A 56,295-nucleotide genomic window follows, 5' to 3' on the forward strand; every position below is an offset into this window, starting at 1 on the left:
GCGACACTCGGGCCTTCGGCCTGCACAGCCTCAGCCCACGGCACGAAAACGGCCCACCAACTCCATCGGCGGACCGTCACGAAACTTCGAGGCTAAAGTCTGTGGACATGTGCTGGTCACAGCCCGCTCGTTGAGGACTGCGACCAGTACGGTCGTTTCCTAGCGGACGTCAAGCTGCCTGCGGGGGCCGCCCACGGCTCAGCCGGAGCACCCCGAATCGCCTCCAGAGACCGACTCCAACTGACTAGAACCGACTCGAACCGCGGAGCGTCGCCCCACTGCCCGGCTGTGTTCACGAAAGGCAGTGGCTTCTTCCCCTGCACGGCAGCGAGGTGAGTCCTGGTGGTCAGTCCGCCTCGGGACGATCGGTTCCCGTGGCTGCCGGCTCGACGGTGATGCCACCGAGGGGCGTTGACGGCCCGCTGGGTCGGACGTGGCCTGCAATCCTGCCGTGGCGAGCCCAGTTGGTTCGATCACTTCGGCCCTCATCGAAGAGATCGCGTTATTCGACAGCCCAGCCGAGACTGGTGACAGATCCGCCAATCCGTTGGAGCGAACATGGCCAGAGAACGTCTTTCCGCACACATCAGTCTCGGCTCAAAGTCTCGACGCATCATGCGCAGACTGGCCACCGTGGGCGCAGGAGCCGCGATCACGATGGTTCTGCCGCTGAGCACGCCGGCCAGCGCTTCGGCACAGGCTTCTCAGTGGTTCCAGAACCAGGCGACCGGGAAGTGCATCGACGACCGTGGCGTCAATGGGCACTATGCCGCGGATTGTGAGCCGGCCACGCTTCACATCATGTGGGATGTGCACGTCTACAACGATGGCACGCGACAACTGAAGAGTGCGATGAGTGGACAGTGCATAGATGACAGTGAACACGGGCTGCGCATGTACGCCTGTAACAACGGGATATTTCAGAGCTGGTATGTCCGCAAATGGAATGATGGGACACTTGAGTTCAAGAATCAGGCAACGGGCAAGTGTCTGGATGACAGCGAGTTCGGCCTGCGTACGTACCCGTGCAATTCGTCGAAGTTCCAGAGCTGGTTCTGACGGGGTTGCTCAGCTTGCACTCGGGGACCGGCGCGGTCACCACATTCGTTTACCGGGCCTGTGACATGCCGGATTGGCTGTCGGCGTGACTCAGATATGGGTTCGCGCTTGACGGCATGACACGGGCTGCCATGACGGGATGACCCCAGGCGCCGAAATCTTGGGCCGCACGGACGGGGGAGGCGGTGGCCTGCTCGCGTACCGCCTTGCCCAGGCCCGGATCCCGCGATCGCGCCGCCCCTTCCGCCGTACCGGCATCACCGGGCAGGACGAACCTGCCACAGCAGATCGCTTCGGGGATCCCACTGCGGTCGGCGTCCAGGTTTGCCAGGCCGTGCAGCGCGGCCTCGGTGATCACGCGAGGGAGAGTGCCTCGTCGAATGCCCCGACGAGCAACAGCAATCCAACTCCCAGACCCATCCCAATCCGCGAAGCATCCACCGATGAGTTCTCGACGCGGAAGAGGTCTACACGGTTATGACTACGCAGCTACTGCTCGAGACCCCCGAAGCCGATCTTGTCTACGACATCCACGGCCCGCTGCCGACCGCGGATGGGCACCCACCACTGGTCATGATCGGCCAGCCAATGGACGCCAGCGGCTTCCGCGTGTTGACGTCGCACTTCCCTGACCGCACCGTGGTCACCTACGACCCGCGCGGCCTCGGCCGCAGCACCCGCAAGGACGGCCGGGTCGACCATGCGCCCGGAACCCAGGCCGGCGACGTGCACGCCATCATCGAGGCGCTCGGCGCTGGTCCTGTCGAGATGTTCGCAAGCAGCGGCGGCGCGGTCACCGCGCTCGCCCTGGTGACGGCGTTCCCCGATGACGTGACGACCCTGGTGGCGCACGAGCCGCCGATCATTCCGTTGCTTCCCGACGCCCAGGCCGCTGAGCGCGCCCGGGCCGACGTCCGGGACGCGTACGAGGCCAAGGGCTCGGGCGCGGGCTTCGCGGCCTTCATCATGATGGCGTCGTGGCAGGGCGAATTCACGGATGACTACTTCGCCCAGCCCGCTCCGGATCCCGCCGAGTTCGGGATGCCGACCGAGGACGACGGCTCCCGCGACGACCCGCTGCTCTCCGACCGGTCCTGGGCAGTCAGCAGCTACCGGCCCGACGCCGCCGCGCTGATCGCCGCGCGCACGCGGGTGGTGATCGCAGTGGGCGAAGAGTCCCTGGACAACATCACTGGACGCACCTCAGTGGCGGCGGCCAAGCTGCTCGATCGTCAACCGACGATTTTCCCGAGCCACCACAGCGGTTTCATGGGCGGCGAGCACGGCTACGCCGGGCAGCCTGAAGCCTTCGCGCGCAGGCTGCGCGAGGTCCTCGACGCTGCCGGCTGACGGTCGCCCCTGTCCTCGCTACTCGCTCGGTGTTCGTCCGATTCCCGGTGCTCGGATGCGGCTCACTGACGACCTTGGGGTGGGGTTTGCCCCGTGTGGTTGGGCCAGTCAGCCGGATACCGGGTCAGCCGGAGCCCGCGCGACCCTGCACTACGACGGCTCGGTCGGTGACCGCAGGCTGCGGCGCCTTCCGGCACTGCCCGCCAAATGCACCGAGGGCGCTCCGACGGGAGCGCGTGCGACCTTCGACGTCTTCTGGCAGACGTGCGAGGAGAACTATCCCTTCTTCGAAGCCAAGAAGATCGACTGGCGGGCAGTCAGGGATCGTTACCGTCCGAGGGTCTACGAAGGGATGCCGGACAACGAATTCTTCGCCGTTCTACGGGAGATGGTGCTGCCGCTGTACGACGCGCATGCGGGTATCGACGCCGGTGACACAGGGGGCTTCGGGCAGAGCCGCCCCGGCACCGTGGTCCCCGGCCCCGGACTTGACCAGCAGTCGCAGGGCTTCGTTGAGCGGCACGACCTCGCAGGGATGCGACTGCAGACCTTCGCGAGAGGTCGCATCGGCTACGCCCAGTTGCCGGACGGCACCGGCTACCTGCGGATCTCCGGCATCGGCGGATACGACGCCAACGGCCCCACCGGCTGCGGGCGGTGTGGCGAGTTGAGTCGGTCGGGTCGTTGCGTGCCCGCTTGGCGTAGGCCACGTACGGGCGGCCGGTCAGGCGTTCGGCGACCTGCAGCCGAGTACCTCACGCCATCGGGCAAGACCTTCGACGGCGAGGGCATCCCTCCTGACATCCGCACAGGCAACTTCCCTGAGGTGATCGCCAAGGGCACCCACGACTCCGCGTTCTCACAGGCTCTGGAGGTGCTGCGGCGCCACGCCGAGTAGTGCCCTTCTCCCCACCATGCATCTGTGGTTTCCGTTGCCTCACAAGGATGCTGAGCGATCCGATGGGCTCAGGCGACAACGCGCGCCGTCATGTCCCCGGCCGTCACCTCCGCCCGCCGAACTGCCAGATGTGAACCTCGATGTCGGCGTACCGGTCCGCGGTCAAGATCGCGCGGGCCGTGTCCGGGTCGGGCGCCCGGACCAACGCAGCTGTGCCCAGCCAGGTTTCGCCGTTGTCGGACAGCAGTGGTCCGTAGGCGATCAGCTCGTCCCGGTCGGCCGGCACTGTGAGGTCGGCGGCCCGTCCCGCGCCGAGGCCGAGCACCAGGTACCGGTTGCCGTCGCTCGGGCCACCGGGGAATTCCCACATGGTGCGCCCGAGCATGTTGCGCCACCGGCGCAGCAACACGTCCCGGTAGGCGCCGGCCTGGTAGTTGGGCTCGTCGAAGGCGAACGCGCGGGCGGCGCCGGGATCCGGCAGGTCGACGATGTGCACGCTTCCGCTGAGGGTGTCGCCGTCGTCGGCGAAGGTCGGGCCCCGGGCGATCATCTCCTTCGCGTACCGGTCCATGTAGGACCAGTGTTCTTCGAGCAGGTCGTGGCGCAGCCGTCCGGAGTCGGGCCGGTCGCGGTGATAGCAGAGGAACTCCATGTTCAAAGGATCTCTTCAAGGAGGCGACTCGTCGAGCGGGTTCCACTGCGATCACTGCTCGGCAGCCTTGTGCACAAGGAAGCGTCGCTTGGACTCCCCTTCCCGCTGAGGGACCTGTGTCACGGCCCGCTTCGCGGATGTGGCTCCGGCTCGCTCGTTTCAAGCGGATCGGCTCGGTCAGCCGCATGCGGCGTGCTCACGTGTACGAGGATCCGGCGACGGACGTCCTCGAGCAGGTTGCGCATTGCTGTGCGGAAGACCTCGGCCTGATGGTCACCGAGGAACGAGGTGTGTCCGAACACCTCCAGGACGACGAGGCCATGCAGGTGTCCCCACGCGCTCAGCAGGAGAGCCGTCGCGGGGGCTGGCAGATTCCCAAGGCCGTAGTGGGGCAGCTGTTCCAGGTATGCGCGGAGTGAGGGCGACAGCGCGGGGGCGTCGGCCGCGGCAAGTTGTGCCGCGGTGAACCCGCCGAACATCTCGCGCTCGAAGATCGAGCTCATCCGGCGGGTCGCCCGGGTAGTCGGGCCTTCGGCGGGTGCCGCGTAGTCCCTCAGCGGCGTTCCGTAGAGCAGCTGGAAGAGCTCGGGATGGGCGATGGCCCATCGGCGGTAGCCCTCGGCCGCGACGACCAGACGCGGCAGGGCCGAGTCGTCCGCCGCGGTGTCGACGGCGGCTTGCACAGCGTCGGCCAAGTCGTCGTATGCCTTGGTGACGAGCGCCGTGACGAGGGCGTTGCGGCTCGGAAAGTAGTGGTAGAGCGCCTGCACGGTCATTCCGAGGCTGCGGGCGACCGCTCGCAGGGACAGGGCGGCGGGCCCGTGCTCTGTGATGTGGCGCTCGGCGGCGTCGAGGATCTCTTGCGTGGCGGCGGCCCGGCGTCGCTCGCGCAGGGAGGTCGGGGCCATGGCGTGTTCCTCTACGGGAATGCAGCGGCCGTACGACGGTCGCCGCTGTGAACCACCCGGAGACTGCGCGGGTGTCTGAAAAATCTAACACTGCCAAATCTTCTGCCGTCTCACTAACGTCGTTCACGGCGACGAAGAGTGCGACACGCACCTGCTTCTGACGGGGTGAAGGGACTCCGCGGAGCACCGCGCCGGCCCGCTTGCGGGTCAACTGCGGCCGTTTCGCGTCGCTTTCACCGTAAGGAAACCAAAGGAGATCGTGCGTGTTTGAACGCATAGCCGACCTGGCGATTCGCCGGTCCAAGTTGGTACTCATCGTCGCCGTTGTGGCTGTGACCCTCATGGGTGTCCTGGGAGCCGGCGCGTTCGGCAAGTTGCTGGGAGGCGGCTACGACGACCCCGCCTCCCAGTCCACCCGGGCCGCGGAGGCCATCGATGAGAAGTTCGGCGGCGAGACGAACCTGGTCCTGCTGGTCCGTGTCTCCGAAGGCCGCATCGACGCCCCGGTCGCCCAGCAGAGCGGTCGCGCCCTGGTGGCCGACCTCAAGGAGGAAAAGAACCTCGAGAACGTGATCTCGTACTGGGACACGGCCGGCCCCGACCTCCGCTCCAAGGACGGCCGCGAAGCCATGGTGCTCGCTCATGTGAAGGGCGACGACCTGGAGCGGGACGAGAACGCCAAGAGCGTCATCGACGCCTATACCGGACCGTACGAGGGCGCACTCACCGTCCAGGCCGGCGGCGCCGCCGCCGTGACCAGCGAGATGGGCACACAGTCGGGCGAAGATCTCGTCCTGGCCGAGTCCATCGCCGTGCCACTCACGCTCGTACTGCTCCTGCTCATCTTCGGCAGCCTGGTCGCAGCCCTGCTGCCGCTGGCGATCGGCACCATCGCCATCGCGGGCACGTTCGCGGAGCTCTTCGTCCTCGGCAGCGTCACCGATGTCTCGGTCTTCGCGATCAACCTGACCACAGCCCTGGGCCTCGGCCTCGGCATCGACTACGCCCTGCTCATGGTCAGCCGCTTCCGGGAGCAGCTCGCGGCAGGGGCGAGCGTGGACGACGCCGTCCGGCGGACGGTGAGCACCGCGGGCCGTACGGTTGCGTTCTCCGCCGCGACCGTGGCGGCCGCGCTCGCGGCACTCCTGGTGTTCCCGCAGTACTTCCTGCGCTCGTTCGGCTATGCCGGGGTCGGTGTCGTCGTCATCGCGGCCGTCAGCACCCTGTTCGTCATGCCGGCCCTGTTCGTCGTCCTGGGGCACCGGGTCAACAGCGGGCGGCTGCCGTGGGCGAAGCCTGGGCGCTCCGGAACCCGGGCACCCTTCTGGGGACGGCTGGCCGGTACCGTCATGCGGCGGCCCGCGCTCACCGCGCTGCCGGTGCTCGCGGTCCTGCTGCTGGCGGCGAGCCCGCTCCTCGGCATCACCTTCGGCACACCGGACGAACGCGTGCTGCCCGAGGACGCCGAGAGCCGACAGGTGTCGTCGGTACTGGGGGAGAAGTTCAACGGCAACGACGACGCGGCCCTCCACGTCGTCATCGACAACCCCGTGGGCAAGGCCCCACTGGAGTCGTACGCGGTCGAGCTGTCCGGGCTCAAGGGCGTCGTCCGCGTCGAGACCAGCACGGGAACCTACGCCGGCGGTCGGCCCACGGCGACCGACCCGGGCAACAGCGCCCTCGGCCGCCCCGACGCGCAGCAGATCAGCGTGGTGAGCACCCTGTCGCCGAAGTCGGACGCGGCCCAGAGCCTGGTCGACGAGGTGCGAGCGATCGCACCGCCCGCCAAGTCACACCCCCTGGTGGGCGGAGTCGCCGCCGAACTGGTCGACTCCAAGGACTCCATCGCCGGCCGCCTGCCGATCGCCGTCGGCCTGGTCGCCGTCACCACCTTCCTCCTCCTCTTCCTGTTCACCGGCAGCGTCGTGCAGCCGCTGCGTGCGCTGCTCCTCAACACGATCAGCCTGGGAGCCACTCTCGGCGTCATGACCTGGATCTTCCAGAACGGCAACCTCTCCTCCCTGCTCGGCTTCACAGCGCAGCCCATGGAGGTGTCCATGACCGTGCTGATGTTCTGCATCGCCTTCGGCCTCTCGATGGACTACGAGGTGTTCGTCACCAGCCGCATCAAAGAACTCCATGACCAGGGTGAGGACAACGAGTCCGCCGTCACCAACGGACTTGGGCACACGGGACGTATCGTCACCGCTGCCGCCTGCCTGCTCGCGGTGAGCTTCTTCGCCTTCGGGACGGCCGAGCTCAGCTTCATGCAGATGTTCGGCCTGGGCAGCGGACTGGCCATCCTCATCGACGCCGTCGCCGTACGCGGCATCCTCGTACCCGCCGCGATGCGCCTCCTCGGCCGCTCGGCCTGGTATGCCCCCGGCTTCCTGCGCAAGTTCCACGAGCGGTTCGGTCTCAGCGAAGGAGGCCCCGCGGCCGAGTCCGCAGCCGCGCCGGAGCTCGTTGCGGAGTCGCGTACGTGAAGAACTCGACGCAAGCCTGAGCGTGTCTCTTGACCTCCGTCCGCGTCGTACGGCGCAGACGGAGGTTCGGTGGCGTCCAACCGGCTGACGACCTGTCAGGAACTGCAGACCCTTCTCCGATAAGGCACCGCCTCCCGGTCACGCGGGAGGGGAGAGCTGTTCGCGCACCCATACAGGATCGGGGTTGACGTGGGGCTGGCCAGCCACGAATACGGTCGGCACAGTCTCATTGCCGTCGTTGGCCGCCCTCACCGTTGCTGCTCCAGCCTGATCGCGCCAGATGTCGACCCAATGCAACTGGCGGGCGGTACGGCCCAATCGGATGCGCAGGCGCAGGCAGTACATGCAGCCAGACCGCCAGAAGACGACCGGCCGACCGTCGACAGAGCTGCGGCGTTGCGCCTCCAGCGCACCGATTGACCTCGGGAAGATCAGAGGCGAGTTCACGCCTGCGAGCAGCACGAACAGCATCAGGAGTGCTGCGGCTGCACCGGTGCTCCCACTCAAGATCAGACCAGTCGCGACGACTGAGCCGCAGAGCACAAGCAGCATCGGCAAGATCCAAGCGCGCATCATGATGACGCAGGCTATCGGTGTGCAGAAATGCTCCTCGAACCAGGCCGGGCGTAACTCGATTTGGTGTTCCGGCGTCAGAAGCAGGCACTGACCGTGTGCTTCCACCTTCAGCGCCGCGGCCTGTGCACCGCGCGCAGGCCGGCCGCGGCCAGTACGGCCATCGCTGTGGTTGCCGTGGCGGCGATCGCGAAGCCGCCGTGTGCGCCGAAGGCATCCACTGCCCGGCCGGAGACCGCCGCCGCGCCGGCTGAGCCGGCCGCACTGGCGGAGTTCAGCCAGGTGAACGCCTGCGTCAGAACGGCCCGGTGGACGGCAGATTCGGCCAGCACCGAGAGAAGCACCAAGACGGGTGGAACCGCGGCACCGGTGAACACGATCACGGACCCCAGCGCCAGCGGTGAGCCGGCCGTGAGCAGCAGCAGACTGCCAAGGGCCAGTCCGGCTGTGGCCACTGCCAGCTGCGTCCGCGGCGCCGTACGCCATCGACGCAGTCCGTACAGCCATCCGGCCAGCAGGCCGCCGCAGTTCGATACCGCGAAGATCGGTGCGGCTGCGGCTGCCGCGTTGTGCTCGACCGCGAAGGCCGACACCGAGACCTGCACGGCGCCGAAGTACACGCCGATGGCAAGGTTGAGACCGACCAGTACCGCGAAGCCGGGCCGCAGCAGCGAGCGATCTGCCAGGGAGCGCTCGGCGGCGCCAGACGTCGACGGCGGCGGCGCGGTACGGCGTTGCGCGGCGAGGGACCCTCCACCGGCCACCACCAAGGCGGCCGCCAGTACGGTACCCAGCGCCGGATGCCCGCTCGCTGCGAGGACGCTGACCAGGGGCGGACCGGCCAGGTAGCCCAGCGCGTTGCCGAGCGACTCCAGCACGAAGGCACTGGGCAGTTTTGCCGGTCGCTCCTCGCGCAGCAGCGCCACCCAGCGGGCCGCGGACAACGCGCCCAGTTGTGGGATGGTGGCGCCGACCAGTACCCCGCCCACCGTCATGAGCACGCTCGGGCTGTCACCGGCCACCAGGACCAGCAGCGCGGTGACCGCTGCGGCGTGGGCGAGCAGCGTGGGCGGCAGCACCCGGGTCTGGCCGAAGCGGTCGATCAACCGGGCCAGTTGAGGCCCGACGAGGGCCTCGGCCACGGCGAAGCCGCCGCTCACCAAACCGGCCGAGGCATAGGAGCCAGTGCGGCCGTGCACCAGCCAGACAATGCCGAGGCTGGTCATCGCAATGCCGACGCGGCCACCGGTGGCGGTGAGGAAGAAAGCTGCGGCGCCGGGAGTGCGCAGCAGACTGCGGTAAGGCGCCGACGACACGGCGCGTCCCCTTCGCTGCCCGGCGGGGCGGACCATCCTGGGTCGTCGGCGCCCAAATCTACCGACCCGTGGTCATCGCCTGGAACCGTCCAGTGTTGGCGTGGAGCGGGGACACACACCCCACGCCGACTCCATCACCGGGCAGAAGTCTCTCGTACGGTTTCGTAGTTCCGGCTGGTCTCAGCCGTTCGCACCCGGCGAGCGTAGGCATCCGCAGCGGGTCATGTCCAGGCCCGATCGGCGTATCAGTCGCGCCGACGTCTGCGTTGCGGCCGTGTCATGTGGGGATGCCGACGCTTTGACTGCTCACCGGTCAAGCAGCGGCCTTCCCAGGCGTCACCTTCCACAACGACAGTCCGAAACGGACGAACGCACGCTCACGCGACAGGTCGGCCGCAGCCGCAGCCGCAGTCGCAGTCGTCGACGTGAAACGAGAACTGTTGTCGGACATCAGCCGCAACGTAGCGACCGGGCCATGACTCCCGGGGTAATCGACCATGCCCTCCGTTCCCGGCAGGATCAAGCACATCGACGGGAACCCCCGCCGGGAGCCGGCTGTAGCCGCGAGGAGAGTGCCATGTCCGTCAAAACCCCTGCCGCCACGGTGAGTTCAGCGACCAGCGCGATGTCCGTCGCCGAGGCCACCCGGGCCGTCGTCCAGGAGTTCCTTGCCGCCCGGGTGGCCGGGGACACGGGGAGCCTCGTCGCGCTCTTCGCCGACGAGGTCGACTGGCTGCTCGCTGAGAACCCCGCCGTCCCGTGGATCCGCCCGAGGTCCACCGCCGCCGAATGTGCGGCCCAGTTCACGGAGTTGATGGAGTACACCGTGCCCGAGGACGCGCGCGCCTCCGTCGACACCTTCCTGGTCGATGGCACCGACGCCGTCCTGATGGGGCACGTGTCGGGGACCGTACGCGCGACGGGAAAGCCCTTCGAGGGCCCGTTCGCTCTTCACCTCAGCGTCGGGGACGGTCGGATCACGCGGCACCACCTCTACGAGAACAGCCTGTCGATAGCCGAGGCCTGCGCCCCGTGAGCGGGCGGGCGGCCCGGAAGGGAGCCACAAGACCCAGGATCGAGGACACCGGTTCCCGTGCCCAGATCCAACGCCGTACTGGCGGCTGGGCTGTGGCCGGATCGCGGTCGATGCGGCGCTACACGTCCGCAGCAGTTGTCGGGCGTTGTGGAAGTCGTCGGCTGAGTGGCGCCGCTGCCGAAGGCTCTCCGGTCTACCGAAACTCGCAAGGCACTGCCCCCTGCCAGTGGGCGTGGGGGCGAGGTCGGTGACGCGGTGTTACCCACTTTCGAGTGAAGGGTCCGTGAGTGGCGAGGTGGCGCGGACTGGCGGATGAGGAGACCGGTCCAGGGCTGACGCGGTTGTGTGAGCGAGGGGACGTCAACCTGGTGCATTTACCCAGTAAATGGACTATGCAGGTAACTGTCACGGAAATGCGGGTGATCGGTAACGTCATTCACATTTCATGCACACAGGTCGGTCCGGTGCGGCAGATTGCGGGCTCTCGGCCAACGGGCCGGGACCCGCACAAAGCAGCACCCGCAGTGCTTGCACTGGCAGGGTCTGCGAGCTCTCGAAATGAGGGGCATTGATGTCTGCTTCCATGCCGGATACCGCCCGCCGTCTCCTCGCGACTGTCCTTGCGGCCGGCGCTCTCGTCGGCTCGGCGGCCGCGTCGGCCTCCGCAGACCAGGACCGGCGCCAGCACCGGCAGCAGGTGGAGATCAGCGGAGTGCAGTACGACTCGCCCGGGCATGACGACCGGAGCGGCCGCTCCCTGAACAACGAGTGGGTCGACATCCACAACACCTCGCGCAGGGCCGTCAATCTGAGCGGCTGGACCCTGTCGGAGGACAAGGACGGCAACACCTACACCTTCCGTCACTACCGCCTGGAGGGTCACGCGACCGTCCGTGTCCACACCGGTTTCGGCCGGAACTCCCACAGCGACCTCTTCCAGGGCCTCCGCAACTACGTATGGGACAACCGCTCCGACACCGCCACCCTGGCCAACGACCGCGGCCGGCTCGTCGACTCCCAGTCCTGGGGCCGCCACCACGGCGGCCACGACGACGGCCACGACGGCGGCCACCACGGTCACCACAACCGCTGAGCGGACACCTGCGCGCGCGTGTCAACATCAGCTCGTGGGCCGGGCGATGGCGGTCCGCTACGCCAGGCAACTGCCCGCCCCGTGACGAGCGGAATGGGCGCCCGCAGCAGGTAACTGATGGTGCGCACGGCCGGCTCAAGCCGACCGTGCGCACCATCCCCATATGGGAGCTCGAGCGCCGGCCAGGGGGGTCTCGCGGCGGGGGAGTGAGACGGTCCGGGGTCGGCGGGGATCGGCCCAAGTCAGGGGCGCAGCAGGTGTGAGGGGCGGTCGGCCAACTGCTTATTACACATGTCTGCCGGGCGGCCGTCCGGCAGCGCGATGTTCTTCCGACCAGTTGCAGTCCGCGCGCTGACGGTGCGGGCCCGCCGGCCGAAGGCGACGCGCTGCACGGAACCGTGCCGGTGGCGCTACGCTGCTGTGTCGTGCAGGAAACGCGCCTCGACATTGCGGGGATCCGGGCAGCTCGCCGAGTAATCGACCCGATTTTTCTCGACACTCCGCTGTATCGCTGCGAGGCGCTGGAACCCGACCTCGGGTGCACGGTGAGCGTCAAGCTCGAAACGGCGAACCCGGTGCGCAGCTTCAAGGCCCGCGGCACCGAGGTAGTCGCGAGTCTGCTTGCCGATGCCGGCTCGCGAGCCGTGGTGTGCGCCAGCGCGGGCAACCTTGGCCAAGCCCTCGCTTGGTCCGGTCGTCGCCGCGGGCTCGACGTCACCGTCGTGGCATCCCGTTTCGCGACCGTGGCCAAGCTTGATCGCATCCGTGCATTGGGCGCCAGACTTGAACTGGTGGACGGCGATCACGAGTTGGCTCGCGAGCGGGCTGCGGCCATCGCGCGGTACGAGGGCGTCCGGCTGGTCGAAGACAGCCTGGACATCGAGACATGCGAGGGTGCGGCGACCATCGGCCTGGAACTGGCGGACAGTGTGCCGTCGTTCGACGCCGTCCTGGTTGCTCTCGGAGGCGGAGCGCTGGCCACCGGGGTGGGTCATGCGGTGAAAGCCTTGGCTCCCGGAGTCGAGGTGATATGCGTCCAGCCGCTGGGCGCGCCGGCGATGACACACTCCTGGCGCCAACGGCGCGTCGTCACCACCGACTCGACCAACACCATCGCTGACGGCGTTGCCGGCCGACGCCCAATCCCGGCTGTCCTGGACGACCTCCTCCTGGTCGCCGACGACGCCGTGCTGGTCCAGGAGGCGTCGATCGTCGCGGGTATGCGGATACTCCTTGAGCACGCCGGCCTCGTCGTCGAACCGTCGGCCGCGCTCGGCATCGCAGCGATCCTCGAAGACCGTGACCGCTTCGCCGGCCGGCACGTAGTGACCATCCTGTGCGGCAGCAATGTCGATATGGACGCCTATCACCGCTGGGTCGGTGCGGCTCCCAGCCGCAGGTCTTGACGCCTGCTCGCAACCAGGCGCTATCGAACGGACCCGGTCCGCGATCGCTGCAGTGGCAGTGGTCTGGAAGAGAGGGAGCGGTGTACGGGCATCGCCTGCCGGCAGGGTGGTCACATCCACCGTGCCGGTCAGGAATCCCCCCAAGCGGCGCGTACGCCACCGGAGCCCCCAGCTGGCGCAGGCAGTCCGCGACGGTCCCCCTCGAGATCACGGGACCGGGTCGCGTACTCGCTCTGGACCGCGGTGATCGGGTGTACGGCAAGGGCACGCTGCAGTTGCCTGATCAACGGCGGTGTAGGGCAGGTGGGTTCCGGGCCGGCCAGGCATAGCAACGACGGGCACCTGCAACCGCGGTCACGTGGGCCGTTGGATTCCGGCACGCAGACAAGGAACACCTCGGCGTCCGGACACCGTTGCGTCCGCTGTCCCGTGGTTCAGGGCTCGACGGGCAGCCAACAGCCGTCGTGGAAGGTCATGCCGCTCTCCTTGATGGACGCGGTGACGAGGTGGACGCGGGCGTGGCGGGACCCGGGCAGTATGGGAGCGCTTCGGCCAGCAGGCGGTAGACATCGTCGGTGTGGGGGTACGGCGACGGCGGGGATGAGGTTGTCGGGGACCGGAGTGCGGACCGTGAGCATCCTGACGGCGTCGACCAGGGAAGGTGGGGCAGATCTGGATGAAGAACAGCGCCTGGATCTCCAGACAGACCTGGCAGCGGTCGACGAAGGTGGCGATTTCGGCTCCGGCGGTCAGTCTCAGCCGGTGAAGCCGACGTTGGACGGTCGAAGCGGAGGTGTGTGCGTGCATGTCCCGGGCCGGGCGAGGCTCATGCGACCGTCCAAGGCGAGGGCTTCGATGAGGTGGAGGCTGTGGGGAGCTGATCAAGCAGGCTGCCGCCTGTCAGGGGTAGTCCGACACCAACCAGCGTTGGCCGCGAGGGCATCGCATGAATAACTCCCGCCGCCTGCAAGGTTGTAGATCGCAGTTCACGCCGAACCTGTTCAGGAGTGGGCCTGCCCGACCCGCGCGATCTCGTCAGGGTCGGGTACGCACAGGAGATGCTCAGCGCCGCCTTCGAGCATCTGGGCCATGTCGGCCGAGCGCGGCAGCATCGAGTTCTCGTAGCCGCGTACGGCATCGTCGATGGTGACCGCGTGGACGAGTGCGAGCGCGAGTTCGCAGGCGTCGAGCATGGCGAGGTTGACGCCGACGCCGAGCGGTGGCATGAGGTGGGCGGCATCTCCCAGGAGCGTCACGGTGGGGGAGTGCTCCCATGTGTGCGGCACCGGCAGGGCGAAGAGGGGACGATCGACGTAGGGGCCGTCGTTGTCGGTGATCATCCGGAGTGTCTGCGGTGACCAGCCCGCGTACTCGTTCAGCAGATGCGCACGGATGCCCTGGGTGTCCTCGGGATGAAGTCCGTTCGCCGTGATCCAGTCCACCGGGACGCGCTGCATGAGGTAGACGCGCATGTGGTCGCCGCTGTTGCGCTGGGCGAAGAGGCCGCGCTTGCCGTCGGCGATGTGGGCGCTGCCCTTGCCGACCAGTTCGGAGAGCCCGGGGTGCGCGGTCTCCATGTCGTCGAACCATGCCTCGAGGAAGCTGACTCCGGTATAGCTCGGTGTCGCGGGTGAAACGGCGGTGCGGACGCGGGAGGAGGCGCCGTCCGCACCGATCACGAGATCCGCTTCGACGGTCCTCCCGTCGGTGAACGTCAGCGTGCGCGGCCCGTCGTCCGGTCCGCTCACCGATGCGAGAGTCCGTCCCCACTGAACCGTCCCGGCAGTGAGTGAGCGCAGCAGGAGATCGCGAAGCTGTCCGCGGTCTATCTCGGGGCCGGCCGTTTCGCCCTCGTCCGGCAGATGGTGGGAAAGGACGCGCCCGGCGGGGTCCATACGGCGCATCTCCTGACTCTCGAGCCTGGCGAGCGCGAAGAACTCCTCCAGTAGGCCCGCCTCACGGAGTGCGAGCTGGCCGTCTTCCTTGTGCAGGTCGAGTGAGCCGCCCTGGTTGCGCGAGTTCACGTCTGGATCACGGTCGTACACCGTCACCGCAATGCCGTGCTGCTGCAGGATGCGTGCGCACGTGAGGCCTCCTGGGCCGGCTCCGATGATGCTGATCCGAGCGTTTGCGGGCGTCGGAGAGTCCACGGTGGATTCCTTTCGTCGGTGGGGTCCAGATGACGCCACGGCATGGCGATGCCCGGTGCCGCGACCTCACGGGGCGGCAACCCCTGAACCACCAAAGCAGAAACGAGTCCATAAGTGCAACCGTTACAGTTTCTGCTTCAGTGCACCTATGGGATAGGGTGGCGCCATGCCCGACTCTCCGACTGTTGGACGCCGCGAGCGCAAGAAGGCCGCGACGAGGCAGGCCATCGCCGACGCCGCCCTGGAGCTCTTCCTGGAGCATGGTTTCGAGCGAGTGAGCGTCCGCGACATCGCCGAGAGAGCCGACGTATCGACTACGACGCTCTTCGCGCACTTCCCGAGCAAAGAGGCCCTGGTCTTCGACCGCGAGGAAGAAGTCGAGGCGGCGCTGACGGCCGCCGTCCGCGAACGGCCCGAGGGCCAGGGTGTGGTCGAGGCGTTGCGCGCCCACGCGCTGAGGTCCTGGGTGCAGCTCGCATCGGATCCACGTCTGGTGCGGTTCACCGAGCTGGTGGATCAAACGCCCGCGCTGCGCGAGTACGGGGAGCGCATGTGGATGCGGCACGCGGACGCGCTCAGCACCGCCATCGCGGAGGAACTCGGCCGAGAACCGGATGATCTCGCATGCTCGGCACTCGCGCGGTTCGTCCTGCAGGTACCGACCTTGGCCAAGGGCCGACGCGATCCACGCGCGACGGTGGAGACAGTGTTCGACCTGCTGACCCGCGGTTGGCAGTCGCAGCTCGATGCAGAGGGTGCCGGCACAGACTCGCTCGCGAGCTGACCCGTTCAGGGGGGTCGACCCCGCCGAAAGGGGCGGGCGCCGGAACCCGGCGGCCGCCCCTGAGTGCGATCAGGCGAGTCCGCGCGACTCAGGGCCGGCGCGTGTCCTTGACCCGGCGGAGCTTGCCCAGCGATCGCTCCAGGGTCTCCGGATCGACGACGGCAACTTCGACGGTGACCCCGACACCGTCCTTGACGCCCTGCGCGATGATCTTCGCGGCCGCCTCACGCTGGTCGGGGCCGGTGCCGGGCTTGGCCTCCACCTGGACCGTCATGTGATCCATCCGTCCCCGCAGACTGAGCTGGATCTGGAAATGGGGAGCCACGCCAGGCGTGCGCAGCACGATCTCCTCGATCTGGCTCGGGAAGACGTTCACGCCACGCAGGATGATCATGTCGTCGCAGCGGCCGGTGATCTTCTCGATCCGCCGGAAGCCGGGGCGGGCGGTCCCGGGCAGCAGTCGCGTCAAGTCCCGCGTGCGGTAGCGGATGATCGGCAGGGCTTCCTTGGTCAGCGATGTGAAGACCAGTTCGCCGCTCTCGCCCTCGGCCGGCTGCTCGTCGGTGAACGGATCGACGACCTCTGGATAGAAGTGGTCTTCCCACACGTGCAGTCCGTCCTTGGTCTCCACGCACTCCTGCGCGACACCAGGGCCGATCACCTCGGACAGGCCGTAGATGTCGACGGCGTGGATGTCGAGGCGTTCCTCGATCTCGCGGCGCATCTCCTCCGTCCACGGCTCGGCGCCGAAGATGCCGATCCTGAGCGAGGTGGACCGGGGATCAACGCCCTGGCGCTCGAACTCGTCGAGCAGGGTGAGCATGTAGGAAGGGGTGACCATGATGATCTCAGGCTTGAAGTCCTGGATTATCTGCACCTGGCGAGCGGTCATGCCGCCCGATGCGGGGATGACGGTGCAGCCGGCCCGTTCGGCGCCGTAGTGCGCGCCGAGCCCGCCGGTGAACAGGCCGTAGCCGTAAGAGATGTGGACCTTGTGTCCCGGGCGGCCGCCGGCGGCGCGGATGGAACGGGCCACGACGTCGGCCCACATGGACAGGTCGTTGTCGGTGTAACCGACGACCGTGGGACGGCCGGTGGTCCCGCTGGAGGCGTGTACGCGCCGTACCTCGGACATCGGGACGGCGAACATGCCGAAGGGATAGCTGTCGCGCAGGTCGGCCTTGGTGGTGAAGGGGAAACGGGACAGATCATCGAGGCTGCGGCAGTCGTCGGGCTCGACCCCGGCCTCGTCGAACTTCCGCCGGTACAACTCGACGTTGGCGTAGGCGTGTTGCAGTGTGCTGCGCAGCCTGGTGAGCTGGAGGGATCTGATCTCCTCGCGTGACATCCGTTCGGCGTCATCCAGCAATGCCTCGGGGAGCGGGTCTCCCCGGCGGGCTTCCAGACGCTCGGGCACGATGACTTCGCTGCTCATTGCGGCTCCTCATGTTGCGTGCTGCGGAGCGTCCGACTGCGGCCGCGGAACTCCGCGATCACTTCGTCGCCGCGCAGGACACTCACGTCGTAGATGCCGCTGCGGCCGAACCGGGTGCGCTCGCGGGCTGTGGCCACCAGGACGTCGCCTTCGTGCGCGGGCGCAACGAAATCAATGTCGGCGGCCGCGGCGACGGTCACGGGTCCGTGGCTGTTGCAGGCGCAGGCGAATGCCGTGTCGGCGAGGAGGAACAGGTAACCACCATGAGCGATCCGGTGGCCGTTGACCATCGCAGGGGTCACGGACATCCGGAGCACGGCTGTCCCTTCGCCGTACTGCAGCAGCTCGATGCCAAGCCGTCGCGATGCCTCATCTGCGGCGAACATCTTTTCGGCAGGGCCCGGAGTCATGCCGGGCAGCTGGGTCGTCATTCCCACCACCTTGTGGACCGACCGAACATTCGGTTAGCGTGCGGCACGGCCAAGTAATCCAGCAAGACCACTGCCTGTCAAGAGGTGGCCCGCATGCCGCAGAAGAACCCCGAGAACCTCGACTACTTCGCACGTCACCGCGCCCTGCTCGAAGATGCCGCCGCTGCGGCGGCACGTCGTGACCACTGGAGTGCGTACCCCGAGTCACCGAGCAAATCCCTTTACGGGGACGAGGCGGCGAAGGACGGCGAGGCCGCCTTCCAGCGTCAGCTCGGCACCCCGTTCGACCTGCCCGGCCACCCCGGCCACGCATGGGTCGCGCCTACCGAAACGTCCCCCTACGGCTTCTCGCTCGGCGTCAGCTACCCCCATCTGTCGCCCGAGGACGCCGTAGCCACGGCGAAGTCCGCGGCGGCCTCCTGGCGGGACGCATCACCCGACACCAGGGCAGGCGTGGCCGCGGAGATCCTGGCCCGGCTGAACGGCGCAAGCTTCGAGATCGCCCACGCCGTGCAGCACACCACGGGCCAGGCATTCGTCATGGCCTTCCAGGCAGGCGGCCCACACGCCCAGGACCGCGGCCTGGAGGCAGTGGCCTATGCATGGGCGGAACAGAAACGGCACCCTGCCCGAGCCCGCTGGAGCAAGCCGCAGCGCAAGGGCGGCCCCCTGGTGATGGACAAGAAGTTCACACCCGTCGGACGCGGTGTGGCGCTGCTGGTCGCCTGCAACACCTTTCCGACGTGGAACGGCTACCCGGGCCTGTTCGCCAGTCTGGCAACGGGCAACCCGGTGGTGGTCAAGCCGCATCCCGGCGCGGTCCTGCCCCTGGCGATCACCGTGCGCATCGCCCGCGAAGTCCTGGCCGAGGCCGGCTTCGATCCCGACGTGGTGCTGCTCGCCGCGGAAGCGCCAGGAGAACGCAGCGCCGGCACCCTTGCTCTGCATCCCGATGTCCGGATCATCGACTTCACCGGGTCGACCGCCTTCGGCGACTGGCTGGAGACCCACGCCCGCCAGGCATCCGTCTACACGGAGAAGGCGGGCCTGAACACGGTGGTGCTGGACTCCACCGACGACTACCACGGCCTGCTGGGCAACCTCGCCTTCTCGCTGTCCCTCTACAGCGGGCAGATGTGCACCACCCCGCAGAACCTCCTCGTCCCGCGCGAGGGCTTCGCCACCGACCAGGGCGCCAAGAGCGCCGATGAGTTCGCCGCCGACCTGGCTGCCGCACTGGACAAGCTGCTCGGCGACCCCGCCCGGGCAGCGGGCACCCTGGGCGCCATCGTGAACGACGGTGTCCGCGAGCGGCTCGAGCAGGCCGCCGACCTGGGCCGTACGGTCCACGCGTCGGCCCCCGTGGAGCACCCCGAACACGCCAAGGCGGTCGTACGTACCCCGCTGGTGGCACGGCTCGACGCGGAGACCGACCGGGAGACCTACACGCACGAGTGGTTCGGGCCCGTCTCCTTCGTCATCGGCACCGATTCCACCGAGCACAGCCTTGCCGTCTTCCGCGACACCGTGCGCGAGCACGGCGCGCTGACCGCCGCTGTCCATTCCACCAGCGAAGAAGTCCTGGCGGCAGCGGAGTCGGCAGCCCTGGAGGCGGGCGTGCACCTCTCCGAGAACCTCACCGGCGGCGTCTTCGTCAACCAGTCGGCCGCCTTCAGCGACTTCCACGGCAGCGCCGCCAACCCGGCGGCCAACGCCACCCTGTCCGACGCCGCGTTCGTCGCCGGTCGCTTCGCGATCCTGCAGTCGCGCCGGCCCGCCCCTGTTGAGGAGTCTGTCTGATGTCCGATGAGGTCTACCTGATCGACGGCGCCCGGACCCCGCAGGGCCGCTACGGTGGCGCCCTGGCCTCCGTACGCCCTGACGACCTGGCAGCCCTCGTCGTCGGCGAGGCCGTGCGCCGCTCCGCCGTCCCGGGTGAAGCCGTGGACGAAGTCATCCTGGGAGCCGCCAACCAAGCGGGCGAGGACAACCGGGACGTGGCACGGATGGCCGTACTGCTCGCCGGGCTGCCGCACTCCGTGCCCGGCTACACCGTCAACCGTCTGTGCGCCTCGGGCCTGACCGCGGTCGCCGCAGCCGCACAGAGCATCCGCGCGGGAGAAGCGGATCTCGTGGTCGCGGGGGGAGTGGAGTCCATGACCCGGGCTCCCTGGGTCATGGCCAAGCCCGGTACGCCGTGGGCCAAGCCGGGGCAGGTGCACGACACCGCGCTTGGCTGGCGGTTCACCAATCCGCGCTTCGCCGCCGCCGACAGCGGCGTACCCGAGGACGCCGGACCGCAGGCAGTCAAGATCACACTGTCCATGGGGGAGACGGCCGAAGAGGTCGCAGCCCTGGACGGCATCACCCGTGGCGAGTCCGACGCGTTCGCCCTGCGCAGCCATCAGCGTGCCCTGGCTGCCCAGCAAGCGGGCCGCTTCGACCGCGAGATCGTGCCCGTCCCGGTGGGAGATGGTGAGGTGAGCCGGGACGAGGGCCCGCGCCCCTCCACCACTCTGGAGAAGCTGGGCTCCCTGCGGACCGTTTTCCGCAGGGACGGCATTGTCACGGCCGGCTCGTCCTCACCGTTGTCCGACGGAGCCGCGGCCCTGGTGATAGCGAGCAAGGACGCCGTGGACCGCTACGGGCTCACGCCTCGGGCGCGGATCGTTGCCTCCGCCTCTGCGGGTGTGCAGCCCAACCTCATGGGACTGGGCCCGGTTCCGGCCAGCGAAAAGGCTCTGGCCAGGGCCGGATGGCAGGCCGGTGAACTGGACGCCGTCGAACTCAACGAGGCTTTCGCTGCCCAGGCGCTGGCCGTTATCCGCCGTCTCAAGCTGGACGAGGACAAGGTCAACGCCGATGGCGGTGCCATCGCCCTGGGGCATCCGCTCGGCTGTTCCGGTGCGCGCATTCTGCTGACCCTGGTGGGCCGGCTCGAGCGCGAGAACGGCCGTCGTGGCCTGGCCACGCTGTGCGTGGGCGTGGGCCAGGGTGTCGCACTGCTGGTGGAGCGGATATGACTGCCCCCACTGATCGCCTGCTGTACGACACCTTGCTGGTGGAGGAGCGAGCCGACCGGGTCGTTGTCACCCTGCACCGCCCCGAGGCCCGTAACGCCATCAGCAGCCGCATGATCAGCGAACTGCACCAGGTGTGCGAACTGCTGGAACGCGACCCCAAGTTGCTGCTGCTGACCGGCCATGGCGGTGTCTTCGCAGGCGGCGCCGACATCGCCGAGCTGCTCGAGCGCGGCCGGGACCAAGCCCTGCAAGGCATCAACAGCCGACTGTTCGAACGAGTCCGGCGGTTGCCCATGCCCACGCTCGCCGCGGTGGAGGGCTGGGCCCTGGGCGGCGGGGCCGAGCTTGCCTACGCCTGCGACCTGCGCATGGCCGGCCCCGGTGCCGTATTCGGCAATCCCGAACCAGGCCTCGGCATCCTTGCGGCGGCCGGTGCCTGCTGGCGTCTGCCGGAACTGGTCGGAGAGTCGGTCGCCAAGCAGATCCTCCTGGCCGGCCGCAATCTCGACGCCCGGGAAGCGCACGCCGTCGGCCTGGTCATCGATGTCGTCCCCGCCGAGCAGCTGCTGGAGCAGGCCCACGCACTGCTCGATCGCATGGCGCGCTCGTCGGCAACGGCCCTGCGTCTGACGAAGCTCGTCGTCGACTCACCCGGAGCCCACCCCCTCGCCGACGACCTGGCACAGGCCGTGCTGTTCGAGGGTGAGGACAAGAAGGACCGCATGACACGCTTTCTTGAGAAGAGGAGCCGGGTATGACGTTGCCGCCCAAGACCGTCGCAGTCATCGGGGGCGGCCGCATGGGCGCGGGCATCGCCCAGTCCTTCGCTGCCGCAGGCTCGGTCGTGACCGTGGTGGAGAGCGGGGGAGAGGCTGCCGCCGCAGCGCTGGACCGCATCGCCGCCGGCCTGAAGCGCGCCGAAGAGCGAGGCCATCTCGCTGAGTCCGCGGAGGATGTCGCCCGCCGAGTGGCCGTCGTCCACGCGGTGGACGCTCTGCCCGTGGACACCGAGCTGGTCGTGGAAGCCGTACCCGAGGATCCCGCGCTCAAGTCCCGCCTGCTGAAGGCGGTCGAAGAAGCAGTGGACGATGCGACGGTCCTGGCCACGAACACCAGCTCGTTGTCCGTCACCGACCTCGCCGCCGTCCTCCGCCGCCCGGATCGCTTCCTGGGGATGCACTTCTTCAACCCGGTGCCGGCTTCGACGCTGGTCGAGATCGTGATCGCCCCTGACACCACTCCGCACACCGTCCAATCCGCTCTGGCTTGGACCAAGGCGCTGGGCAAGCAGGACGTCGTCGTCAAGGATTCCCCCGGCTTCGCCAGCAGCCGCCTCGGGCTGGCCCTGGGCCTGGAGGCCATTCGCATGGTCGAAGAAGGCGTCGCCGCGCCCGAGGCCATCGACGACGCGATGCGGCTCGGCTACAAGCACCCCATGGGCCCGTTGCGCCTGACAGACCTCGTCGGGCTTGACGTACGGCTCGCCATCGCCGAGTACCTCCACGCCACCCTCGGTGACCGTTTCGCGCCGCCGCAGCTCCTGCGGGACAAGGTCGCGCGCGGCGAACTCGGACACAAGACGGGACAGGGCTTCTACACATGGTGACCAGCACGGCATTGGATACACCCTGGACGGTGCTGTGGCCGTCATGGAGTTGCAGCGGCCCGCTCGCAACGCCCTGAACGTCCAGCTGCGGCGCGGCCTGCTGGACGCCGTGCAGCGGCTGCACGTCCACAGCGGAAGACCACCGCAACGCCGTGCGCGACTTGCTCGCCGGACGGCAGCCGTGGCTTCGGCGGGCACTGATCCGTCCTCGACGCTTGCCAGACAGGGGAGGACTCGCCGTATGATGGACCGAACGAATGGTCGGTAGGGAAGGTGGCAGAGATGACCACGGCACGCCCCGCGGCACCACCCGACGGTGACGCCGCGCACGAACTGAAGTCCGACTTCGAGGCGACGATCGCACGTGATCAGCGGATCGAGCCGCGTGACTGGATGCCGGAGGGCTACCGCAAGACGCTGATCCGGCAGATCGCCCAACACGCCCATTCCGAGATCATCGGCATGCAGCCCGAGGGTGAATGGATCACCAGGGCGCCGTCGTTGCGCCGCAAGGCGATCCTGTTCGCGAAGGTCCAGGACGAGGCCGGCCACGGGCTGTACCTGTACTCGGCCGCCGAAACCCTGGGAGCCGATCGGGAAGACCTGACACAGCGGCTGATCGAAGGCCGCCAGAAGTACTCCTCGATCTTCAACTACCCGACCCCCAGCTTCGCCGACATCGGCGTCATCGGCTGGTTCGTGGACGGCGCGGCGATCTGCAATCAGGTCCCTCTCTGCCGCAGTTCGTACGGGCCCTACGCACGCGCGATGGTCCGCATCTGCAAGGAGGAGTCCTTCCACCAGCGTCAGGGCTACGAGCTGCTGATGACGATGATGCGCGGCACCGAGGACCAGCGGGAAATGGTGCAGGACGCGGTGAACCGCTGGTGGTGGCCCTCACTGATGATGTTCGGCCCGCCCGACGACGACTCGCCCAACTCCGAGCAGTCGATGGCCTGGAAGATCAAGCGGCACAGCAACGACGAACTGCGCCGACGCTTCGTCGACATGACGGTGCCGCAGGCGGCCAAGCTCGGCGTGACCCTGCCCGACCCCGAGTTGCGCTGGAACGAAGAGCGCGGCCACCACGACTTCGGAACTCCTGACTACTCGGAGCTCAAGGAAGTGATCAGCGGCAACGGTCCCTGCAACACGCAGCGGATGCAGCGCCGCCGTGCTGCCCACGAAGAAGGCACGTGGGTGCGTGAAGCCGCAGGCGTCCACGCCGCCAAGGTGGCCGCCCGAGTTCGTGAGGAGGCAGCAGTATGAGCAGCCCGGAGAAAGAGACCCACGGCTGGCCTCTGTACGAGGTGTTCATCCGCGGGAAGCGCGGACTCAACCACGTTCATGTCGGCTCGCTGCACGCGGCGGACGACCGGATGGCGCTCACGCACGCCCGCGATCTGTACACGCGGCGCAATGAGGGAGTCAGCATCTGGGCCGTGCGCTCGGAGTACATCGCCGCCTCCACACGGGACGAGAAGGACCCCTTCTTCGCGCCCAGCGCCGACAAGGTCTATCGGCACCCGACCTTCTACGACATCCCCGACGATGTCCCGCACATCTAGGAGTTGGGGATGAGTGACGACCACGTCTACATGACCTTGGCCGAAGGGCACGACGACAGCGACTCTCGCTGGGCGTTCGGCACCGGCTTCGAAGATCCCTTGCACGGGGTGGACACGGCCGTCCCCGAGAACGTCGACGCGGCCGAACTGGCAGTCTGCTGCATGGCGCTCGGCGATGACGCCCTGGTGCTTGCCCAGCGGCTCGCCGAGTGGGTCACCCGGGCTCCCGAACTGGAAGAGGAGGTGGCGCTCGCGAACATCGGGCTCGACCTGCTGGGCCAGGCCCGACTGCTGTACGCCCGCTGCGGCATGGCGGACGGCACCGGGCGCGCGGAGGACGCCTACGCCTACTTCCGCGACGCCGACGACTTCCGCAACGTACGCCTCGCCGAACTTCCCAACGGCGACTTCGCGTTCTCCATCGTGCGGCTGCTCGTGCTCTCCAGCTGGCGCCTCGCCCACTTCGTCGAGCTGGCCTCCTCTCCCGACCCAGTGCTCGCGGCCATCGCAGCCAAAGGCGTCATGGAACTCACCTATCACCGGCAGTACGCCGCCGAGTGGACCGTGCGCCTGGGAGACGGCACGGACGAGTCCCACGCACGTGTTCAGGTGGCCTTGGACGCTCTGGCGCCCTACTGGGAAGAGCTGTTCGCGGCACACGACGCGCGGAGCGACGTACTGGCGGACCTTCAGCAAGTCCTCGAAGCCGCCGGGCTCCCCATGCCACAAGCCTCGCCACTGCCCGGAATCGGCAGGCAGGGTGGGCACACGGAACACCTTGCCCCGCTCCTGGCCGAACTGCAGAGTGTCGCCCGCGCTCACCCGGAGGCGACATGGTGACCGCCATGGCCGATACCCGACGCGCCCAGCACATCGCCGAACAGGTTCCTGACCCAGAACTGCCCATGCTCACCCTGGCCGACCTCGGCGTCCTGCGTGCCGTCACCATCGCGGCCGACGGGACAGTCGTCGCCAGCCTCACCCCCACCTACTCGGGATGCCCGGCCATGGCCGAGATGCGCGCAGGCGTCGCCGCGAGCCTGCGCGAAGCCGGCTTCGACCGCGTCGCGATCCGCACGGTCCTGGACCCGCCGTGGACGAGTGACTGGATCACCGCCACCGGACGGCGCAAGCTCGCCGAACACGGCATCGCACCACCGCTGGCGGCACCGAGGCGCCCAGGGGGACCCGTTCCCCTGAGCCTGTCGCCGATCCGGCGCACCGTTCCGTGTCCGCGCTGCGCATCGGTCGACACCGAAGAGACCTCCCGTTTCGCGGCCACCTCCTGCAAGGCATTGTGGCGGTGCCTCACCTGCCGCGAGCCGTTCGAGTACGTCAAGGAGATCTGATGCCAGAGGTGATGGCACCGACCGCCGGTGCCCCGGCGACAGCACGCCGGCGCCGCCCGGCGTTCCATCCGTTGCGTGTTGCCGCAGTGGAACGCCTTTGCGAGGACGCCGTCGCTGTCAGGTTCGAGATCCCCGACGCTCTGGCCGAAGAGTTCGTCTTCAGTCCTGGGCAGTCACTCACCCTGCGGCGTGACATCGAGGGGCGCGACGAAAGGCGCTCCTATTCGATCTGTTCGCCCACAGGGGCCCCGCCCCGCATCGGAGTCCGCGAAGTCGCCGGCGGGCTCTTCTCCTCCTGGCTGGTTCATGAGGTCAGAGCAGGGGACACCATCGAAGTCATGGCCCCAACCGGAGCCTTCACGCCCGATACCGCGGTGCCCGGCCACCATGTGCTCGTCGCGGCCGGCTCGGGCATCACCCCCATGATGTCCATCGCCGAGTCGGTGCTGGCGGCGGACGACCGCTCAGAGGTCACGCTCTTCTACGGCAACCGCCGCACCGACACCGTGATGTTCGCCGACGAACTGGCCGACCTGAAGGATGAGTACCGCACCCGGTTCCAGCTGGTCCACGTCCTCTCCCGCGAACCCCGCGAGGCCGATCTCCTCTCCGGTCGGCTCGACGGCCACCGGCTCGGCGCCCTCATCGAGGGACTGATCGACGTTCCAACCGCCGACCACTGGTGGCTGTGCGGCCCCCACGGCATGGTGCGCGATGCCAAACAAGTACTTGACCTGCTCGAAGTTCCCGCCGAGCGAGTCCACCAAGAACTGTTCTACGCGGACGAAGGGGCGCAGCCCGTCCGCCGGGAAGAGGCGGCAGCCGACGGGCCGGTCAGCCAGGTCACCGTCACTCTCGACGGCCGCTCCACTACCGATGGACTGCCCCGCGACACCACGCTCCTCGACGCTGCAGCACGGATCCGTCCGGATCTCCCGTTCGCCTGCAAGGGCGGCGTGTGCGGCACCTGCCGGGCCCGCATCACGGACGGCGAAGCGGACATGCGCCGCAACTACGCCCTCGAACCGGCCGAGGTGGAAGCCGGCTACGTGCTGACCTGCCAGACGTATCCCGTATCCGAGAAGTTGACGGTCGACTACGACAGTTGACGGTCCGACGGCCGGCATGTTCCGCCCGAGCGCCGGCCTCTGAACCCTCGCGCTCGGCGGAGATCCTTAATCGGTGTTCGAAATGCCGTGTGCCCCCTACAGTGACGCCCAATGACACTCCTACATGTTCATGACTACGGGGGCGAAGGCCCTCAACTGGTTCTACTGCACGGTTACGGACGGTCGTTCGCCGATTGGGACGCCTCGGCCGCCCTCCTCACCGTCGGGCACCGTGTCCTCGCCCTCGACCTTCCCGGGCACGGCCGTTCTCCCGGTATCTCTCCCTGGACCATCCCCGCTGTGGTGCGGCACATCGCGGACACGCTCGACGAGCGTGGCGTGCCGGAGGCCGTTGTGGTGGGCCATTCCCTTGGCGGAGTGGTCGCGGTCGAGTACGCCCGGGCGAACCCGGGCCGTGTGCGTGCCGCCGTGAATCTTGACGGCTTCTGGTGGGGACGCGAGTACCCCGGCGCCGACCGGGTGAGTGAGGTGTTGCTGGCTTCGGCCGGGGCCATCGCGCCACCCGAGTACATCGAGGAGAAGGTCGTCAACTCCGTCCGGTTCGGCATTCCCGCCGGCCATGCGGAGGCCGCTGCCCGCGCGGCCGCACGCCCGTTGCCCGACGGCAAGTGGCAGACGCTGCCGGAACGGGCGGAGGCGCTGGAGCTCTTCGACGAACTCCACAGGATCTTCGCGCTCGGCGTCACCGCGTGGCTGGACGGGGTCGACTCCCCGCTGCTGCTGGTACAGGCCGGCCGACAGCTTCCGCCTGCGCCTGGCATGGAGTGGTTCGGAGAGTTCAGCGCCCGGTTCGCACAAGGGGTCTCCGAGGAGCTGGCCGTGCTCTCACCCGCCCGGCCGACGGTCAGCGTCAACCGGATTGACGCCACCCATCTCATGAACATGGAGTCTCCGGAAGCGGTGGCGACGCTGGTCGCCGGGTTCGTTCGAGGACTGCCCGACTAAGGATGGCCTGCTGCGGCAGTTCTGCCGAGTGGACGTCCGGAACGGTCGTCTGCGCGTCGGGCCTGGTCTCAGCCCGTTAGCAGCCCTGGCTATCGTCGATGTCATGGCCTCAAGCGATCATCCGCTCGAACTCATCCAGAGCAAGCCGGACATCCGTGGGCTGGCGGGACCTACTTCCTCTGCGTCGATGAAAGCGGCCGGCGCGCAGTAGGGTTCGCCAACTCCGGAGGGGCGGGCGGGCTGATCGCCCACGACCTGTCGGGCGCACTGGAGATCATCGTTGGGCTGGGATGGCGGGATTGCCTTGGCTTCTCCAGCGGTGGCGATCTGGAGGTCATGCAGGCCTCCGCCCAGCATGTTGCGGGGCTGAACCCGGTCCCTGATGCGTGACAGAGAAGGGCGCTCGTGAGACCGGACCGATGCCGGCCTCACGAGCGCTGAATTCGTGCTGCGGCGTTCGGGCCTCAGACGCGGGGCTGCAGGTACTCGAAGACGGATCCGTCCGGGTGGCGGGCAACGATCCTGGTGCCGTTGGGTACTTCGCTGGGTGCTTCGAGGATCGCGGCGCCGGCCTTGTCGAGGGCGTCGAGAACGGGGGGCAGGGAGTCGACGATGACGGTCGCGTTCTGCGAGACGTACTTCTCCAGCGGGCCGGAGTAGAGCAGGAAGGGTCCTACCAGTGCCAATTCCAGCTCGCGGTAGGGGAATCGGTGGACTTCCACGTCTCCGGCGAGGTCCTGGTAGAGCGGGATGGCGTCATCGAGGTTCTCTACTTCGACGTTTGTGACCATTGCTCGGATGTTGCTGCTCACGGGGGATCTTCCTTGCTCAGTTGGCGGTGAAGGCGGGGTAGTCGGTGTAGCCCTCGATGTGACCGGCGTAGTAGGTGTCCCGGTCGCCCTCGGCCAGCGGGTGGCCCTGTGCAAAGCGCTCGACGAGGTCGGGGTTGGCGATGAAGGGGGCGCCGAAGGAGACCGCGTCGACGATTCCGTGGTCGAGGATCTCGTTGCCGAGGGCCTGGGTGAAGCCGAGGTTGGCGACGATGTTGCCCTGGTAGTGGGCGCGGTAACGGGAGAAGAGGGCGATGCGCTCCTCGATGGTGCCGGGGGTGCCCAGGAGATGCAGATAGGCCAGGCCGCTGTCGTTGAGCATCTTGAGCAACTGGTCGTAGTCGGCGAGGGTCTCCTCGTCCGCGGTGAACGCGGTTCCGCTGGTCCAGCCCGGGGACATTTTCACGCTGATGCGGTCGCTGCCCCACACGTCACTGACGGCGTCGAGGATGTCCAGGAGGAACTGGGCCCGCTTCTCGCTGCTGCCTCCGTAGGCGTCGGAGCGCTGGTTGAGGCGAGGGTTGAGGAACTGCGGGATCAAGTGGGATCCCTGGGCGTGGAGTTCCACGCCGTCGAAGCCGGCGCGGCGCGCGTTCTCGGCCGCATGGCGGTAGTCGGCGATGGTGCCGGCGATCTCGGCGGGGGTGTAGGCGCGCGGGGTGAGGGTGTCCTTCGGACCGGAGGGGGTGAAGGACTTCTCGCCGGGGTTGACGGCCGAGGGTCCGGCGGGCAGGCGGCCGCCGTGGTGGTCGGGGTGGGAGGCCGCGCCGACGTGGCCGAACTGGGAGACGATCCGCCCGCCCGCCTCGTGCACGGCTTCGGTGACCTTCGCCCAGCCGGCGGTCTGTATGCCGGTGTAGATGCCGGGGACGTTGACGTAGCCGATCGCGTCGGGGCTGACCCAGGTTCCCTCGGTGACGATCAGGCCGGCGCTGGCGCGCTGCGCGTAGTAGGTCGCGTGCAGGTCGGTGGGGGCCAGTTCCGGGTTCTGAGCGCGGGCGCGGGTCATGGGGGCCATGACGACGCTGTTGGGAAGCTCCAGCGCGCCGAGACGGACGGGCTGCAGCAGGGGGTGGCTGGTCATGAGCAACTTCCTTGTACCGAGGGTCGGATGAGGAGGAGCACGAGGAGTGGGAGAGGGCCCGGCTCAGTCCTGCTTGAGGGCGTGGAGGCCGGAGAGCGGGCCGCCGAGCTGCATGAGGCGTCCGCCGTCGCGCAGGGAGCCGAGGTCGACGGGGGCGAACCCGAAGGCGGTGGTGAGGTCCGCGACCGTGGCCTTGGCGTCGGCGTCGTCACCGGCGAGGAACAGCACCTGGCGTCCGGCGCGGTGGCGCGGGTCGGCGGCGATGTACTGGCCGTAGAGGGTGTTGAACGTCTTGACGACGCGGGCCCCGGGCAGCAGCGAGGCGACGTATTCGCTGCCGGTCAGCTCGCCCAGGTCGGCGACCTTCACGTGCGGGGGTGGGGAGACGAACTGGTTGGTGGCGTCTATGACGATGCGCCCGTCGAGCGGCGGCAGGCCGGCTACCGCGTCGGGGATCTGGGGCCAGCCGACCGCTAGCACGACGAGTTCTGCCGCGGCGGCTTCCTCCGGGGTGCCGGCGTGGGCGAGCGGTCCGAGGTCGTCGGAGAGACCGGCCAAGGAGGCGGGGCCGCGGCTGTTGCTCAGGACGACCTGGTGGCCGTGGGCCACGGCGTGGCGGGCGATGGCCTGGGCGACGGTTCCGGCGCCGAGGGTTCCGATCTTCATGGCGGTGCCCTTCGTGGGGTTCAGGATGCGGGGCTGGTGAGGAGGACGGTTCCGCTCTTGCCGGGGCGTCGGACATGGTCGACAGCCTTCGCGAAGTCGACGAGGTCGTAGTGGGCGGCGACCTCGAAGAGCTCCGGGGCGGTCGCGGCCAGCCGGGCGGCGAAGGCCACGTCTTCGGCCCGTTCAGCAGGCGTGCGGGTCATCCACCGGCCGATGGACGCGCCTCGCACGGTCAGGGCCCGGGGGGTCAGCGCGAGCGACTCCAGCGGCGTGCTGCCGGAACCGAGCTGACCGTAGGTGACCAGCGTGCCGCCGTCGGCCAGCAGCCCGGCCAGCTCACCGGTCAGGGATCCGCCCACCGCGTCCAGTACGACCTGGGCACCGCGGCCGCCGGTCGCGTCCTGGACCTGAGTGCGCCAGTCCGCGTCGGCCGTCGAGATCGTCGCAAGTTCGGGAAAGCGCTGCCGCAAGATCTGAGCTCCCGTGCCGCTGCGTACCAGATTGATCAGCGGGGTGCCGTGCTCGACTGCTGCGGCGCTGACCAGCTTTCCCACCGACGAACCGGCAGCCGTCTGCACCACCGGACCGGCCTGGCCGTGCTGGGCGTCCTCGACCGCCCGCAGCAAGGTGAGCAGGGTGAGCGGGTTGACCAGCATCAAGGCCGCGGTCTCGTCGCTGACGCCCTCGGGCACCGGCACCACAAGATCCGTCGGCGCCGTGACGACTTCGCCCCACGCCCCAGGTACCGGGAAGAACGCCACTCGCCGACCGGGCCGCAGATCCTGTACGCCCTTGCCAACGGTCTCGATGACGCCCATCCCCTCCACGCCGGGGATCCGCGGCGTGGCGAACCGCTGCCGCGGCTCACCCGGAAGGCCCTCCACTCCCGCCAGGTCGCCGGGGTGGATCGGCCGGGACAGCACCCGCACCTGCACCTGCCCGGCCGCGGGCGCCGCAGGGTCCGGCTGCTCGCTCAGGCGTAGTACCTGCCCGGCATCTCCGTGCTGTTCGTAGGTGATGGCGCGCATGACGCGCTCCTTCCGAGGATTATTAATGACGGGCATCATTGCAACCTCTTGTTATGATGAAAGGCATCATCAAAAAGGTCAAGTCGAGAACGACGCGAGAGGACGGCCATGCCGCGGATCACCAAGGAGGACAAGGCCCGCAACCGGCAGAACATCCTCGAAGCGGCGGGCCGCATGTTTCGTTCGCAGGGCATCGACGCGGTCGGCATCGCCGAGTTGATGAAGGAAGCCGGACTCACCCACGGCGGCTTCTACAACCACTTCGCCTCGAAGAACGATCTGGCCGTGGCGGTGTGCGGGGCCTCTTTCGCCGCCTCGCTCGGGGGCCTGGCCCGCACGATCGAGGACGGTCCCGGCCCGGCCGGCTCTCCGCTGGAGCGAGTCGTGGCCGGGTACCTGTCCACCGCGCACCGTGACGCCCAGGACGGCGGCTGCCCCTCAGCCTCCCTGGTCACCGACGCCGGACGGCACAGCGAAGCCGTGCAAAGCGCGTACGCCGAAGGCGTGGAGGGTTACGTCACCGGCTTCGCCGCCGAGTTCCTGCGCGAAGCGGAGGAGAAGGGGCACGGGCTCGACCCGGCCGAGGCCCGCCACAGGGCCATCCGCCTGCTCAGCGAAATGGTCGGCGCGCTGGTGCTCGCCCGCGCCGTACGCCAAGTCGAGCCCGGGCTTTCCGAGGAGATCTTGCAGACCGGCCGTAGCCACGCCCTCGACTGATGGGGCTCAGGGCTGCTGCGGCGATTGACGCGGCGCGGGGCCGTTCCGGGGACTTGGCGCTGAGGTGTGGGCGATGGACGGGCTGGCTCCGACGGCGCGGGGGTGAGAACGCTCTCGTACGGCTCATCGGGCTGACCTGTTTGGGGGCTCTGCTCCTCCGTGCCGTCCCTGTCGAGCCTGATCGCGTCCGGTCACGAGGTGGCCCTGTGCGAAAGCGGCGACGAAGGCGTCCGATCCAGTCGATCCCTCAAGGACTGAGGCCCGGGGGGATGTCAGTGGCGTGTGGCAGCATCCGCGGCATGACGAGTACAGACAGAGGCAGCGGCCTGGACATGTTCCGGCACGGGGACTTCCCCATCTACACGCTGACCTTCGTGCGGGACCTGCCCCCTGCCGATCTGCTCACCCGCATGGGGGTGGATCCGGAGACCTTGGCTCTTCGTGACGCCATAGACCTGTCGGACGACCTGGACGACGACCTTTTCGACGATGAAGAACCCGTCGTCACCACCGGCGTCGAGGGCTCGTGGACGTGGGCGTGGGAACAGGGCGGGATGCACGGACTCGATGACCGGATCTTGAGGGCTGCCTCCGTGGGGACCGAGGCCGTCGTGCTCCACTACAACGAGAAGCCGATGCACTGGTTCAAGTACGCGGTCGGCGGCGAGATCATCGTCGACTTCCACACTCTTCAAGCGATCGAGCCGACCGGGCAGGACCCGGCGAGGCTTGATGACTTCATGAGGCCGCTGGGGCTCGTTCCTGGCCAGGTCGCGCCACTTCACAGTGCCCTGGCGCTGGTGGAGAACGCCTTTGGTATCCGCCTGACGGAACCCGGCGGGGTTGACGACGAGCGTTGGAGCGGCAGGCTGCGTCCCCTGCCGGACTGAATGCCTCAAGTGGCGGATGCCGCTGTTCGCCTTCCCGGCCGGCTACGCACTCCCGAGTACCGCGCGTTCGGAGGGGCACTGGACGCGCGTCCTGCGCTGATATCCCCCAGCGGGTAACGGACCGCGTTGAGAGTCTGTCCGCAAGTGCTCAGCCACTGCCTATGCACCGTGAGGCGACCACTCTGGCCATAGGGCCGTCCCAAGTGCTGCGGGCAGATTCGAGCGTGGCCCATCAGCGACACCGTCGGCTGTTGAGCCGGGCGGCCTGGCGCGTCAGGTGGTCGCGCTCGGCGAGGTTGGGTGCCTTGCGGGCCGCTTCGGCGTACAGCCGTGTCGCGGTTGCCAGGTCGCCGTCCCGCTCGTGGAGGTAAGCGGCCACCGCGGTGTAGCGGGGGAGCGAGTCGTCCAGCGCCGCGAGCGCTGCCAGGCCGGCGCGCGGTCCGTCGGCCTCGCCGACGGCCACCGCGCGGTTGAGCCGGACGACCGGGCTGTCGGTCAGTCGCGCGAGCTCGTCGTACCACTCGACGATCTGCACCCAGTCGGTCTCCTCGGCGCTGGGAGCGTCGGCGTGGAGTGCCGCGATGGCGGCCTGAGCCTGGAACTCGCCAAGCCGGTCGCGGGCGAGAGCCGCCTGCAGGATCTCGACGCCCTCGGCGATCGACGCGGTGTCCCACCGGCCGCGATCCTGCTCGGCGAGCGGCACCAGGCTTCCGTCGGACGCCGTCCGAGCGGCGCGCCGGGCGTGGTGGAGCAGCATGAGGGCGAGCAGCCCCGCCACCTCGGGGTGGTCGATCGCGGCGGCGAGCTGCCGGGTGAGCCGGATGGCCTCGGCGGCCAGGTCGACGTCGCCGGAGTAGCCCTCGTTGAAGACCAGGTACAGGACGCGCAGCACGGTCGCGACGTCGCCGTGCTGGTCGAACCGCACGGCGGAGACGGTGCGCTTGGCCCGGCTGATGCGCTGGGCCATGGTCGCCTCGGGCACCAGGTAGGCCTGGGCGATCTGGCGGGTGGTCAGCCCGCCGACTGCCCGCAGCGTGAGCGCGACGGCGGACGACGGTGTCAACGACGGGTGGGCGCACAGGAAGTAGAGCTGGAGCGTGTCGTCCACGGCGGGAGTGGGCCCGGTCGCCGGTTCCTCCCCGACGAGGTCCTCACGCCGGCGGCGGGCGGTGTCCGCCCGGGTCGCGTCGAGGTACTTGCGCCAGGCCACGGTGACCAGCCAGCCCTTCGCATCCCGCGGAGGGTCGGCCGGCCACACGCGGACCGCCTCGATCAGTGCGTCCTGCACGGCGTCCTCGGCCGACGCGAAGTCGGCTCCGCGGCGTACGAGGATCCCGAGCACGCTCGGTGTGAGGCTGCGGAGCAGGAGCTCGTTCACTTGAAAGAACACTCCGAGATAGCGGGCGAGGCGCCGTAGAACGGGCGCAGCTCGAGCCACTCGTGGATCGGCTCCCCGCCCTTCCCCGGGGCGGCCGACAGTTCCCCGGCCAGCTCGACGGCACGCTCGTAGCTGTCCACGTCGATGATCATCCAGCCGGCGATGAGGTCCTTGGTCTCTGCGAACGGCCCGTCGGTGACCGGGGGCCGCCCCTCACCGTCGTACCGGACGAACGTCCCCTCGGGGGCGAGCGCCTGACTGTCCACGAACTCGCCGGTCCCCTCGAGGCGGTCCGCGAAGTCGCGCATGTACTGAACGTGGGCCGAGATCTCCTCCGGCGTCCACTGCTCCATGGGCGCGTCGTTGACCGAAGCCGGGGCGCCACGGTAGTGCTTGAGCAGCAGGTACTTGGCCATGATGTTTCTCCTCGGTGCTGGTGCGACCCATTCTGGTCGCGTTCACTGCGAGGACGGAGCCACCAATGGGTTCTCGACATCGCCGTACGAATTTCTTGGCTCTTTTTTGGCTCCCGTACCGTAGGAGCTGGGGTGCCGGCGGAGCCTGCCCGTGCCCCGGCCCGTTCGTTCGTCGCCACGGCAGGGCGGCATCGGGAGAAGACGACCTCACAGGCCTGCGCAGCATCCGCGTCAGATGGCGCGCAGGGCGTCGTCAGAGGGCCGGTGGCTGTGGCCCCACCCGTCGGGGAGCGGGTCCGGCGGAAGCGTTTCCACTTGCCCGCGGTCAGCGGCGCGGAGACCTGCGCCTCACCCTCGGCCGGCGCCTGCTCCCGGGCCGCCCCGCTTGCCACCAGCCTGAATACGTCAGCTACCGGGCCTCGCCGGGAACCGCGTCCTGGCGTCCACAGTGTGCGCGTGCATGACCTGCTGGGCGCGTGCGTCGTCGCGGGCGGCGATGGCCGAGATCAGCTCGCGATGCTCCACCCAGGCCTGCCGGACGTTGGGTGTGAAATGCCGGCGGACCCGTTGCTCGACACGGGCGGCCAGCTCCGCGAGTACCGCGTTCCCGGCCAGTTCCATGACACAGGCGTGGAACGTGGCATTGGCCATCACCACCGCGTCCACGTCGTCGGCGGCGACCGCTGCCTCGCCCGTCGCGCACAGCTCGTCCAGCCGGTCGAGTCCCTCGGACGAGGAGCAGACCGCGGCCAGGCGCGCCGCCTCGGTCTCCAGCAGAGTGCGGACGACGAAGAGTTGATCGGTCTCGTCCCCGGTCGGCTCATGGACGAATGCGCCCTGGGCAGGGCGAAGATCGACCCACCCTTCGGTGCTCAGCTGCTGCAGCGCCTCGCGTACCGGCTGCCGGGAGACCCCGAGGTGGCCCGCGAGCTCACTCTCCACCAGGTGCTGGCCAGGGTGCAGCGACCGTGAACTGATGAGGTCCAGCAGCGCCTCGTACACCTGCTCGCGCAGCGATGCCGGGCGCTCCACCTTGGGCACTGACTGTCGCGGCAGCCCGTTGAACTGCATCTTGGCCTCCGATGACCTCTCGTACCTCCTCAATCTACGGTCCTGTCTCGGTGTGCGGGAGGGTGCCGCCCAACTGAGGCCCGCCAGCCGTTTTTAAGTTAATTAGCAATTAATATTGACACGCTTTGGGGGCCCGGCCACAGTTTCGCCGTGGCACCGCCGCCCCGGCACGACCGCGGCGGGGTTGCCACGTGAACCCCAACTCTCGGGAGAATTCAGTGGCTTCGCATGCAGAGACGGCGCGAGCGCGGCGCGTCGCGGCGGTGCTCGGCGCCGCCGTACTGGTCGGGTCCGCGGTCCCCCCGGCACAGGCCGCGGACGACCAGGGCGCGCCGCAGCACTACGACAGCGGCCTCGCCCCCACGCCGTACATGGGCTGGAACTCGTATTACGGGGTCGGCGCTCCGACGGAGGGCCAGGTCAGAAAGGTCGCCGACCACCTCGTCAGCAGTGGGCTGCGCGACAGCGGCTACAACATCGTCTGGCTGGACGGGGGTTGGCAGGCGGACCAGCCGCGCGATCCGGCGACGGGCCGGCTCGTGGCCAACCCCACCCGCTTCCCGTCCGGCATCCCAGCGCTGGTGGGTTACCTCCACCAGCGGGGCCTGAAGGCCGGGATCTACACCGACGCGGGGGAGTACGACGGCGGCAAGTCGTGCGGTCTGGGCAGCCGCGGCCACTACGCGGAAGACGCGCGGCAGTTCGCCGGTTGGAAGGTCGACGCGATCAAGGTCGACTTCCTCTGCGGCATCGGTGCCGGGCTCGATCCGGGCCCGGCGTACAAGGAGTTCAGTGAGGCGGTCGCCAAGTCGGGGCGGCGGATGCTCCTCAACCTGTGCAACCCGCTCACCGACGACTGGGGACTGCCGCACACTCCCGAGCAGGACGCGCACAACACCTACGTCTACGGCCCCACCACCGCCGATTCCTGGCGCACCGGCACGGACATCGCCTGGGGCACAGCGACGGCGGGGGAGTGGCCCAACATCCTGCGCAACATGGACGCCAACGCGTGGCACCCCGAGGCCCAGGGGCCCGGGCGCTGGAACGACCCGGACTACCTCATTCCCATGCGCGAACTCGCCGAAGGCGGCTACGAGTTGTCGCAGGAGGAGTCCACGACGCAGTTCGTGATGTGGGCCGAGATGGCCTCGCCGCTGGTGCTGGGCAGCGATCCGCGCACCCTGTCGAAGTCGATGATCGACACTTTGCGCAACCCCGAGATCATCGCCGTGGACCAGGACCCGCTCGGCATCCAGGGCGTGCGCGTGGCGACCGACTCGGCCGGTGACGTCTACAACAAGGTGCTCAAGGGCGCGGGCAAGCGGGCGGTCGTCCTGCTCAACCGCTCCGACCACGCGCAGGAACGCACACTGCGGTTCGCCGACGCCGGCCTGACCGGCCCGGTCGCGGTGCGCGACCTGCGGGCCCGTACTTCGCGGGGTACGCACTCCGGCTCGTACGCGGTGACGGTGCCCGCGCACGGCACCGCCTTCCTGAAGCTGACGGGCACGGACGAGGCGCCCGGTGCGCGGCTGCCCGGTCGCTCCTCGGCCAGCCCGGCACTGGTGCGCGACGGCGATCGCCTCACGGTGTTCACCCGCGGTACGGACGGAGCTCTGCGCGCGCTGACCACGCGCGACGGTGACTGGTCCAAGGCCGGAACCACCGGTCTCGGCGGTCCGACGCGGGGCCGCGTCCTCGGCCAGCCGGCCGCGTACGCCTCGCCCAGCGGACGGATCGACGTCTTCGTCCGCGGCACCGACGACACCGCCTACCGGCGCGTCTACGCGGGCGGTCACTGGGGCCGTTGGCAGAGTCTGGGCGGGACATTGACGGACGCGCCGACCGCGGCCTTCGCCGGACCCGACGACTGGACCTTGTTCGCGCGCGGCGCGGACGGCCGCGTGCGGTTGCGCGGTCCGGCTTCCGGCTGGACGTCGCTGGGTGCGCCGCAGGACCGGCCTGTCCAGGGGCGACCGTCGGCCGTCACCGATGAGGCCGGCCGACTCCACGTGGCCGTACGCACCGCCGACGACGCGGTGTGGTGGCGGACCCGTGACACCTCGGGCACCTGGTCCTCGTGGACCTCGCTCGGCGGCACGACCAGCGGCAGCCCGACCCTTGTCGTCTCGGGCGGCACGGTGCACCTGTATGCGCGGGCCGGCGACTACACGCTCTGGCAGCGCAGCTGGACGGCCGAGGGCGGCTGGGCCGGCTGGAGTGCCCAGGCCGACTTCGTGAGCGGAGCCTTCGACGGCGCACTCGGTGCCGTGGCAGGGCCGGAGGGCGCCGTGCTCGCCGCGTTCCGAGGGGTGGACGGCCGCGTCCACCAGAGCAAGCTCTGAGCTCCGCCCGCCTGCTCCCAACCCGCTTCGTTCGCTCCACCGGGTGTGCCTTCCGTTTCTTGAAGGCCCGGAGGCACATCCGTCAGAGAATAAATTAGTAATTAATCTTGACGGCCTGTTCACCGCTGCGCCAGGCTGTGCCTGCCGCACGCCGGGGCGAGGCCGTCAGGGGGCCTCAACTCCGTTCCGTGGCACACAGGGAGTCGCACAGATGAACGCCTTCAACGCCGGCCGCCGCCGGTTCGTCACGGGAGTCGGCGCCGCCGGCGCCGGCGCGCTGCTCAGCAGCTGCGTCACCCAGACCCCGTCCGCCGGCGGAGGAAAGTCCGGCGGCCCGGTGACCCTGCAGTCCAACCTCTCTGCCCCGCAGGCCAAGACGGCCATGAGGGCGGTCGTCGCCGCGTTCGACAAGCGCGGGGACGCGAAGGCGCAGCTCAACACCGTCGCCTCGGAGACCTTCCGGACACAGCTGCCGACCTATCTCACCTCGGCCACTCCGCCGGACGTCTACACCTGGTACCCCGGGTCGGTCGCCGAGTCGTACGCGAAGAAGGACCTTCTGCTCGGCCTCGACGACATCTGGGCGAAGCCGGAACTGTCCGGGTACTCCGACGCGCTGAAGAAGCTGTGCACCTCGGCCTCCAGCGGCAAGAAGGTGTTCGTGCCCACCAGTTACTACTGGTGGGGCATGTTCTACCGGAAGTCCAACTTCGCCAAGTGGGGCGTCCGGGAGCCGAAGACCTGGGACGAGTTCCTCGACCTGTGCGACAAGCTCAAGAGCAAGGGCGTCGCCCCGATCGGCCTCGGCGCCGGCGGCGACACCCCGTGGGTCGCCTCCGCCTGGTTCGACTACCTCGACATCCGCGTCAACGGCGCGAAGTACCACCGCGAACTCCTCGCGGGCAAGCACAGCTTCGAGGACTCCAAGGTCCGGAAGGTCTTCGACCGCTGGGACGAGGCCCGGCCCTACTTCGACCCCAACGGCACGGCGATCCCGTTCCAGGACGCCACCACCGCCCTGCTCCAGGGCCGTACCGGCATGATGCTGATCGGCACCTTCTTCGCCGATGCCGCGCCCAAGAACGCCATCGACGACCTGGACTTCTTCCAGTTCCCGATCATCGACCCGAAGATCCCGGTGGCCGAAGAGGCCCCCACCGACGGGTACTTCGCCAGCGCCCGCACCCAACGCGTGGACGGGGTCAAGGAGTTGCTGCGCTACGTGGCCACGGCCGAGGCGCAGGAGCTCTATCTCAAGAGCTCCTCGGGGACCACGCTGCCGACGCATCCCGACGCCAAGGACAGCGGCACGCCCCTGGTCCTCAAGGGCCGCAAGCTCATCGAAGGCGCCGCGGACCTCACCCAGTTCTTCAACCGCGACTCCAGCGACGCACTCCAGCCGACCGCCGACACGGCACTGGTCCACTACCTGGCCAAGCCGAAGCAGATCGACTCCATCCTCACCACCTGGCAGCGCAGCGCGCAGAAGATCTGGAGCCAGTGACCATGGCGCTGCTCGGCTCCGCACGACGGCCCAGGGCCACGCGAGTGCCCCCGGTGGTCCTGGCCTTCGTCCTGTTGCCCCTGCTCGCCGAGCTCTTCTGGGTCTTCTGGCCCGCGCTGCAGGGCTTCTACCTCTCGCTCACCACGTGGGACGGTCTGGCCGCGCCGACCTTCGTGGGGTTCGACAACTTCACCGAGATGCTGCACGACTCGGTGTTCCGCACCGCCGCCTGGAACACGGTGCTGTGGCTGCTGCTCTTCGGTGGGCTCTCCGCCGCTCTCGGACTCGGCGCCGCGCTGCTGCTCCAGCAGGAGCGGCGCGGGGTCGGGTTCTACCGGGCGGCGCTGTTCCTGCCGGTCGTCTTCTCGCTGGTTGCCACCGCGCTCGTGTGGCAGGCCATGTACCAGCCGGACGGCCTGATCAACAACGTGCTGGGCGCCGTCGGCCTCGGCGGCTGGAAGCACGCCTGGCTCGCCGACCAGGACACCGCCTTCTACGCGGTGATCGTGCCCGCGCTGTGGCGCCAGGTCGGCTACGTCATGGTGCTCTACCTCGCCGGCCTCAAGGGCATCGACCCCGTCCTGTACGAGGCGGCCAAGGTCGACGGCGCAGGCCGCCTCCAGCAGTTCCGGCACATCACGCTGCCCCAGCTCAAGAGCGTCAACGCGGTCGTCCTGTCGGTCATCGTCATCGACTCGCTGCGCTCCTTCGATGTCGTGTGGGCACTCACCCGCGGCGGCCCGTACCACTCCTCCGAACTGCTGAGCACCTACATGTACTCGACCGCCTTCCAGTCCCTGCGGCTGGGATACGGGTCCGCGCTCGCCGTCGTCATCTTCCTGCTGGCCTTCGGTGTCATCGCGAGCTACCTCGTACGCGCCTTCCGGGAGGCGGACTGATGACCGCGACCCACACCTCCGTGCCCGTCGACAAGCGTCCCGGTCCGGCCGCGACACCGACACCCGCGTCCCGCCGGCCCGTCGTCCCCGGCCGCATCTGGCGCACTACCGGCTTCCACGTCACCGCGGGCGCGCTGTCCGCGGTGTGGCTGCTGCCGATCGTCCTCGTCCTGGTCACCAGCACCCGGACCTTCGACGACATCGCCGCCCACGGCGTGGGCAGTTGGCCGCACTCCTTCAGCCTCGACGGCTTCCGTCAGGCGTGGGTGGACGGCGGCCAGCAGCAGGCACTCATCAACAGCATGCTGGTCACCATCCCCACCGTGCTGCTCTCGCTCGGCCTCGCCTCGCTGGCGGCGTTCGCGCTCAGCCGCTACGACCTGCCCTTCCGGCGCTCCCTTCTGCTGCTGATGCTCGGCGGCAACCTCCTGCCTCCGCAGATCCTGCTGATCCCCGTGTCCAAGCTCAGCGAAGTCCTCGGCATATACGATCAGTTGTACGCGCTGATCGGGGTGCAGGTCGGCTTCGGCGTCGGCTTCTACGTCTTCGTCCTGCACGGCTTCATGCGGGCGATCCCCGGCGAGATCCAGCAGGCCGCGGTCATCGACGGCGCCGGCCCCTGGCAGATCTACCGGCGGATCATCCTGCCGCTGGCCCGTCCGGCCCTTGCGGCACTCAGCGCCCTGTCGTTCACCTGGATCTTCAACGACCTGCTCTGGGCCATCACCGTGATCCGCACGGACACCCGGATGCCCATCACCGCATCCCTGATCGGGCTGCAGGGCCAGTACGTGTCCATGTGGAACGTCATCGCCGCCGGATCGGTGATCGCCGCCGCTCCGACCGTGGCCGTCTTCCTCCGCTTCCAGCGCCACTTCGTGGCCGGACTCAACCTGGGGGCCGTCAAGTGACCGGAAACGAGCAGTGGTTGCTGCGCACCGACGCCACCACCTATGCCGTCACCCTGGGCGAGGACGGCCGCTGGGCCGAACTCGCCGCATGGGGGCCGCATGGCGTCGAACACGGGCCCTCGCCGCTGGGCTGGTCCGGGCGCACGCACTTCATCACTCCCGCCGACGCGGCGCCCGCCGAGTACATCCCGTACGGGCTGCGGCCGTTCACCGGCGCCGAGCTGATCGCCTCGCACCCGGGCGGCGAACGCGGCAGCTGGTGGCGGTTCACCGGCGCCACGCAGGACGGCGACGACGCACTGCGCCTCGTGTTCACCGATGAGGTCCTCGGTCTGCGCACGACACTGTGCTACGAGACCGTCCCGGGCACGGACGTCGTCCTTCGGTGGACCGAACTGACCTGCACCGGCGAACGGGAACTGCGGCTGGAGCGCTTCGACTCCGCTGCCGTCAACGTGCCCGTCCGGTGCGGCGCCCGGCTCACCTACCTGGCGGGCCAGTGGTCTCAGGAGTTCCAGCTCAAGCAGCTGCAACTGGAGCGCGGGCGCTTCGAGATGGAGAGCACCCAGGGCTCCGCCGGTCACGCGTACCACCCCTGGCTCGCGATCCAGGACGCCGCCGCACCGGCAGAAGGAGCCACTCCGACCTACGGCATCGCCCTGGAATGGCCGGGCAACTGGCGGATCACCGCCGACGCCGAACCCGGCGGTTCGGTGCGGGTGCGCGCCGGCCGGGTGCCGCACGAGGGCGCCGTCCGCCTCGCTCCCGGCGCCACCCTGACGACACCCCGGCTGGCTTGCGCCTTCAGCCCGGACGGCCTCGACGGGCTGGCCCGGGTGTGGCACCGCTACGAGCGGCGGCTGGCCGGCGACCGCATGGACCGGCCGCGCAAGGTGCTCTACAACTCCTGGGAGGCGACCGCCTTCGACGTCGACGCCGCGGGACAGCTGGACCTCGCCAAGGCCGCGGCGGACCTGGGCGCCGAGCTGTTCGTCGTCGACGACGGCTGGTTCACCGGGCGCCACGACGACACCGGCGGCCTCGGCGACTGGCAGCCGGACCCGGCCGAATTCCCCGACGGGTTCGACCGGTTCGTCGACGAAGTGCGCGCACTCGGCGTGGACTTCGGCCTGTGGGTCGAACCCGAGGGCATCAGCCCCCGCTCCCGGCTGTACGCCGAACACCCCGAGTGGGTCTACCGGATCGACGGCCGGCCCGCCACGCTCGTACGCAACCAACTCCTGCTCGACCTCGGCCGCACGGACGTCCAGGACTTCGTCATCGGCACCCTCGACCGGCTGCTGATCGACCACGCCATCAGCTACCTGAAGTGGGACATGAACCGGCCGCCCACCGAGCGCGGCCGACCCGGCGGATCGGCCGGCGAGGACCCCGAGCACCAGGACCTCGACGCCGCCCATGTCGTCGGCTACCTGCGGGTCCTGGACCACCTGCGCGGCGCGCACCCCCACGTCACCGTCGAGGGCTGTGCCGGCGGCGGCGCCCGCGTCGAACACGCCACGCTCGCCCGTACGGACGTCGTGTGGCCCAGCGACAACACCGCGCCGCTGGACCGACTGCGCATCCAGTACGGCTACCTCCACGCCCACGCCCCGCACACCATGTGCTCCTGGGTCACCAGCGCCCCCGGCCTCTTCGACCCGCGGCCCCGGTCCCTGGCCTTCCGGTTCGTCACCTCCATGGCCGGGGTGCTGGGCATCGGCGCCGACATCCGCGACTGGACCCCGCGGCAGCGCGCCGAGGCCGCCGAGTGGATCGCCCGCTACAAGGACGTCCGCGATGTCGTCCACCACGGCGAGGTCCATCTGCTGGGCAGCCCGGCCGACCCGACCTGCGGCGTCCAGTACGAGGAGCCCGGCGGCGGCCGCCTGGTCGTGACGGCCTGGAACACCGGTCCGCTCGACGGTGCGCCCTTGGTGCCCGGACGGGCCGCACGGCTGCGACTGCGCAACCTGGCGCCGCAGGCCCTCTACACCGACCAGGACTCGGGAACCCGTTACAGCGGCGCGTACTTGCTCCATACGGGACTGCCGTTCGCCTGGACCACCGGGCACGACGCGGAACTGGTCGTCCTGGTCCGGCAATGACGCGAGCGACAGAATCGCACCCCCCTCACGACAGGAGACGACCCACCCCATGAACCCAGCGGCCCGCTTCACCAACCGCGTCGCCGTCGTCACCGGCGCCGCCTCGGGCATCGGCGCGGCCACCGCGGCACGCCTCGCCGCCGAGGGTGCGTCCGTCGTCCTCGCCGACATCGACGACGAGCGCGGTGAGGAAACGGCGGCTCGGCTGCGCAAGGACGGCGCGAAGGCCCACTTCGTCGCCTGCGACGTGGCGCTGGAGGCGGACTGGCAGCGGGCGATGGATGCCGCCCACACCTTCGGGCCTGTCTCGGTCCTGGTCAGCAACGCCTACACGGTGCAGGTCGCGCCCGCCCACGAGACGACCCTCGCCTCCTGGGAACGTCAGCTGTCGGTCAACCTCACCGGGGCCTTCCTCGGCTTCAAGGCCGCGCTGCCCGATCTGGCCGAACACCAGGGAGCCGTGGTGCTCACCTCCTCCGTCCACGCCCACCGCGGCATCCCCGGGCACCCGGCGTACGCGGCGAGCAAGGGCGCGCTGCTCTCCCTGTGCGGGCAGCTCGCCGTCGAGTACGGCCCGCGGGTCCGGGTCAACGCCGTGCTGCCGGGGCCCGTCCTCACCGCCGCGTGGGACAGGGTGCCGCAGCACGAGCGTGAACTGAGTGTCGCCGAGACAGCTGCCCGCCGCTTCGGAACCGCCGAGGAGGTCGCCGCCGCCGTGGCCTTCCTCGCCGCCGGCGAAGCCTCGTACATCACCGGAACGAGTTTGCTCGTGGACGGCGGCTGGAGCGTCGTCAAGGCGTCAGCCTGACGGGCCGCCGACCCGCCGCCCCAGCCATCGACCGACCAGCATGAAAGGCAGTCACATGACGCCGTACGCGCGCCGTGGAGTGCACGGCCAGACCGTGGAGACCCTCGCCAAACGGGTGCTCAGGGGCGAGCTCCCTGAAGGGGCGACACTCGACATGCCCGCCCTGCAGAGCGAGTTGGACGTCAGCCTGACGGCCCTGCGGGAATCGCTGAAGGTGCTCGCGGCCAAGGGCATGGTCGACGCCCGTCAGAAGCGCGGCACCTTCGTGCGGCCGCGCGCCGACTGGAACCTGCTCGACGCCGATGTCCTGAGGTGGCAGTTCTCCGAGAGCGACGGCGCCGGCGCCGACCCGGCACTGTTGCACAACCTCGGCGAGGTCCGCGGCATCATCGAACCCGCCGCCGTACGGCTGGCCGCGACCCGCCGTACGAGCGCCGACCTGGAGGCACTGGAGGCGGCGCTGGCCGCCATGGCCGAGGAGGGCAGCGCGAGCCACGCCGTCGAGTCCGACCTCGCCTTCCACCGGGCGCTGCTTGCGGCCACCCACAACGAGCTGCTGGAACGCATGGAGATGGTCATCGAGTCGGGCCTGGCCCAGCGCGACCAGATCGTGCACAGCGCGCCGCACAGCGAGGACCCGGTGCCCAGCCACCGGGCCGTCCTCGACGCCGTACGGGACCGGGACCCGGACGCTGCCGAGCACGCCATGCGCGCGCTGCTCGACCAGGCGATGCGCGACCTGGACCGGATCAGTGGCCCACACGGTGGCAAGAACGCGGCAGTCTCCACCGAAGCGAAGGACGGCCGGGCGAAGTGAAGATCGCGCGTGTCGAGACCTTTCTCGTCCCGCCCCGCTGGCTGTTCTGCCGGATCGACACCGACGAGGGTGTCGTCGGGTGGGGCGAACCCGTGGTCGAGGGCCGGGCCGAGGTGGTCCGGGCCGCCGTCGAGGTCCTGGCCGACCACCTCGTCGGCGCGGATCCGCTGCGCATCCAGGACCACTGGCAGGTGCTGAGCAAGGGCGGCTTCTACCGGGGCGGTCCGGTCCTCTCCAGCGCCGTCGCGGGCATCGACCAGGCCCTGTGGGACATCGCCGGCCGCACCCTGGGCGTACCGGTGCACACACTGCTCGGCGGACCCGTCCGCGACGCGGTCCGGGTGTACGCATGGGTGGGCGGCGACGAACCCGCCCGGATCAAGGACGAGATCACCGCCCAGATCGACGCCGGCTTCACCGCCGTCAAGATGAACGCGGCCGGGCGCACCTCGCCGCTCACCACGCCGGCCGAGACGGCCGCCGTCGTCGCGCGGGTGGCGGCGGCCCGCGAGACCCTCGGCCCGCACCGCGATGTCGCCGTCGACTTCCACGGCCGGTTCAGCGCCGCCAACGCACGCCGCGTCCTGCACGAGATCGCCCCGCTGCACCCACTGTTCGTCGAGGAACCCGTGCTGCCCGACCAGGCGCACCTGCTCGCCGGGCTGGTCGCCGCATCGTCCGTCCCGCTCGCCACCGGTGAACGCCTTTACGGGCGCGCCGACTTCCTCCCCGCGCTGAGCGCGGGCATCGCCGTGGCCCAGCCGGACCTGTCGCACGCCGGCGGGATCTCCGAGGTCACCCGGATCGCCTCGCTCGCCGAGACCTTCGGGGCCCACCTGGCACCCCACTGCCCGCTGGGCCCCATCGCGCTCGCCGCCAGTCTCCAAGTCGCCTTCGCCACGCCCAACTTCCTCATCCAGGAGCAGAGCCGAGGCATCCACTACAACAAGGACGCCGACCTGCTGTCCTACGTGGTCGACACCGAGCCCTTCCGCTTCGTCGACGGCCAGGCGCTGCGCACCGAGCTGCCCGGCCTGGGCATCACGGTCGACGAGGACGCCGTCCGCGCGGCCGACCGCGCCGGGCACGCCTGGCGCAACCCCGTCTGGCGGCACGCCGACGGGTCCTTCGCCGAATGGTGAGCGGTAGCCCGCTCCCCGTGTCCGTCAGCACCGACCCCGGCCACGGCGGGCGTTGGACCTCACTGACGGCAGGCGGCCGCGAATGGCTGTGGCACCGCGACGAACCCCGGCGGCAAGGGATCGTGCCCGGTGACGCGTTCGCCGACTCCGGAGGCATCGAAGAGTGCGTGCCCACGGTCCGCGGGCTTCCCGACCACGGAGACGCCTGGTCACGCCCCTGGTGGCGGGAAGGGGACCGGGACGTCGTCGACTGCCCCGACTTCCGCCTGACCCGCCGGATCGATACGGACTCCGGCGCTGCCGTCGCCGACTACACGCTCACCGCCGAGCCGGGCTACCGCTTCGTACGGGCAGCCCACGCGCTGCTGGAACTGTCCCCGTCCGCCCGGCTCGGCATCGACGGCCCTGCCGTGACCCGGCTGTACCCGGACGAGGGTGCCCGCTGGGTCACCGGTACCTGGCCGCTCGTCGACGGCGTCCCACTGGACCGGCTGGGCCCGGACGACGGCACTGCAGCCGGTGCCGTAGTACTGACTCCGCGGATTTCCGTGCAGGACGGCCGCGACACCCTCCACCTGTCCGTCGAGGCTGCCGGCCAGCCGGTCTCCATCGCCCTGTGGCGCAACCTCGGTGGCTTCCCCTGCGACGCGCCGTACCGGTCGGTCGGCGTCGAGCCCCTGCTCGGCCGCGTCTTCGACCGCTCGGAAGCGGCCGACGGCGACACCGCCGTCGTACCCGCCTCCGGCCATGTCACCTGGCGGCTCACGATCACCGCGCACCGCCGCCCCTGAACCCACCATCACGAAGGGACACCGATGGATCTCCTCGCCTCGCTGAGAACCCACCGGCTCCTCGGCATCGTCCGGGGCAGCGATCCGGACGCCGCACTGAACACCGTCCTCACCCTCGCCGAGGAGGGCGTCACCCTCATCGAGGTCTCCCTCACCGGACGCGACGCACTCGACGTCATCGCAAGGGCCCGCGCCGCCCTTGGCCCGGACGCCGCACTCGGCGCCGGCACCGTCCTCACCGCAGCCGACGCGCTCGCCGCGCAGAAAGCCGGTGCGAACTTCCTCGTCACCCCGGGGATCAGCGACGGCATAGCCACCGGCCGCGAGGCCGGACTCCCGGTGCTCGCCGGGGTGTTGACTCCTACTGACGTCGTGCAGGCACTCGGTCTGGGAGCCGACGCCCTCAAGCTCTTCCCGGCAGGCAGCGCCGGCGGCCCGGGCTATCTGCGCGACCTGCGCGGCCCCTTCCCCGACGTCCCCTTCGTGCCCGTCGGGGGAGTGGACGCTCCTGCCGTAGCCACGTATCTGCGGGCCGGGGCGACCGCCGTCGGGGTCGGCTCACCTCTGATCGGGGACGCGGCCTCCGGAGGAAGCCTCACCGCCCTCCGCGACCGCGCGCGCACGTTCCTGGGCACCGTCGCAGCGGAGCCCCGGCCGTGACCCGGGCCGGCGTCCACGGCACCGACCGCCTCGAACTCGGCGAAGGCATCCGCTACGGCCCCGACGGCGCCCTCGACCACATCGTCGACCTGCCCGCCGCCCAACCCGCCGGACTCTGCCTCGGCGGCCCGGACGGCCGCACCCTCTACGTCACCAGCGCCCGAATCGGCCTGACCGATCCGGGACCTCTCGACGGCGCCGTCTTCGCCACCAGGGTGCACGCCGCCGGGTTGCCGGCAGCGCCGTTTCGTCCGGTGGGCACCACCCTCTCGCAGGCACACCTCAGGAACCCGTCATGAGCAGTGCGTTCCCGTCCCTGCGCGCCGGTCCCGTGGTCTGCCTCGGTGAGACCATGGCCGCCCTCACCCCTGATCCTCTGAAGTCCCTTGACGAAGCGGACCTGTTGCGCGTCGACATCGCCGGGGCGGAATCGAATGTCGCCCTCTACCTAGCTGATCACGACATCCCCGCCCGATGGGTCTCAGCGGTCGGCGACGACCCCTTCGGACGCCGGGTCCGAGCGCGCGTCGCCGCGGGAGGCGTCGACGTGAGCGGCGTCCGTACGGACCCGGAACGGTCCACCGGGCTGCTCGTGAAGGACCCCGGCGAGAGCGGCACCCGCGTCCTCTACTACCGCCGCGGCTCCGCCGTCTCGGCTCTCGGACCCGAAGCCCTCGACGATCCGGCCCTGGAGGGTGCGGCTCTTCTCCATCTGAGCGGGATCACCCCGGCCCTGTCACCGAGCTGCCACGCCCTGGTCGAACGGGCACTACGCCCCGAACGCCCTTGTCCTGTCAGCTTCGACGTGAACTTCCGCCCCGCCCTGTGGGCCGACCGCCCTGCGGGGGACATCCTGCGCCGGCTCGCGGACCGGGCCGACATCGTCCTCGTCGGACTCGACGAGGCCCAAGCTCTGTGGGGAGAGAGGCTCAACGGCCCACGGGCGGTCCGCGACCTCCTCCGCGGCCCCCGCATCCTCGTCGTCAAGGACGGGGACCGCGCGGCTACGGCCTTCGTCGGCAGCGACGCGTACACCGTGCCCGCCCTCACCGTCCGCGTGGCCGAACCGGTCGGCGCCGGTGACGCGTTCGCCGCGGGCTTTCTCTGCGGGCTGCTGCGCGACCTACCCGTGGTACGCGCCCTGCGTCTCGGCCACCTGACCGCGGCATCCGCCTTGCGGGTGCCGACCGATCACGGTCCCCTCCTGCCCCCCGACACCCTCACCTCGTTGCTGTCAGCCGACGACGCGACATGGCGGGCCGCCACGATCGAATGAGGGCCGGAAGCGGCGGAGCCACGTTCCACTGATCGAGGGAGCCAGGTGCGACGGTCAGGTCCAGGTGTTGTCGGCGGCGTCGCCGCCCCGTGGTGCCGTTGCCCACGATGGACGCCAGACCGACTCGGGGAGTGGTGCCAGACTTCCGAAGTGGTTGATGACGGCCCGGAGTCCTGGGTGTGGATTCGCTCGGGGGAGGAGGAGCGAGAGCGGGTAGGCGAGCGTCGGATTCACGATCGGGATACGGCGCAGATCGTGGTTCGTCGGCCAGATGTACCGGTCGCGTGAACCTACGAGCGTGGCCACGTCCGCGGAGTCCGCGAGGATGTCGAGGAGTACCTCGTTGCCGAAGTTCGGGCCCGCAGCGTCGATGCGGAGGTCGAAGTCGGTGGCGAGCTGATCGTAGAAGTCCGCCCATTCGCTTCGCGGCGCGATACCCGGCACCCAGATCCGGTGCTTGCGCAGCTGGGACGGTGTCAGTGTTCGTGCGGAGGCGAGCGGGTGCCTCGGCCCGACGAGGAGCTCCAGCGGGGAGTCGAAGGCGTGGATCATTTGCACGTCACGCGGCAGTGTCGCCGGGTCGGTGACCGAGCGGAACGAGGCGTCGATTTCGCCTGCCTGGACGGCGGTGACCGCCAGACGCGGGTCGTTGACCCTGAGCGTCACCACGTCGAGGTCGGTTTCGGGATGCGACCGCCAGTAGTCGTGCAGGACGACGGCCTGCGCGGATCGCAGCCCGAGAACGTCGATCCGAAGAGCCCGCGAGCCCGGTCGGATCGCGGTGACGGCGCGATCGACACTCGTGATGATGTTCCGGGCGTGCGGGAGGAAGGCTTGGCCATCGAGTGTCAGTTCGACCCCTCGGGCAGTGCGGGTGAACAGCCGCACGTCGAGTTCGCGCTCAAGGGTGGCGATCCGCTTCGACACGGCCTGCTGTGTCACGCCGAGCTCGTCGGCCGCGTGTTGCAGCTGCCCGAGCTCGGCCGCGCGGACGAACGATCGCACGGTTTCGGTATCCATCGATCCAGCTTAAGTGTGCCCAACTGATGGTTGTGGCTCGCCCGGGAGTCGGTTGTTTGATCCCTGGAGTGTGCGCCCGGTGTGATGCACAGATCCAAACATCGGTTGTTGCGAGGGGGTCGCATGCGCGTGCAGTTGGGGCGCAGTTTCGGCTGGCTGTGGTCGGCCTACGCTGTCAGTACATACGGAACGTGGATCGCCTTCGGCGCGTTCCCGCTGATCGCGGTGCGAGTGCTGCACTCGCCGGCATTCGCCGTGTCGCTCCTGGAGGCGGCCGGGCTAGCCGTCGCGGCAATCGTGGCGTTCTCGCTCGGGCCGTGGGTTGAGCACCGGGCCAAGCGTCCGGTGATGATTGCGATGGACCTGGTCCGGTTCGGAGCGACGGCAAGCGTCCCGATCGCGTACGTCCTCGGCCTGCTGTCCTACGGCCAACTGCTGGTCGTCTCGGTCATCTCCGGGACCGCGAGCATCGCCTTCACCGCCGCATCCGGCGCGTATCTGAAGTATCTCGTCCGTGGCGATCACCTCCTTGTGGCGAACGGGAGAATCGAGGGCACGAGCTGGGTGGCGACCGCGGTGGGGCCGCCCCTGGGTGGCGCACTCATAGGGTTGCTCGGCCCGGTGATCACGGTGATGGCCGACGCCCTCAGCTACCTGCTGTCCGCGCTCGGGGTCCTCCGCATCCGCGGAGGCGACGTCGCGGCACCCCGCGACCAGGCCACCAGGTTGCGCCCAGCCGACCTTCTCGGCGGCTGGCGGTTCATCCTCCGCGACCCCGCACTACGGCGCCTGTTCCTCAACTCGATCCTGGTCGGCGGCCTCATCATGGCCACCCTCCCGCTCCTGTCCGTCCTCCTGCTGGGCCAGTACCACTTCCCGGCGTGGCAATACGGTCTGGCCTTCGGCATCCCGGCCCTCGGCGGCTTCGTGGGCGCCCGCATCTCCGCGCGCCTCGTGGCCCGCTACGGCCGGCACCGGGTCATGATCGTCTCCGGTTGGCTGCGATCGCTCTTCCCGCTCGGTCTCATGTTCGTCCGTCCCGGCATCCCCGGACTCCTCACCGTGATCATCGTCGAGGGCCTGCTGATCACCTGCATGGGCATCTTCAACCCGATCTACGCGACGGAACGCCTGCAACGGACCCCCGCGGATCACGCCGCCCGAGTGCTCAGTACATGGAGCGCCGGCAGCAAACTCCTACAGGCCGCTCTGATGGTGGTCTGGGGCATTCTCGCCACACTGACCAGCCCGCTCGCCGCGATCACCATGTCCGGCGTTCTCCTGCTCGTCACCCCACTCCTGCTGCCCAAACGGACACACCTGTCCGATCCTGAGCCCGCCGCGTCGGCCGAAGAAGTCCGGGCCGCATGACTCACCGTGGTCAACAAGGTCGCGGTGCTCGACCTGCCGCGCGCCATTGGCCGGCTGACGGGGCAGGACAAGGGCGACGGTCACCTGGAGTTCGGCGGCTGGGCGTTACGACCTTGCGCCGCTCGGTCCGTCCGCGAGCGAGGTCACGCTCACGTACGACTGGTCGGAGGTGCCGTAGTGCTTCGGGTGCCGTACCCCTTGGGCCGATTGGCTCATGCGCGCTGCACCCCGGCCGTGCCGCCGGTGGAGGATCGGCCGGGAGGCGGTCTCGGGACCGTCACCCGGCACCGCCCACCGCGTGAGAGGTTCGGCCATGAAACTGTTCGACGACGACCCCCTCGCCACTCAGCCTCAGCTTCTCGTCGACGGGATCACGTGCCCGAAGGAGCTCGCGTTCCGGTGTGCCGAGTACGGGCAACCGGGTCACACCGCGACACGAGATCGCTCCCTGCTCGGCCAGAGGATGTTCGTCTGGTTCGACGACACCCAAGCCGTCGCGCCGGCGGCGACGTGACCGCCGCTTCGCGCGGGGACGAGCCGGGCGGCGGACGCTACGGCGAGGCCGTCTTCCGTCCCGAACAGGCCGGCGAGGGCGAGCGCATCGACTTCGGCGCTCTCGCCTACGACGACATCACCATGGCGCGGCTGCGGGCACTGGGGGCCGGCCCGGGGTGGCGCTGCCTCGACGTGGGTGCCGGCACGGGCACGGTCTCCCGTCGGCTGCTGGACGAGGCCGGGGTGGCGAGCGTTCTCGCCGTGGACCGCGACGTACGTTTCCTCGCCGAGCGGGCCGTGCCCGGGCTCGACGTGCTGGAGGCCGCCATCACTGCCCCAGACCTCGTCCCCGGCCGGTTCCAGCTCGTCCATGCGCGCTTCGTGCTGATGCACCTGCCCGAGCACGACCGTCTGATCACGCAACTCGCCGAACTCGTCGCCCCCGGCGGCGTGTTGGTGCTCAGCGACGCGGTCGACCTGACGAGCGACCGGACGCCCGGCACGCCGTACACCGCGGTGATGCGGGCGATGTGGCAGGGGCTGCGGGCCACCATCGGTACTGATGTCACCTGGGTGCCGTCGTACCCCCACCTGCTGCGCGGGGCGGGGCTCATGCCCGTCGCCGCCGAGATCCATGTGCCGCCGCTGCTGCCGGGCAGTCCCATCAGCCGCTTCTGGACCGACACGTGGGAGCGGAGCAGAGTGGCGATGCTCGCCACCGGTCTGGTCGACGACGCAACCGTCGACGCGGCGATCCGGTACCTGGACTCCGACGAATGCGCCGCGTTGTCAGCCGGCATGCTCACCGCCTGGGGTTGGAAAACCGAAGGGGCTTCTCCACGCTGACCCGCCCCCGACCGCGCTGAGCAGCGCCTACGCCCGGAGCTACCCCTCCTCGGGCGTAGGTCACGAGCGCGGGGCGCGCTGCCCGCGCATCACGTGTTCGGCCGGACAGTCCTTGACTAGGCCTTGCGGGCGAGGAGTTGAACCTCCTGGAACTGCCGCCGGTCGGTGGGCTGAGGCTCGCGAACCATCCGGGCCACCTCCGTCAACCCGGACTTGCGCAGCATCGCGGCGAGGTGATCGGGCCACCACCGATAGGCGGGCGCGACCGCGTGATCGAAGACCTGCGTCGGATGAGACGGATCATCGCTTGCCGAAAAGCCGACCAGAAGGTGGCCAGCAGGTGCCAGCACACGATGGAACTCCGCCAGGATGACGGGGAGTTCCTCCGGCGGGGTGTGGATGACGGACCAACGTGAGAGTACGCCGCCCAGCGCGCCGTCAGCGATGTCCAACGCGGTCATCGAACCCACGTCGAACCGCAGGCCCGGACAGGCCTGTCGAGCCAACTCGATCATCGCAGGAGAGGCATCGACACCAAACGCCGTGAGCCCCAACTCGTGGAGATAGGCGGTGATATGGCCAGGCCCGCACCCCAGGTCCGCAACCCGACCGTCCCCACTCGCGCTGACGACTTCGGCGAAGACACCCAAGATCGCGCGGTCCAGGGGACTGTCACGCAGCGAGTCGCGGAACAGCTGCGCATAGGTGGCGGCAGCAGCGTCGTAGGCCTCGCGGGTGGCGCTGAGGGCATCGTGTTCGACCATGCTCGCGACAGTAGTTCCTGGCGCTGAGGCGAGCCGAGAGAATCACGATCTTCCCGTCCGGGGCGGTCATCGTCCAGGAGCACGGTGTCTCCACCGGGCCGTGGCGATCGCGGGCAGTGCGTATGCGCCTGCCTCCGGGGCGCGGACCGCGGGGCCGTTCGGTTGCGTGCCGGACGATTCGAGCTACGGCGGCCGCCAAGCATCCGCACGTGGCGCGCCGACGCTTCCCGAAACGCTGTCAATTCCAGCGGCGGCAAAAGAAAAAGGCAAGGAGATCTCTCTCCTTGCCCTTCTTAACTTATAGCGCACTGGGGGGCTTGCGGCAAGGCCCGGGTGGTGCCGCAGAATCGTCGGCCGAGGCCACAACCTGCGGAAACGGGGGCACGACGTGGGGGTGTTGTTGTCGACGCACGGGGGACGCCGTGACGTCGCACCAGTGGTGGGACTGGCAGTGCGGTCGCGGGCACGCGGGGCAGAGGCGTGGGTGTGCGCGCCGTCCGACTGGGCGGAGCGGCCGGCCGGCCCGTCCGAGGGAAGACGACCAGAGATGAGGACACGTCCATCAAGAGGTTCGACAGAGCTGCAGGCGCCGGTGGTTCGATCGGCAAGTTCAGTGCAACGGAGCACGGCTGTCTCGGAGGTAGCGCAGTGATCGAGCAGTACGTGCTGGATCTTCGAGAGGTCGACGAGACGCAGGGCGCGGTCGTTGGCGGCAAGGGCGCGCACCTGGGCGGGCTGTCGCGGATCGAAGGCATCCACGTGCCGGTCGGGTTCTGCGTGACGACGAACGCCTTCCGGCGGATCATGGCGGAGGCTCCGTCGATGGACGACCGGCTCGATGAGCTGTCGCGTCTGCGCCCGGACGACGGGGAGGCGATCCGCACGCTGAGTGCGGAGATCCGCCGGACCATCGAAGGCATCCCCATCCCGGGCGATCTCGCGGCGGCGATCACCAGCGCGCTCGCTCACCTCGGAGAGCAAGCCGCCTACGCCGTCCGGTCCAGCGCGACGGCAGAGGACCTGCCGACGGCCTCCTTCGCCGGCCAGCAGGACACGTACCTGAACGTCGTGGGGCCGGCGGCGATCCTCCAGCACATCAGCCGGTGCTGGGCCTCGCTGTTCACCGAGCGGGCCGTGATCTACCGCCGCCGCAACGGCATCGACCACCGTACGGTGCACATGGCCGTGGTCGTGCAGCAGATGGTCTTCCCGGATGCGGCCGGCATCCTGTTCACGGCCGACCCCGTCACGGGCAACCGGAAGGTCGCCACCGTGGACGCCGGCTTCGGTCTCGGCGAGGCCCTGGTCTCCGGCCTGGTGAACCCGGACGTCTTCAAGGTGCGCGACGGCGAAGTCGTTGCCAAGGCCATCGCCGCCAAACGGCGTGCCGTTGACGCCCTGCCGGCCGGCGGTACGCAGGAAGTGGCGATCGACGCGCAGCGCCAGGAGCAGCCGGCGCTGACGGATGCGCAGGTCGTGCGACTCGTGCAGCTCGGGAGGCGGATCGAAGCGCACTTCGGCCGCCCGCAGGACATCGAATGGTGCCTGGTCGATGACGACTTCCAGATCGTGCAGAGCCGGCCGATCACAACGCTGTTCCCCATCCCCGTGACCGGCGATGAGGAGAATCACGTCTACGTCTCCGTGGGGCATCAGCAGATGATGACCGACGCCATGAAGCCCCTGGGGTTCTCCATGTGGCAGTTGACGGCCATGGTGCCGATGCACGAGGCCGGCGGGAGGCTGTTCGTCGACGTCACCCGGCGCCTGGCCTCGCCCGCGAGCCGTGCCGGCCTCCTGGACGTCGTGGGGAGAGGCGATCCGCTGGTCAGGGACGCGCTGGAGACCGTCCTCGACCGCGATGATTTCCTCCCGTCGCTGCCGGACGCGGCTCCCGGCGGGCCGCCGTCCGACGGCGCGTCCGCCCCGGTCGAGACCGATCCGGCCATCGTCACCGAGCTGATCGAGCGGAGCCAGGTGTCCATCGCCGCCCTGGAGCGCGACATCCGGACGAAGACCGGACCGGCTCTGTTCGACCTCCTGCTGGAGGCCTTCGAGGAGCACAAGCGAGTCCTCAGTGATCCGCTGAACCTTCAGGCGATCATGGCGGGGATGGAGGCCACGTGGTGGCTCAACGACAAGCTCCAGGAGTGGCTGGGGGAGAAGAACGCGGCTGACAAGCTCACGCTGTCCGCCCCCGACAACGTCACGTCGGAGATGGGGCTGGCGCTGCTCGATGTCGCGGACGTGATCCGTCCGCATCGGGAGGTGGTGTCGTTCCTGCAAGGCGTCGAGGACGAGGGCTTCCTGGACGAGCTGGTGAAGGTCGCGGGCGGGACCGAAGCGCGCGACGCCATTGAGGCCTACCTCGACCGGTACGGCATGCGCTGCGTCGGAGAGATCGACATCACGAGGCCGCGTTGGCGCGAGCGCCCCACCACGCTGGTGCCCGTGATCCTCGACAACATCAGGATCTTCGAGCCGGGCGCCGCCGAACGGCGCTTCGAGCAAGGGCGGCAGGAGGCGCTGAAGAAGGAACAGGACGTGCTGTCACGCTTGCGCGCCCTTCCGGACGGCGAGCGGAAAGCCGACGAGACCAAGCGGATGATCGACCAGGTCCGGGCCTTCGTCGGGTACCGGGAGTATCCGAAGTACGGCATCATCAGCCGATACTTCATCTACAAGCAGGCCTTGCTGGGGGAGGCCGAGCGCCTGGTGCAGGCCGGCGTCCTTCCTGGGAAGGAGGACATCTTCTACCTCACGTTCCAGGAGCTCCACGACGTCGTGCGCTCGAACCAGGTGGACGACCGGCTCATCCAGCAGCGCAAGGACGCTTTCCGGGCGTACCAAGTGCTCACACCGCCCCGGGTGCTCACATCGGACGGCGAGGCCGTCGCCGGGTCGTACCGGCGCGACGACGTGCCGGCCGGTGCCCTGGTCGGCCTCGCGGTCTCCGCCGGGACCATCGAAGGCAGAGCCCGTGTCATCCTCGACATGGCGGAGGCCGATCTCGAAGCGGGCGACATCCTGGTCACGACCTTCACGGACCCCAGCTGGTCGCCGCTGTTCGCCGGAATCGCGGGTCTGGTGACAGAGGTGGGCGGCCTGATGACCCACGGCGCGGTGATCGCCCGGGAGTACGGCCTGCCGGCCGTCGTGGGCGTGGAGCAGGCCACCCGGCTGATCCGGGACGGGCAGCGGATCCGCGTCCACGGAACCGAGGGGTACGTCGAGATCCTGCCTTGACCGACCGCACC

53 protein-coding genes are annotated in these 56,295 nt (G+C 69.2%); 36 read left to right on the plus strand and 17 right to left on the minus strand.

The annotated features are described in order from the left end of the window. Window positions 1-558 precede the first annotated feature (558 nt). A complete protein-coding gene (locus ACFWM2_RS37860) occupies window positions 559-1,059 on the plus strand; it encodes an RICIN domain-containing protein (protein ID WP_383290086.1) in 501 nt (166 codons plus the stop codon). A gap of 49 nt (window positions 1,060-1,108) precedes the next feature. Here ACFWM2_RS37860 and ACFWM2_RS37865 read toward each other — a convergent pair whose 3' ends face one another. Beyond that, window positions 1,109-1,417, minus strand: a complete 309-nt coding sequence (locus ACFWM2_RS37865; RefSeq protein WP_383290089.1) for a hypothetical protein — start codon at window positions 1,415-1,417, stop codon at window positions 1,109-1,111. 119 nt (window positions 1,418-1,536) lie between these two features. Here ACFWM2_RS37865 and ACFWM2_RS37870 point away from each other — a divergent pair, with 119 nt between their 5' ends. Together ACFWM2_RS37870 and ACFWM2_RS37875 are read left to right on the plus strand one after the other, a co-directional pair. Then, on the plus strand, window positions 1,537-2,409 hold the full coding sequence (locus ACFWM2_RS37870) for an alpha/beta fold hydrolase (RefSeq protein ID WP_383290092.1): 873 nt from the start codon (window positions 1,537-1,539) through the stop codon (window positions 2,407-2,409). 55 nt (window positions 2,410-2,464) lie between these two features. Then, the gene (locus ACFWM2_RS37875; RefSeq protein WP_383290095.1) at window positions 2,465-3,307 is read left to right on the plus strand and encodes a hypothetical protein; all 843 of its coding nucleotides are present in this window, start codon (window positions 2,465-2,467) and stop codon (window positions 3,305-3,307) included. 103 nt (window positions 3,308-3,410) lie between these two features. Here ACFWM2_RS37875 and ACFWM2_RS37880 read toward each other — a convergent pair whose 3' ends face one another. Both ACFWM2_RS37880 and ACFWM2_RS37885 read right to left on the minus strand, forming a co-directional pair. Then, complete coding sequence (locus ACFWM2_RS37880) at window positions 3,411-3,959, minus strand: YciI family protein (protein ID WP_383290098.1); 549 nt, start codon at window positions 3,957-3,959, stop codon at window positions 3,411-3,413. Window positions 3,960-4,078: 119 nt separating this feature from the next. Beyond that, window positions 4,079-4,867: a TetR/AcrR family transcriptional regulator gene (locus tag ACFWM2_RS37885; protein ID WP_383290101.1), complete on the minus strand. Its 789-nt coding sequence runs from the start codon at window positions 4,865-4,867 to the stop codon at window positions 4,079-4,081. Between the two features lie 263 nt (window positions 4,868-5,130). Between ACFWM2_RS37885 and ACFWM2_RS37890 the strand changes: the two genes are divergently transcribed. After that, window positions 5,131-7,353 (plus strand): MMPL family transporter, encoded by a 2,223-nt coding sequence (locus ACFWM2_RS37890; RefSeq protein WP_383290104.1) that lies wholly within the window; start codon window positions 5,131-5,133, stop codon window positions 7,351-7,353. Between the two features lie 138 nt (window positions 7,354-7,491). Here ACFWM2_RS37890 and ACFWM2_RS37895 read toward each other — a convergent pair whose 3' ends face one another. Together ACFWM2_RS37895 and ACFWM2_RS37900 are read right to left on the minus strand one after the other, a co-directional pair. Then, entirely contained in the window at window positions 7,492-7,929 is a 438-nt protein-coding gene (locus ACFWM2_RS37895; protein WP_383290370.1) for a glutaredoxin domain-containing protein, read from the minus strand. Window positions 7,930-8,036: 107 nt separating this feature from the next. Further along, window positions 8,037-9,242 carry an MFS transporter gene (locus ACFWM2_RS37900; protein WP_383290107.1) on the minus strand — a complete coding sequence of 402 codons (1,206 nt, stop codon included), beginning with the start codon at window positions 9,240-9,242 and terminating at the stop codon, window positions 8,037-8,039. A gap of 577 nt (window positions 9,243-9,819) precedes the next feature. Between ACFWM2_RS37900 and ACFWM2_RS37905 the strand changes: the two genes are divergently transcribed. The 3 genes from ACFWM2_RS37905 (at window position 9,820) to ACFWM2_RS37915 (ending at window position 12,777) form a co-directional block, all read left to right on the plus strand. Continuing rightward, window positions 9,820-10,278 (plus strand): nuclear transport factor 2 family protein, encoded by a 459-nt coding sequence (locus ACFWM2_RS37905; protein WP_383290109.1) that lies wholly within the window; start codon window positions 9,820-9,822, stop codon window positions 10,276-10,278. Window positions 10,279-10,849: 571 nt separating this feature from the next. Beyond that, on the plus strand, window positions 10,850-11,371 hold the full coding sequence (locus tag ACFWM2_RS37910) for a lamin tail domain-containing protein (RefSeq protein WP_383290112.1): 522 nt from the start codon (window positions 10,850-10,852) through the stop codon (window positions 11,369-11,371). Window positions 11,372-11,796: 425 nt separating this feature from the next. Continuing rightward, the gene (locus ACFWM2_RS37915) at window positions 11,797-12,777 is read left to right on the plus strand and encodes a threonine/serine dehydratase (protein ID WP_383290115.1); all 981 of its coding nucleotides are present in this window, start codon (window positions 11,797-11,799) and stop codon (window positions 12,775-12,777) included. A gap of 1,001 nt (window positions 12,778-13,778) precedes the next feature. Here ACFWM2_RS37915 and ACFWM2_RS37920 read toward each other — a convergent pair. Then, entirely contained in the window at window positions 13,779-14,927 is a 1,149-nt protein-coding gene (locus ACFWM2_RS37920; protein WP_383290118.1) for an FAD-dependent oxidoreductase, read from the minus strand. A 166-nt stretch (window positions 14,928-15,093) separates the two neighbouring features. On the opposite strand from ACFWM2_RS37920, the gene ACFWM2_RS37925 reads away from it, so the two are divergent. Next, window positions 15,094-15,711, plus strand: coding sequence for a TetR/AcrR family transcriptional regulator (locus tag ACFWM2_RS37925; protein ID WP_383290121.1), 618 nt, complete (start codon window positions 15,094-15,096; stop codon window positions 15,709-15,711). Between the two features lie 88 nt (window positions 15,712-15,799). On the opposite strand, the gene paaK is transcribed toward ACFWM2_RS37925, so the two are convergent. Together paaK and paaI are read right to left on the minus strand one after the other, a co-directional pair. Then, complete coding sequence (gene paaK, locus ACFWM2_RS37930; protein ID WP_383290124.1) at window positions 15,800-17,146, minus strand: phenylacetate--CoA ligase PaaK; 1,347 nt, start codon at window positions 17,144-17,146, stop codon at window positions 15,800-15,802. Beyond that, on the minus strand, window positions 17,143-17,577 hold the full coding sequence (gene paaI, locus ACFWM2_RS37935; protein WP_383290127.1) for a hydroxyphenylacetyl-CoA thioesterase PaaI: 435 nt from the start codon (window positions 17,575-17,577) through the stop codon (window positions 17,143-17,145). Before paaI ends, paaK begins: the two co-directional genes overlap by 4 nt. Window positions 17,578-17,670: 93 nt before the next feature. On the opposite strand from paaI, the gene paaN reads away from it, so the two are divergent. The 10 genes from paaN to ACFWM2_RS37985 all read left to right on the plus strand — a co-directional run bounded on the left by paaN (window position 17,671) and on the right by ACFWM2_RS37985 (window position 27,198). Continuing rightward, window positions 17,671-19,377 carry a phenylacetic acid degradation protein PaaN gene (paaN, locus tag ACFWM2_RS37940; RefSeq protein ID WP_383290130.1) on the plus strand — a complete coding sequence of 569 codons (1,707 nt, stop codon included), beginning with the start codon at window positions 17,671-17,673 and terminating at the stop codon, window positions 19,375-19,377. Beyond that, window positions 19,377-20,600, plus strand: a complete 1,224-nt coding sequence (locus tag ACFWM2_RS37945) for a thiolase family protein (RefSeq protein ID WP_383290133.1) — start codon at window positions 19,377-19,379, stop codon at window positions 20,598-20,600. Before paaN ends, ACFWM2_RS37945 begins: the two co-directional genes overlap by 1 nt. Continuing rightward, window positions 20,597-21,358 (plus strand): enoyl-CoA hydratase/isomerase family protein, encoded by a 762-nt coding sequence (locus ACFWM2_RS37950; protein WP_383290136.1) that lies wholly within the window; start codon window positions 20,597-20,599, stop codon window positions 21,356-21,358. The genes ACFWM2_RS37945 and ACFWM2_RS37950 overlap by 4 nt, the downstream gene beginning before the upstream one ends. Then, on the plus strand, window positions 21,355-22,206 hold the full coding sequence (locus tag ACFWM2_RS37955) for a 3-hydroxyacyl-CoA dehydrogenase family protein (protein ID WP_383290139.1): 852 nt from the start codon (window positions 21,355-21,357) through the stop codon (window positions 22,204-22,206). The genes ACFWM2_RS37950 and ACFWM2_RS37955 overlap by 4 nt, the downstream gene beginning before the upstream one ends. Window positions 22,207-22,488: 282 nt before the next feature. Beyond that, a complete protein-coding gene (gene paaA, locus ACFWM2_RS37960; protein WP_383290142.1) occupies window positions 22,489-23,475 on the plus strand; it encodes a 1,2-phenylacetyl-CoA epoxidase subunit PaaA in 987 nt (328 codons plus the stop codon). After that, window positions 23,472-23,774, plus strand: coding sequence for a 1,2-phenylacetyl-CoA epoxidase subunit PaaB (gene paaB / locus ACFWM2_RS37965; RefSeq protein WP_383290145.1), 303 nt, complete (start codon window positions 23,472-23,474; stop codon window positions 23,772-23,774). Before paaA ends, paaB begins: the two co-directional genes overlap by 4 nt. 9 nt (window positions 23,775-23,783) lie before the next feature. Then, the gene (gene paaC / locus ACFWM2_RS37970; protein WP_383290148.1) at window positions 23,784-24,614 is read left to right on the plus strand and encodes a 1,2-phenylacetyl-CoA epoxidase subunit PaaC; all 831 of its coding nucleotides are present in this window, start codon (window positions 23,784-23,786) and stop codon (window positions 24,612-24,614) included. Continuing rightward, entirely contained in the window at window positions 24,608-25,123 is a 516-nt protein-coding gene (gene paaD, locus ACFWM2_RS37975) for a 1,2-phenylacetyl-CoA epoxidase subunit PaaD (RefSeq protein WP_383290151.1), read from the plus strand. The genes paaC and paaD overlap by 7 nt, the downstream gene beginning before the upstream one ends. 11 nt (window positions 25,124-25,134) lie before the next feature. Then, window positions 25,135-26,232 (plus strand): 1,2-phenylacetyl-CoA epoxidase subunit PaaE, encoded by a 1,098-nt coding sequence (paaE, locus tag ACFWM2_RS37980; RefSeq protein WP_383290373.1) that lies wholly within the window; start codon window positions 25,135-25,137, stop codon window positions 26,230-26,232. Between the two features lie 111 nt (window positions 26,233-26,343). Beyond that, a complete protein-coding gene (locus ACFWM2_RS37985) occupies window positions 26,344-27,198 on the plus strand; it encodes an alpha/beta fold hydrolase (RefSeq protein WP_383290154.1) in 855 nt (284 codons plus the stop codon). Between the two features lie 464 nt (window positions 27,199-27,662). Here the strand turns inward: ACFWM2_RS37985 and ACFWM2_RS37990 are convergent, their stop codons facing one another. The 4 genes from ACFWM2_RS37990 to ACFWM2_RS38005 form a co-directional block, all read right to left on the minus strand. Next, the gene (locus tag ACFWM2_RS37990) at window positions 27,663-28,010 is read right to left on the minus strand and encodes a VOC family protein (protein ID WP_383290157.1); all 348 of its coding nucleotides are present in this window, start codon (window positions 28,008-28,010) and stop codon (window positions 27,663-27,665) included. A 16-nt stretch (window positions 28,011-28,026) separates the two neighbouring features. Continuing rightward, on the minus strand, window positions 28,027-29,112 hold the full coding sequence (locus ACFWM2_RS37995) for an alkene reductase (RefSeq protein ID WP_383290160.1): 1,086 nt from the start codon (window positions 29,110-29,112) through the stop codon (window positions 28,027-28,029). A 63-nt stretch (window positions 29,113-29,175) separates the two neighbouring features. Next, window positions 29,176-29,778, minus strand: a complete 603-nt coding sequence (locus ACFWM2_RS38000) for an NADPH-dependent F420 reductase (RefSeq protein ID WP_383290163.1) — start codon at window positions 29,776-29,778, stop codon at window positions 29,176-29,178. A gap of 20 nt (window positions 29,779-29,798) precedes the next feature. Then, on the minus strand, window positions 29,799-30,806 hold the full coding sequence (locus ACFWM2_RS38005; protein WP_383290166.1) for a zinc-binding dehydrogenase: 1,008 nt from the start codon (window positions 30,804-30,806) through the stop codon (window positions 29,799-29,801). Window positions 30,807-30,914: 108 nt separating this feature from the next. Here ACFWM2_RS38005 and ACFWM2_RS38010 point away from each other — a divergent pair, with 108 nt between their 5' ends. After that, window positions 30,915-31,523, plus strand: a complete 609-nt coding sequence (locus ACFWM2_RS38010; RefSeq protein WP_383290169.1) for a TetR family transcriptional regulator — start codon at window positions 30,915-30,917, stop codon at window positions 31,521-31,523. Between the two features lie 299 nt (window positions 31,524-31,822). Continuing rightward, complete coding sequence (locus ACFWM2_RS38015) at window positions 31,823-32,413, plus strand: DUF6461 domain-containing protein (protein WP_383290172.1); 591 nt, start codon at window positions 31,823-31,825, stop codon at window positions 32,411-32,413. 232 nt (window positions 32,414-32,645) lie between these two features. On the opposite strand, the gene ACFWM2_RS38020 is transcribed toward ACFWM2_RS38015, so the two are convergent. From ACFWM2_RS38020 to ACFWM2_RS38030, 3 genes are all read right to left on the minus strand, one after another. After that, on the minus strand, window positions 32,646-33,791 hold the full coding sequence (locus tag ACFWM2_RS38020) for an RNA polymerase sigma factor (protein ID WP_383290175.1): 1,146 nt from the start codon (window positions 33,789-33,791) through the stop codon (window positions 32,646-32,648). Beyond that, the gene (locus tag ACFWM2_RS38025; RefSeq protein WP_383290178.1) at window positions 33,788-34,207 is read right to left on the minus strand and encodes a YciI family protein; all 420 of its coding nucleotides are present in this window, start codon (window positions 34,205-34,207) and stop codon (window positions 33,788-33,790) included. The genes ACFWM2_RS38020 and ACFWM2_RS38025 overlap by 4 nt, the downstream gene beginning before the upstream one ends. 405 nt (window positions 34,208-34,612) lie before the next feature. Continuing rightward, window positions 34,613-35,278 (minus strand): GntR family transcriptional regulator, encoded by a 666-nt coding sequence (locus ACFWM2_RS38030; RefSeq protein WP_383290182.1) that lies wholly within the window; start codon window positions 35,276-35,278, stop codon window positions 34,613-34,615. Between the two features lie 218 nt (window positions 35,279-35,496). On the opposite strand from ACFWM2_RS38030, the gene ACFWM2_RS38035 reads away from it, so the two are divergent. The 12 genes from ACFWM2_RS38035 (at window position 35,497) to ACFWM2_RS38090 (ending at window position 48,542) form a co-directional block, all read left to right on the plus strand. Next, window positions 35,497-37,626 carry a glycoside hydrolase family 27 protein gene (locus ACFWM2_RS38035; protein ID WP_383290184.1) on the plus strand — a complete coding sequence of 710 codons (2,130 nt, stop codon included), beginning with the start codon at window positions 35,497-35,499 and terminating at the stop codon, window positions 37,624-37,626. Between the two features lie 211 nt (window positions 37,627-37,837). Continuing rightward, the gene (locus ACFWM2_RS38040; RefSeq protein WP_383290187.1) at window positions 37,838-39,130 is read left to right on the plus strand and encodes an ABC transporter substrate-binding protein; all 1,293 of its coding nucleotides are present in this window, start codon (window positions 37,838-37,840) and stop codon (window positions 39,128-39,130) included. Between the two features lie 2 nt (window positions 39,131-39,132). After that, window positions 39,133-40,029 carry a carbohydrate ABC transporter permease gene (locus tag ACFWM2_RS38045; protein ID WP_383290190.1) on the plus strand — a complete coding sequence of 299 codons (897 nt, stop codon included), beginning with the start codon at window positions 39,133-39,135 and terminating at the stop codon, window positions 40,027-40,029. Further along, a complete protein-coding gene (locus tag ACFWM2_RS38050; RefSeq protein ID WP_383290193.1) occupies window positions 40,029-40,940 on the plus strand; it encodes a carbohydrate ABC transporter permease in 912 nt (303 codons plus the stop codon). The genes ACFWM2_RS38045 and ACFWM2_RS38050 overlap by 1 nt, the downstream gene beginning before the upstream one ends. Next, a complete protein-coding gene (locus ACFWM2_RS38055; RefSeq protein WP_383290196.1) occupies window positions 40,937-43,048 on the plus strand; it encodes an alpha-galactosidase in 2,112 nt (703 codons plus the stop codon). The genes ACFWM2_RS38050 and ACFWM2_RS38055 overlap by 4 nt, the downstream gene beginning before the upstream one ends. 49 nt (window positions 43,049-43,097) lie before the next feature. Further along, the gene (locus ACFWM2_RS38060; RefSeq protein ID WP_383290199.1) at window positions 43,098-43,856 is read left to right on the plus strand and encodes an SDR family NAD(P)-dependent oxidoreductase; all 759 of its coding nucleotides are present in this window, start codon (window positions 43,098-43,100) and stop codon (window positions 43,854-43,856) included. Between the two features lie 55 nt (window positions 43,857-43,911). Next, entirely contained in the window at window positions 43,912-44,673 is a 762-nt protein-coding gene (locus ACFWM2_RS38065; RefSeq protein ID WP_383290202.1) for a FadR/GntR family transcriptional regulator, read from the plus strand. After that, window positions 44,670-45,815 carry a galactonate dehydratase gene (dgoD, locus tag ACFWM2_RS38070; RefSeq protein ID WP_383290205.1) on the plus strand — a complete coding sequence of 382 codons (1,146 nt, stop codon included), beginning with the start codon at window positions 44,670-44,672 and terminating at the stop codon, window positions 45,813-45,815. Before ACFWM2_RS38065 ends, dgoD begins: the two co-directional genes overlap by 4 nt. A 17-nt stretch (window positions 45,816-45,832) precedes the next feature. Beyond that, window positions 45,833-46,606, plus strand: a complete 774-nt coding sequence (locus ACFWM2_RS38075) for a hypothetical protein (RefSeq protein WP_383290208.1) — start codon at window positions 45,833-45,835, stop codon at window positions 46,604-46,606. 24 nt (window positions 46,607-46,630) lie between these two features. Beyond that, window positions 46,631-47,266: a bifunctional 4-hydroxy-2-oxoglutarate aldolase/2-dehydro-3-deoxy-phosphogluconate aldolase gene (locus ACFWM2_RS38080; RefSeq protein WP_383290211.1), complete on the plus strand. Its 636-nt coding sequence runs from the start codon at window positions 46,631-46,633 to the stop codon at window positions 47,264-47,266. Then, window positions 47,263-47,565, plus strand: coding sequence for an SMP-30/gluconolactonase/LRE family protein (locus tag ACFWM2_RS38085; RefSeq protein WP_383290214.1), 303 nt, complete (start codon window positions 47,263-47,265; stop codon window positions 47,563-47,565). Before ACFWM2_RS38080 ends, ACFWM2_RS38085 begins: the two co-directional genes overlap by 4 nt. Next, a complete protein-coding gene (locus tag ACFWM2_RS38090) occupies window positions 47,562-48,542 on the plus strand; it encodes a sugar kinase (RefSeq protein ID WP_383290217.1) in 981 nt (326 codons plus the stop codon). Before ACFWM2_RS38085 ends, ACFWM2_RS38090 begins: the two co-directional genes overlap by 4 nt. A 54-nt stretch (window positions 48,543-48,596) precedes the next feature. Here ACFWM2_RS38090 and ACFWM2_RS38095 read toward each other — a convergent pair whose 3' ends face one another. Further along, window positions 48,597-49,562 carry a LysR family transcriptional regulator gene (locus tag ACFWM2_RS38095; RefSeq protein WP_383290220.1) on the minus strand — a complete coding sequence of 322 codons (966 nt, stop codon included), beginning with the start codon at window positions 49,560-49,562 and terminating at the stop codon, window positions 48,597-48,599. Between the two features lie 123 nt (window positions 49,563-49,685). Between ACFWM2_RS38095 and ACFWM2_RS38100 the strand changes: the two genes are divergently transcribed. The 3 genes from ACFWM2_RS38100 to ACFWM2_RS38110 all read left to right on the plus strand — a co-directional run bounded on the left by ACFWM2_RS38100 (window position 49,686) and on the right by ACFWM2_RS38110 (window position 52,274). Next, a complete protein-coding gene (locus ACFWM2_RS38100; protein ID WP_383290223.1) occupies window positions 49,686-50,933 on the plus strand; it encodes an MFS transporter in 1,248 nt (415 codons plus the stop codon). Window positions 50,934-51,246: 313 nt separating this feature from the next. Continuing rightward, window positions 51,247-51,447, plus strand: a complete 201-nt coding sequence (locus ACFWM2_RS38105) for a hypothetical protein (protein WP_383290226.1) — start codon at window positions 51,247-51,249, stop codon at window positions 51,445-51,447. Beyond that, window positions 51,444-52,274 (plus strand): class I SAM-dependent methyltransferase, encoded by an 831-nt coding sequence (locus tag ACFWM2_RS38110; RefSeq protein ID WP_383290229.1) that lies wholly within the window; start codon window positions 51,444-51,446, stop codon window positions 52,272-52,274. The genes ACFWM2_RS38105 and ACFWM2_RS38110 overlap by 4 nt, the downstream gene beginning before the upstream one ends. A 116-nt stretch (window positions 52,275-52,390) precedes the next feature. On the opposite strand, the gene ACFWM2_RS38115 is transcribed toward ACFWM2_RS38110, so the two are convergent. Then, a complete protein-coding gene (locus ACFWM2_RS38115) occupies window positions 52,391-53,038 on the minus strand; it encodes a class I SAM-dependent methyltransferase (RefSeq protein ID WP_383290232.1) in 648 nt (215 codons plus the stop codon). A gap of 648 nt (window positions 53,039-53,686) precedes the next feature. Between ACFWM2_RS38115 and rph the strand changes: the two genes are divergently transcribed. Beyond that, entirely contained in the window at window positions 53,687-56,284 is a 2,598-nt protein-coding gene (gene rph / locus ACFWM2_RS38120) for a rifamycin-inactivating phosphotransferase (protein WP_383290235.1), read from the plus strand. The last annotated feature ends 11 nt before the right edge of the window (window positions 56,285-56,295 follow it).

The organism is Streptomyces sp. NPDC058371 (genome assembly GCF_042723265.1).
GTDB lineage: Bacteria > Actinomycetota > Actinomycetes > Streptomycetales > Streptomycetaceae > Streptomyces.

Coding starts and splice junctions, on each gene's coding strand:
- ACFWM2_RS37860 (WP_383290086.1), top strand. CDS start 559: ATGGCCAGAGAACGTCTTTCCGCACACATCAGTCTCGGCTCAAAGTCT.
- ACFWM2_RS37870 (WP_383290092.1), top strand. CDS start 1,537: ATGACTACGCAGCTACTGCTCGAGACCCCCGAAGCCGATCTTGTCTAC.
- ACFWM2_RS37875 (WP_383290095.1), top strand. CDS start 2,465: ATGCGGCTCACTGACGACCTTGGGGTGGGGTTTGCCCCGTGTGGTTGG.
- ACFWM2_RS37880 (WP_383290098.1), bottom strand. CDS start 3,959: ATGGAGTTCCTCTGCTATCACCGCGACCGGCCCGACTCCGGACGGCTG.
- ACFWM2_RS37885 (WP_383290101.1), bottom strand. CDS start 4,867: ATGGCCCCGACCTCCCTGCGCGAGCGACGCCGGGCCGCCGCCACGCAA.
- ACFWM2_RS37895 (WP_383290370.1), bottom strand. CDS start 7,929: ATGATGCGCGCTTGGATCTTGCCGATGCTGCTTGTGCTCTGCGGCTCA.
- ACFWM2_RS37905 (WP_383290109.1), top strand. CDS start 9,820: ATGTCCGTCAAAACCCCTGCCGCCACGGTGAGTTCAGCGACCAGCGCG.
- ACFWM2_RS37910 (WP_383290112.1), top strand. CDS start 10,850: ATGTCTGCTTCCATGCCGGATACCGCCCGCCGTCTCCTCGCGACTGTC.
- ACFWM2_RS37925 (WP_383290121.1), top strand. CDS start 15,094: ATGCCCGACTCTCCGACTGTTGGACGCCGCGAGCGCAAGAAGGCCGCG.
- paaK (WP_383290124.1), bottom strand. CDS start 17,146: ATGAGCAGCGAAGTCATCGTGCCCGAGCGTCTGGAAGCCCGCCGGGGA.
- paaI (WP_383290127.1), bottom strand. CDS start 17,577: ATGACGACCCAGCTGCCCGGCATGACTCCGGGCCCTGCCGAAAAGATG.
- paaN (WP_383290130.1), top strand. CDS start 17,671: ATGCCGCAGAAGAACCCCGAGAACCTCGACTACTTCGCACGTCACCGC.
- ACFWM2_RS37945 (WP_383290133.1), top strand. CDS start 19,377: ATGTCCGATGAGGTCTACCTGATCGACGGCGCCCGGACCCCGCAGGGC.
- ACFWM2_RS37950 (WP_383290136.1), top strand. CDS start 20,597: ATGACTGCCCCCACTGATCGCCTGCTGTACGACACCTTGCTGGTGGAG.
- ACFWM2_RS37955 (WP_383290139.1), top strand. CDS start 21,355: ATGACGTTGCCGCCCAAGACCGTCGCAGTCATCGGGGGCGGCCGCATG.
- paaA (WP_383290142.1), top strand. CDS start 22,489: ATGACCACGGCACGCCCCGCGGCACCACCCGACGGTGACGCCGCGCAC.
- paaB (WP_383290145.1), top strand. CDS start 23,472: ATGAGCAGCCCGGAGAAAGAGACCCACGGCTGGCCTCTGTACGAGGTG.
- paaC (WP_383290148.1), top strand. CDS start 23,784: ATGAGTGACGACCACGTCTACATGACCTTGGCCGAAGGGCACGACGAC.
- paaD (WP_383290151.1), top strand. CDS start 24,608: ATGGTGACCGCCATGGCCGATACCCGACGCGCCCAGCACATCGCCGAA.
- paaE (WP_383290373.1), top strand. CDS start 25,135: ATGGCACCGACCGCCGGTGCCCCGGCGACAGCACGCCGGCGCCGCCCG.
- ACFWM2_RS37985 (WP_383290154.1), top strand. CDS start 26,344: ATGACACTCCTACATGTTCATGACTACGGGGGCGAAGGCCCTCAACTG.
- ACFWM2_RS37995 (WP_383290160.1), bottom strand. CDS start 29,112: ATGACCAGCCACCCCCTGCTGCAGCCCGTCCGTCTCGGCGCGCTGGAG.
- ACFWM2_RS38000 (WP_383290163.1), bottom strand. CDS start 29,778: ATGAAGATCGGAACCCTCGGCGCCGGAACCGTCGCCCAGGCCATCGCC.
- ACFWM2_RS38005 (WP_383290166.1), bottom strand. CDS start 30,806: ATGCGCGCCATCACCTACGAACAGCACGGAGATGCCGGGCAGGTACTA.
- ACFWM2_RS38010 (WP_383290169.1), top strand. CDS start 30,915: ATGCCGCGGATCACCAAGGAGGACAAGGCCCGCAACCGGCAGAACATC.
- ACFWM2_RS38015 (WP_383290172.1), top strand. CDS start 31,823: ATGACGAGTACAGACAGAGGCAGCGGCCTGGACATGTTCCGGCACGGG.
- ACFWM2_RS38025 (WP_383290178.1), bottom strand. CDS start 34,207: ATGGCCAAGTACCTGCTGCTCAAGCACTACCGTGGCGCCCCGGCTTCG.
- ACFWM2_RS38030 (WP_383290182.1), bottom strand. CDS start 35,278: ATGCAGTTCAACGGGCTGCCGCGACAGTCAGTGCCCAAGGTGGAGCGC.
- ACFWM2_RS38040 (WP_383290187.1), top strand. CDS start 37,838: ATGAACGCCTTCAACGCCGGCCGCCGCCGGTTCGTCACGGGAGTCGGC.
- ACFWM2_RS38045 (WP_383290190.1), top strand. CDS start 39,133: ATGGCGCTGCTCGGCTCCGCACGACGGCCCAGGGCCACGCGAGTGCCC.
- ACFWM2_RS38050 (WP_383290193.1), top strand. CDS start 40,029: ATGACCGCGACCCACACCTCCGTGCCCGTCGACAAGCGTCCCGGTCCG.
- ACFWM2_RS38060 (WP_383290199.1), top strand. CDS start 43,098: ATGAACCCAGCGGCCCGCTTCACCAACCGCGTCGCCGTCGTCACCGGC.
- ACFWM2_RS38065 (WP_383290202.1), top strand. CDS start 43,912: ATGACGCCGTACGCGCGCCGTGGAGTGCACGGCCAGACCGTGGAGACC.
- ACFWM2_RS38080 (WP_383290211.1), top strand. CDS start 46,631: ATGGATCTCCTCGCCTCGCTGAGAACCCACCGGCTCCTCGGCATCGTC.
- ACFWM2_RS38090 (WP_383290217.1), top strand. CDS start 47,562: ATGAGCAGTGCGTTCCCGTCCCTGCGCGCCGGTCCCGTGGTCTGCCTC.
- ACFWM2_RS38095 (WP_383290220.1), bottom strand. CDS start 49,562: ATGGATACCGAAACCGTGCGATCGTTCGTCCGCGCGGCCGAGCTCGGG.
- ACFWM2_RS38100 (WP_383290223.1), top strand. CDS start 49,686: ATGCGCGTGCAGTTGGGGCGCAGTTTCGGCTGGCTGTGGTCGGCCTAC.
- ACFWM2_RS38105 (WP_383290226.1), top strand. CDS start 51,247: ATGAAACTGTTCGACGACGACCCCCTCGCCACTCAGCCTCAGCTTCTC.
- ACFWM2_RS38115 (WP_383290232.1), bottom strand. CDS start 53,038: ATGGTCGAACACGATGCCCTCAGCGCCACCCGCGAGGCCTACGACGCT.